42 protein-coding genes, 1 other RNA gene and 2 pseudogenes are annotated in these 47093 nt (G+C 62.1%); 31 read left to right on the forward strand and 14 right to left on the reverse strand.

What is annotated here, in order from left to right; genetic code table 11:
* Nucleotides 1-122 precede the first annotated feature (122 nt).
* On the reverse strand, nt 123-3122 hold the full coding sequence (polA, locus tag ACFPWW_RS00005) for a DNA polymerase I (RefSeq protein ID WP_377309785.1): 3000 nt from the start codon (nt 3120-3122) through the stop codon (nt 123-125).
* A 425-nt stretch (nt 3123-3547) separates the two neighbouring features.
* On the opposite strand from polA, the gene ACFPWW_RS00010 reads away from it, so the two are divergent.
* Nucleotides 3548-3964: a MarR family winged helix-turn-helix transcriptional regulator gene (locus ACFPWW_RS00010; RefSeq protein ID WP_377309787.1), complete on the forward strand. Its 417-nt coding sequence runs from the start codon at nt 3548-3550 to the stop codon at nt 3962-3964.
* Nucleotides 3965-3991: 27 nt separating this feature from the next.
* On the opposite strand, the gene ACFPWW_RS00015 is transcribed toward ACFPWW_RS00010, so the two are convergent.
* Nucleotides 3992-5059 carry an MHYT domain-containing protein gene (locus ACFPWW_RS00015; protein WP_377309788.1) on the reverse strand — a complete coding sequence of 356 codons (1068 nt, stop codon included), beginning with the start codon at nt 5057-5059 and terminating at the stop codon, nt 3992-3994.
* A 186-nt stretch (nt 5060-5245) separates the two neighbouring features.
* Between ACFPWW_RS00015 and ACFPWW_RS00020 the strand changes: the two genes are divergently transcribed.
* The 6 genes and pseudogenes from ACFPWW_RS00020 to ACFPWW_RS00045 all read left to right on the forward strand — a co-directional run bounded on the left by ACFPWW_RS00020 (nt 5246) and on the right by ACFPWW_RS00045 (nt 14169).
* Nucleotides 5246-6634, forward strand: a complete 1389-nt coding sequence (locus ACFPWW_RS00020; RefSeq protein WP_113412633.1) for a dipeptidase — start codon at nt 5246-5248, stop codon at nt 6632-6634.
* Between the two features lie 465 nt (nt 6635-7099).
* Nucleotides 7100-7522 (forward strand): annotated as a pseudogene (locus ACFPWW_RS00025) (SH3 domain-containing protein); the annotation flags it as partial.
* Between the two features lie 458 nt (nt 7523-7980).
* Complete coding sequence (locus tag ACFPWW_RS00030; RefSeq protein ID WP_377309789.1) at nt 7981-10296, forward strand: transglycosylase domain-containing protein; 2316 nt, start codon at nt 7981-7983, stop codon at nt 10294-10296.
* 312 nt (nt 10297-10608) lie between these two features.
* Nucleotides 10609-12519, forward strand: a complete 1911-nt coding sequence (gene dnaK / locus ACFPWW_RS00035) for a molecular chaperone DnaK (RefSeq protein ID WP_113498425.1) — start codon at nt 10609-10611, stop codon at nt 12517-12519.
* Nucleotides 12520-12601: 82 nt separating this feature from the next.
* Nucleotides 12602-13744, forward strand: coding sequence for a molecular chaperone DnaJ (gene dnaJ / locus ACFPWW_RS00040; protein ID WP_112564946.1), 1143 nt, complete (start codon nt 12602-12604; stop codon nt 13742-13744).
* A gap of 218 nt (nt 13745-13962) precedes the next feature.
* Nucleotides 13963-14169, forward strand: coding sequence for a hypothetical protein (locus ACFPWW_RS00045; protein WP_007813896.1), 207 nt, complete (start codon nt 13963-13965; stop codon nt 14167-14169).
* A gap of 36 nt (nt 14170-14205) precedes the next feature.
* On the opposite strand, the gene ACFPWW_RS00050 is transcribed toward ACFPWW_RS00045, so the two are convergent.
* Nucleotides 14206-14571: a helix-turn-helix domain-containing protein gene (locus tag ACFPWW_RS00050; RefSeq protein WP_112564944.1), complete on the reverse strand. Its 366-nt coding sequence runs from the start codon at nt 14569-14571 to the stop codon at nt 14206-14208.
* Between the two features lie 279 nt (nt 14572-14850).
* Between ACFPWW_RS00050 and ACFPWW_RS00055 the strand changes: the two genes are divergently transcribed.
* From ACFPWW_RS00055 to ACFPWW_RS00070, 4 genes are all read left to right on the forward strand, one after another.
* Entirely contained in the window at nt 14851-15051 is a 201-nt protein-coding gene (locus ACFPWW_RS00055) for a hypothetical protein (RefSeq protein ID WP_112564942.1), read from the forward strand.
* 76 nt (nt 15052-15127) lie between these two features.
* The gene (gene recF / locus ACFPWW_RS00060; RefSeq protein WP_112754183.1) at nt 15128-16252 is read left to right on the forward strand and encodes a DNA replication/repair protein RecF; all 1125 of its coding nucleotides are present in this window, start codon (nt 15128-15130) and stop codon (nt 16250-16252) included.
* Nucleotides 16249-17073: a molybdopterin-synthase adenylyltransferase MoeB gene (locus ACFPWW_RS00065; RefSeq protein WP_112754185.1), complete on the forward strand. Its 825-nt coding sequence runs from the start codon at nt 16249-16251 to the stop codon at nt 17071-17073. Before recF ends, ACFPWW_RS00065 begins: the two co-directional genes overlap by 4 nt.
* The gene (locus ACFPWW_RS00070; protein WP_377309793.1) at nt 17070-17543 is read left to right on the forward strand and encodes a GNAT family N-acetyltransferase; all 474 of its coding nucleotides are present in this window, start codon (nt 17070-17072) and stop codon (nt 17541-17543) included. The genes ACFPWW_RS00065 and ACFPWW_RS00070 overlap by 4 nt, the downstream gene beginning before the upstream one ends.
* An 18-nt stretch (nt 17544-17561) precedes the next feature.
* Here ACFPWW_RS00070 and ACFPWW_RS00075 read toward each other — a convergent pair whose 3' ends face one another.
* Nucleotides 17562-18563, reverse strand: coding sequence for a 2-hydroxyacid dehydrogenase (locus ACFPWW_RS00075; protein WP_377309795.1), 1002 nt, complete (start codon nt 18561-18563; stop codon nt 17562-17564).
* A 177-nt stretch (nt 18564-18740) separates the two neighbouring features.
* On the opposite strand from ACFPWW_RS00075, the gene ACFPWW_RS00080 reads away from it, so the two are divergent.
* Nucleotides 18741-19283, forward strand: coding sequence for an SH3 domain-containing protein (locus ACFPWW_RS00080; RefSeq protein WP_112754191.1), 543 nt, complete (start codon nt 18741-18743; stop codon nt 19281-19283).
* Here the strand turns inward: ACFPWW_RS00080 and ACFPWW_RS00085 are convergent.
* Entirely contained in the window at nt 19276-20268 is a 993-nt protein-coding gene (locus ACFPWW_RS00085; RefSeq protein ID WP_112705657.1) for an adenosine kinase, read from the reverse strand. The two genes, ACFPWW_RS00080 and ACFPWW_RS00085, sit on opposite strands and share 8 nt — an antisense overlap.
* Before the next feature lie 41 nt (nt 20269-20309).
* Nucleotides 20310-20621 (reverse strand): hypothetical protein, encoded by a 312-nt coding sequence (locus ACFPWW_RS00090; RefSeq protein ID WP_377309798.1) that lies wholly within the window; start codon nt 20619-20621, stop codon nt 20310-20312.
* 109 nt (nt 20622-20730) lie between these two features.
* On the opposite strand from ACFPWW_RS00090, the gene ACFPWW_RS00095 reads away from it, so the two are divergent.
* Nucleotides 20731-21678 (forward strand): AEC family transporter, encoded by a 948-nt coding sequence (locus ACFPWW_RS00095; protein ID WP_112564928.1) that lies wholly within the window; start codon nt 20731-20733, stop codon nt 21676-21678.
* Between the two features lie 54 nt (nt 21679-21732).
* Here ACFPWW_RS00095 and ACFPWW_RS00100 read toward each other — a convergent pair whose 3' ends face one another.
* Nucleotides 21733-22305 (reverse strand): c-type cytochrome, encoded by a 573-nt coding sequence (locus ACFPWW_RS00100; RefSeq protein WP_112754194.1) that lies wholly within the window; start codon nt 22303-22305, stop codon nt 21733-21735.
* A gap of 154 nt (nt 22306-22459) precedes the next feature.
* Between ACFPWW_RS00100 and ACFPWW_RS00105 the strand changes: the two genes are divergently transcribed.
* Nucleotides 22460-23215, forward strand: coding sequence for a 3-deoxy-manno-octulosonate cytidylyltransferase (locus ACFPWW_RS00105; protein WP_377309800.1), 756 nt, complete (start codon nt 22460-22462; stop codon nt 23213-23215).
* 12 nt (nt 23216-23227) lie between these two features.
* Nucleotides 23228-24082 (forward strand): prephenate dehydratase, encoded by an 855-nt coding sequence (locus ACFPWW_RS00110; protein ID WP_112564921.1) that lies wholly within the window; start codon nt 23228-23230, stop codon nt 24080-24082.
* A gap of 52 nt (nt 24083-24134) precedes the next feature.
* On the opposite strand, the gene ACFPWW_RS00115 is transcribed toward ACFPWW_RS00110, so the two are convergent.
* The 5 genes from ACFPWW_RS00115 to ACFPWW_RS00135 form a co-directional block, all read right to left on the reverse strand.
* Nucleotides 24135-24503, reverse strand: coding sequence for a VOC family protein (locus ACFPWW_RS00115; protein WP_112564919.1), 369 nt, complete (start codon nt 24501-24503; stop codon nt 24135-24137).
* Between the two features lie 139 nt (nt 24504-24642).
* Nucleotides 24643-24864, reverse strand: coding sequence for a hypothetical protein (locus ACFPWW_RS00120; RefSeq protein WP_162702879.1), 222 nt, complete (start codon nt 24862-24864; stop codon nt 24643-24645).
* Between the two features lie 70 nt (nt 24865-24934).
* Nucleotides 24935-25627, reverse strand: a complete 693-nt coding sequence (locus tag ACFPWW_RS00125) for a helix-turn-helix transcriptional regulator (RefSeq protein WP_112564917.1) — start codon at nt 25625-25627, stop codon at nt 24935-24937.
* A 58-nt stretch (nt 25628-25685) separates the two neighbouring features.
* A complete protein-coding gene (gene nudC / locus ACFPWW_RS00130) occupies nt 25686-26645 on the reverse strand; it encodes an NAD(+) diphosphatase (RefSeq protein ID WP_112705655.1) in 960 nt (319 codons plus the stop codon).
* A complete protein-coding gene (locus ACFPWW_RS00135; RefSeq protein WP_112705654.1) occupies nt 26642-27052 on the reverse strand; it encodes an HIT domain-containing protein in 411 nt (136 codons plus the stop codon). The genes nudC and ACFPWW_RS00135 overlap by 4 nt, the downstream gene beginning before the upstream one ends.
* 89 nt (nt 27053-27141) lie before the next feature.
* Here ACFPWW_RS00135 and ffs point away from each other — a divergent pair.
* The 4 genes and pseudogenes from ffs (at nt 27142) to ACFPWW_RS00155 (ending at nt 30157) form a co-directional block, all read left to right on the forward strand.
* An RNA gene (gene ffs / locus ACFPWW_RS00140) (signal recognition particle sRNA small type) lies at nt 27142-27239 on the forward strand.
* A 43-nt stretch (nt 27240-27282) separates the two neighbouring features.
* On the forward strand, nt 27283-29151 hold the full coding sequence (locus ACFPWW_RS00145; RefSeq protein WP_113498436.1) for a DNA polymerase III subunit gamma/tau: 1869 nt from the start codon (nt 27283-27285) through the stop codon (nt 29149-29151).
* Between the two features lie 10 nt (nt 29152-29161).
* Nucleotides 29162-29494 (forward strand): annotated as a pseudogene (locus ACFPWW_RS00150) (YbaB/EbfC family nucleoid-associated protein); the annotation flags it as partial.
* Nucleotides 29495-29545: 51 nt separating this feature from the next.
* Entirely contained in the window at nt 29546-30157 is a 612-nt protein-coding gene (locus ACFPWW_RS00155) for a LysE family translocator (protein ID WP_112565637.1), read from the forward strand.
* A 3-nt stretch (nt 30158-30160) separates the two neighbouring features.
* Here the strand turns inward: ACFPWW_RS00155 and ACFPWW_RS00160 are convergent, their stop codons facing one another.
* Nucleotides 30161-30778: an MOSC domain-containing protein gene (locus ACFPWW_RS00160; RefSeq protein ID WP_377309803.1), complete on the reverse strand. Its 618-nt coding sequence runs from the start codon at nt 30776-30778 to the stop codon at nt 30161-30163.
* A gap of 57 nt (nt 30779-30835) precedes the next feature.
* On the opposite strand from ACFPWW_RS00160, the gene recR reads away from it, so the two are divergent.
* Both recR and ACFPWW_RS00170 read left to right on the forward strand, forming a co-directional pair.
* Nucleotides 30836-31441 (forward strand): recombination mediator RecR, encoded by a 606-nt coding sequence (gene recR / locus ACFPWW_RS00165; protein WP_112564905.1) that lies wholly within the window; start codon nt 30836-30838, stop codon nt 31439-31441.
* 98 nt (nt 31442-31539) lie between these two features.
* Complete coding sequence (locus tag ACFPWW_RS00170; protein ID WP_377309805.1) at nt 31540-32796, forward strand: lytic murein transglycosylase; 1257 nt, start codon at nt 31540-31542, stop codon at nt 32794-32796.
* A 26-nt stretch (nt 32797-32822) separates the two neighbouring features.
* Here the strand turns inward: ACFPWW_RS00170 and ACFPWW_RS00175 are convergent, their stop codons facing one another.
* Nucleotides 32823-34454 (reverse strand): MFS transporter, encoded by a 1632-nt coding sequence (locus tag ACFPWW_RS00175; protein ID WP_377309807.1) that lies wholly within the window; start codon nt 34452-34454, stop codon nt 32823-32825.
* 245 nt (nt 34455-34699) lie between these two features.
* On the opposite strand from ACFPWW_RS00175, the gene rimP reads away from it, so the two are divergent.
* From rimP to ACFPWW_RS00225, 10 genes are all read left to right on the forward strand, one after another.
* Complete coding sequence (gene rimP / locus ACFPWW_RS00180) at nt 34700-35305, forward strand: ribosome maturation factor RimP (RefSeq protein WP_377309809.1); 606 nt, start codon at nt 34700-34702, stop codon at nt 35303-35305.
* Between the two features lie 60 nt (nt 35306-35365).
* On the forward strand, nt 35366-36970 hold the full coding sequence (gene nusA / locus ACFPWW_RS00185; RefSeq protein ID WP_112564898.1) for a transcription termination factor NusA: 1605 nt from the start codon (nt 35366-35368) through the stop codon (nt 36968-36970).
* On the forward strand, nt 36970-37656 hold the full coding sequence (locus ACFPWW_RS00190) for an RNA-binding protein (protein WP_112705649.1): 687 nt from the start codon (nt 36970-36972) through the stop codon (nt 37654-37656). The genes nusA and ACFPWW_RS00190 overlap by 1 nt, the downstream gene beginning before the upstream one ends.
* A gap of 102 nt (nt 37657-37758) precedes the next feature.
* Nucleotides 37759-40530, forward strand: coding sequence for a translation initiation factor IF-2 (infB, locus tag ACFPWW_RS00195; protein ID WP_377309812.1), 2772 nt, complete (start codon nt 37759-37761; stop codon nt 40528-40530).
* Nucleotides 40531-40605: 75 nt separating this feature from the next.
* A complete protein-coding gene (gene rbfA / locus ACFPWW_RS00200; protein ID WP_112705648.1) occupies nt 40606-41007 on the forward strand; it encodes a 30S ribosome-binding factor RbfA in 402 nt (133 codons plus the stop codon).
* 12 nt (nt 41008-41019) lie between these two features.
* A complete protein-coding gene (truB, locus tag ACFPWW_RS00205; protein WP_377309814.1) occupies nt 41020-41952 on the forward strand; it encodes a tRNA pseudouridine(55) synthase TruB in 933 nt (310 codons plus the stop codon).
* An 85-nt stretch (nt 41953-42037) separates the two neighbouring features.
* Nucleotides 42038-42889 (forward strand): alpha/beta fold hydrolase, encoded by an 852-nt coding sequence (locus tag ACFPWW_RS00210; RefSeq protein ID WP_377309816.1) that lies wholly within the window; start codon nt 42038-42040, stop codon nt 42887-42889.
* A 152-nt stretch (nt 42890-43041) separates the two neighbouring features.
* The gene (gene rpsO, locus ACFPWW_RS00215) at nt 43042-43311 is read left to right on the forward strand and encodes a 30S ribosomal protein S15 (protein WP_112564886.1); all 270 of its coding nucleotides are present in this window, start codon (nt 43042-43044) and stop codon (nt 43309-43311) included.
* A 335-nt stretch (nt 43312-43646) separates the two neighbouring features.
* Nucleotides 43647-45797 (forward strand): polyribonucleotide nucleotidyltransferase, encoded by a 2151-nt coding sequence (gene pnp, locus ACFPWW_RS00220; RefSeq protein ID WP_112564884.1) that lies wholly within the window; start codon nt 43647-43649, stop codon nt 45795-45797.
* Between the two features lie 132 nt (nt 45798-45929).
* Complete coding sequence (locus ACFPWW_RS00225) at nt 45930-46946, forward strand: class I SAM-dependent methyltransferase (protein WP_377309819.1); 1017 nt, start codon at nt 45930-45932, stop codon at nt 46944-46946.
* Nucleotides 46947-47093 lie beyond the last annotated feature (147 nt).

Consider the following 47093-nt stretch of genomic DNA (forward strand, 5'->3'; position numbering starts at 1 on the left):
CTTCGGCTGCATGAAGCACTTTCGCCGTTTCGCAACGCGCTACGAACGCAGAACCATTCACTTCCAAGGCTTCGTCCATCTCGCCGCCGCAATGATGTGGATGGCTTGAATGTCGATCGGTCCTAGTGCGCTTCGTCCCAATTGGTGGCGGCACGGGCGTCGACCCGCAGCGGCACGCGCATTTCAAGCGCCGGCGAGGTGGCGTTTTCCATGACCGAAACAATGATCGGCATTGCCTTTTCGACGTCGTCGTCCTCGACCTCGAAGATCAGTTCGTCGTGCACCTGCAGGAGCATACGGACGCGCTCGGCAAGACCGGCCTCGGCAAGCGCCGGCTCGATCTTGATCATGGCGCGGCGGATGACGTCGGCAGCAGAGCCCTGAATCGGCGCGTTGATGGCGGCGCGCTCGTTGAAGGCGCGCACCGAAGGGTTGGAGGAGCGGATTTCCGGATAGTTGATCCGGCGGCCGAAGATGGTTTCGACATAACCCTTGTCGCGGGCCATCTGCTTGCGGCTTTCCATATAGTCGCGGATGCCGGGGAACCGTTCGAAATATTTCTTGATGTAGTCGCCGGCTTCCGAGCGCTCGATGGACAGCTGGTTGGCGAGGCCGAAGGCGGAAATGCCGTAGATGATGCCGAAATTGATGGCCTTGGCGCGGCGGCGCACCTCGCCCGGCATGCCTTCGACCGGCACGCCGAACATTTCGGAAGCGGTCATGGCATGAATGTCTATGCCGTCCTCGAAGGCGCGCACGAGCTGCGGGATTTCAGCGACATGGGCGAGCACGCGCAGCTCGATCTGGCTGTAGTCGGCCGAGATCAGCTTGTGGCCGGGCGACGAAATGAAGGCGGTGCGGATCTTGCGGCCTTCGGCGGTGCGCACCGGAATGTTCTGGAGGTTCGGCTCCGAGGAGGACAGGCGACCGGTCGTCGTCGACGCCAGCGAATAGGAGGTGTGTACCCGCTTCGTCTGCGGATGGATGTAACCGGGAAGAGCGTCCGTATAGGTCGACTTCAGCTTGGTGAGCTGGCGCCAGTCGACGATCTTGCGCGGCAGTTCGAAGCCGGCTGCCGCCAGGTCTTCCAGCACGCTTGCCGAGGTCGACCACTGGCCGGTCTTGGTCTTGGTGCCGCCGGCCAGCCCCATCTTGCCGAAGAGGATATCGCCAAGCTGCTTGGGGGAGCCGATGTTGAACCTTTCTCCCGCAAGCTGGTAGATTTCATCCTCGTACCTGGCCGCACCCTGGGCCAGCTCCCCCGACAGGCGCGAGAGGATCTGGCGGTCGACCGTGATGCCGCGCTCTTCCATGCGCGCCAGAACGGGCACGAGCGGGCGCTCCAGGCGCTCGTAGACGCGCGTCAGCTGGGTGGCGGCAAGGCGCGGCTTCAGCACCATCCAGAGGCGCAGCGTCACGTCGGCGTCTTCCGCCGCATAGTGGGTGGCGCGCTCGATATCGACGAGGTCGAAGGTGACGTTCGACTTGCCGGAGCCGGCAACGTCCTTGTAGGCGATCGGCGTGTGGCCGAGGAATTTTTCCGACAGCGGGTCCATGCCATGCGCGCCGGTGCCGGCGTCGAGCACATAAGATATCAGCATCGTATCGTCGAAACTCTTCGTCTCGATGCCGTAGCGCTTCATCAGCAGATAGTCGTATTTCAGGTTCTGCGCGACCTTGAGGATCGATTCGTCCTCAAGCAATGCCTTCAGGCGCGACAGCGCATCGGGCATCGGGATCTGGTTTTCCGCAAGGCCCCCACCGAGCAGGTCGCCGACGCCCGTCTTGTGTCCAACAGGCACATAGGCGGCACGGATGCGCGTGCCTGTCGGGTCGCTTGCATTGTCCGCGATCGCCAGGGAAAAGCCGACAAGCTCCGCCTGCATGGCGTCCAGCGAGGTCGTTTCCGTATCGAAGGCAACGAGGCCGGTCTCCCTTGCATCGGCGATCCATCGATCGAGGGTCGCAAGGTCGCGGATCGTCACGTAGGAGGAATGGTCGAACGGCAGGTTCGCAAAAGCCTCGGCACGCGCCCTGGCGAGATCGGCCGGGGCGAACGTGCCTTCGACAGCGGCCTTTGCCTTTGCACGCGGCGCAACCGCGACGGCTTCGCCGCCCATATCGGGCACCGTGCCTGCAACAGGTTCCGGCTCGGCCGCGTCCAGATCCGGGCCATGCGCGTCCGCACCCCATTCGATCTTCACGAAGGCAGGCTCGATCTCGCTGGCATCGCAATTGCAGAATTCGGCGACACGGCGCGTCAGCGTCGTGAATTCCATGGTCTTCAGGAAACCGATCAGCTTGGGGCCGTTCTGCGGTTCGAGAACCAGCGCGTCGAGATCCAGCTCCAGCGGCACGTCGGTGCGCAGGCGCACGAGCTCACGCGAGAGCTTCGCCTTGTCGATATTGTCCAGGATCGTCTGGCGGCGCTTTTCCTGCTTGATCTCATGGGCGCGCTCGAGAAGCGTATCGAGATCGCCATATTCGGCGAGAAGCTGGGCCGCGGTCTTCGGGCCGATGCCGGGAATGCCGGGCACGTTGTCGACGGAATCGCCGGTCATGGCCTGCAGGTCGATCATCTTTTCCGGCGGCACCCCCCATTTCTCGATGACGTCGGGGATGCTGATCTGCTTGTCCTTCATGCTGTCGTACATGTGGACGTTCGGGGTGACGAGCTGCATCAGGTCCTTGTCGGAGGAGACGATCGTCACGTCGGCGCCGACGGTTTCGGCCTGCCGGGCATAGGTGGCGATGATGTCGTCGGCCTCGAAACCTTCCGTCTCGATGCAGGGCAGGTTGAAGGCGCGCGTCGCTTCGCGGATCAGGCCGAACTGCGGCACCAGCTCTTCGGGCGGCGCGGCACGGTTCGCCTTATAGGCGTCATAGAGATCCTTGCGGAAGGTCTTCGACGAATAGTCGAAAATGACGGCGAGATGGGTGGGCGTCGCGGCCACATCGGTGCTGCGCGCGTCTCTCAGCAGCTTCCAGAGCATGTTGCAGAAACCGGAGACGGCGCCGACCGGCAGGCCATCGGATTTGCGGGTTAGCGGCGGCAGCGCATGAAAGGCCCGGAAGATGAAACCAGAACCGTCGACAAGGAAAAGATGATCGCCTTTTTTCATGGCAGCATGGATAGCGCGACGACCAGACAAGGTCCATATAAACTTGGCTGCGCAAAAAGATTCCGCCTCACCAAACTGTTACCAATTTGTAATAGGCGGTTTTTTCTCTTTCCCTTGAAAAACCACATTCTCAATAACAAATCAGAGCTACCGGCGCTTGATCGCGCCGCGGGTCTGATAGCCGGCTTGTCCCCCGCCCGCATCAGGCTTGGACAAAGGCCTCATCCCCCTCTCCGGGCCTTTGTCCCCATTTTCAAGCCGCCATGGCCCTCCTCCAGGCCGTGGCGGCTTTGTTTTTCAGGAACTTGCCTCAACTCTCGAAAATTTAAGAGCTTGCCGCATATGTTTTGATGGATCGTATGCGATTTGTTGCATTGCCGACTGCCCGATTTTGAGCCTAACTTACAATCATGGGATTTAATCGAATGGACTCCGGTGCCTACCTTGCCAGCCAGCTGGCCAAGGGTTTTGCCCGCTCGCTGCATCAGCGCGCGGCGGGACTCGGTTTTTCTCCCGGCCAGTTCCCGATCCTGCTGGAGCTTTGGGCCGAAGACGGGCTGACCCAGAAGCAGCTTCTGGAGCGCGTCGACATCGAACAGGCGACGATGGCCAACACGCTCTCGCGCATGGTGCGCGACGGGCTGATCGAGCGGCGCCCGCACCCGACCGACAAACGGGCGCAACTGATCTTCCTCACCGAGAAGGCCAAGGCGATGGAGGTTGAGGCGATCGACACGGCGCGCGAGGCCGATCTTGCGCTGTTCAAGGGCTTCCGGGTCTTCGAGCGGGAGCTGATGCTCGAATATATCCGGCGCCTCATCAACAACGCCAAGGCACTCTGAACCACTGCGACGGACGCCCGCTTCCGCTCAGCGTCCTGCAGGGCCTGACGCGATCGCCGTGTCGCAGCACCTGCGGCGTGTGAGGTCGCGAACGACGAGAACATCGCAATGGCGGCCGCGATAGACGATCCGCCGCGTGACGACCTCGACAGGGATTGCCCTCTCGTCCTTGGCAATCAGCAGCATTTCCCGGTGATCGCTTTCCTGCCCGCCCTGGATGAGGGCCAGGACCGCGGAGGGAATGTTGCCGGTGAGCTCCGCAAGCTTCCAGCCGGACAGGCTGAGGAAGCGCTCGTTGGTGCTGACGATCCTGCCTTCGCGCAGAATGACGAGCCCTTCCTGCGAAACATTGGCAAGGCCGCGAAGATCGGTCAGGTGGCTTTCCAGGAAGACCGCGCCGAAGGCCATGAGGATGAGACCGGTTGCGACGACCATGACGATCACCGCAAGCACCTCGGGCTGGAGCGCCATCGCGGGCACGTCGCGCGTCGGGTCCGGCACCAGCGTGACGCTGCTCATCGAGATGAAATGCAGCGTGCAGATCGCCAGCACGAAGGCACCGGAGGATGCGACGGAGCGTATCAGACCTTTCAGCTTGAAGAAGGCGAGAAAGGCGGCCGTCGCAAAGGCCGCGCAGGAGCAGAAGGCAACGACTGGGGTGAAGGAATCGTAGACGATCACGGCCTGGGCTTCGATCGCCTGCATGCCGGTCAGATGCATGGCCGTGATGCCAAGCGCCATCAGTACGCCGCTGAACGCAAGGGCGTATCCGGTCCTGCTTTCCGAGGCGATCCATATGGCCACCCAGGAGCCGAAAATCGACAGGAACACGGACAGAAAGGTGAGACTAAAATCGTAACTGATCGGCATGCCGCCGTCATAGGCGAGCATCGCGATGAAATGCGTTGCCCAGACGCCTATGCCGCAGGCAAAGGCTGACGTGCCGATCCAGAGTTTTCGCTGGCCGATATCGCATTCCTGGGCACGGAAAAGCAGGAGCATGGCGGTCAGGCTGCCGACAAGGCTGACGATCACGGCGGCAATGACGAGCCGCCCGTCATGATTATCCCTGATGCAGGCAATGACAGAGAACATTCGCCACCTCGAAGCCGACCTTCGACCAATGCTATTTAGGGTTTTCCAAATAACCGCAAATTGCATCGGGTTCCGCCACTTCATCTATTGTAGCATTTGGCGCCAGGATGACATCTCGAAAATTTGACGCTCGAAACCGCAGCCAATTGAGTCTATCGTCCGGCCGAATTTCAGAAGGAGTCGGAAATGACCGAACTAAATCCAGTCCTTGCGCGCGCGGACCAGAACCTCGATTCGAGCCTCGAGAAGCTGTTCGAGTTGCTGCGCATCAAGTCGATCTCGACCGATCCGGCCTACAAGGCCGAATGCCGCAAGGCAGCCGAATGGCTGGTGGCTTATCTCAAGACGCTGGGCTTTGATGCCTCGGTTCGCGACACGCCCGGCCACCCGATGGTGGTCGCCCATCACGAAGGCGCCACGGCCGACGCACCGCATGTCCTTTTCTACGGTCACTACGACGTGCAGCCGGTCGATCCGATCGAGCTTTGGGAAAACGACCCTTTCGAGCCCGCCGTCAAGGATGCCGGCAACGGCCGCAAGATCGTGACCGGTCGCGGCACCGCCGACGACAAGGGCCAGCTGATGACCTTCGTCGAGGCCTGCCGCGCCTATAAGGAGATCAATGGCGCGCTTCCCTGCCGCGTCACCATTCTTTTCGAAGGCGAGGAAGAATCCGGTTCGCCGTCGCTGAAACCGTTCCTCGAAGCCAATGCCGCCGAACTCAAGGCCGACTACGCCCTGGTCTGCGACACCAGCATGTGGGACCGCGATACGCCGGCAATCGCGGCCGCTCTTCGCGGCCTTGTCGGTGAGGAAGTCGTGGTGACGGCTGCCGACCGCGACCTGCATTCCGGCCTCTTCGGCGGTGCCGCCGCCAACCCGATCCATATTCTCGTGGAAGCGCTTGCCGGCCTGCATGACGAGACCGGCCGCATCACGCTTGAAGGCTTCTACGACGGCGTGGAGGAAACGCCAGCGAACATCAAGGCCTCCTGGGAAGCGCTCGGCAAGTCGGCGGAAAACTTCCTCGGCGAGGTCGGCCTCTCCATCCCTTCGGGCGAAAAGGGCCGCTCGGTGCTCGAACTCACCTGGGCGCGCCCGACGGCCGAAGTCAACGGCATCTGGGGCGGCTATACCGGCGAAGGCTTCAAGACCGTCATTGCCGCAAAGGCATCGGCGAAAGTTTCCTTCCGCCTCGTCGGCACGCAGGATCCGGCAGCGATCCGGGAAAGCTTTCGCACCTATGTCCGCTCGAAGATCCCGGCCGACTGCTCCGTCGAGTTCCATCCGCATGGCGCCTCGCCGGCCATTCATCTTTCCTACGACTCGCCGGTTCTGACCAAGGCGCGCAACGCGCTTTCCGACGAATGGCCGAAGCCCGCCATCGTCATCGGCATGGGCGGCTCGATCCCGATCGTCGGCGATTTCCAGAAGATGCTCGGCATGGAATCCCTGCTGGTCGGCTTCGGCCTTTCCGACGACCGCATCCACTCGCCGAACGAGAAGTACGAACTCGCCTCCTACCACAAGGGCATCCGCTCCTGGGTGCGCATCCTTGCTGCACTGAAGGCCTGAAACGAAAAAGGCGTGCCCGCGGTCTGCGCGGCACGCCATCCGAAATCTGCAAACAAAAAGGCCGGGGCAAACCGGCCTTCCGTTATCCGCCTCATCTCAGTGCCAGTACATCCGTGGTCAAAGGAGAAGCGGATAGTGCACAGCCAGAGTGATCCCGAAAGGTTTACGGCCGGTAAACGGCCTGCTTAACCAGATCGCGGAAACGATGCGCAGATAGTGCGCACGACATTTCCGGGCTGCGATTTCTGAAGGATAATATCGGAAGCCGCCCCTTCTATTTCAAGACCCCTTGCAAAACTTCGGCCGCCGTTCAAGCTGCGTTCATCCTGGAATTCTTATAAGTCTTTGAAAGACAAGGTGAAACCTGTGCGGCGTGACCTGCGCCGCCAACGCTCTATCTTTGCCGTGCCGGAAAGCGTCGTATTGCGACGCCTGGCGCCGATCGTTTGTCGCGAGGAGTAAAAGGTGAAACATATTCTTCTGAAAATTGCTGTGGGCGGCCTGTTGCTGCTGGCGCCCGCCGTAGCCGAGGCAGCGCAGGGCATTTCGACTGCGAATGTGAACATGCGCGCCGGTCCGAGCACGCGCTATCCTGCCGTTGCCGTCATTCCCAACGGGACGCCGCTGCAGATCCGCGGCTGCCTTGCCGATACGCCCTGGTGCGACGTGGAATTTTATGGCGGCCGCGGCTGGGTTGCCGGCCAATATGTCCAGGCGACCTACGAGCGGCGGCGGATCTATGTCGGCCCGCAATATTATCGCCCGCTCGGTATTCCGACCGTGACCTTCAGCGTCGGTCCATACTGGGACCGCTATTATCGCAACCGCGACTTCTACCGGGATCGCGACCGCTGGCGCCGCGGCCCGGACTATTATTACCGCGATCGCGGTCCTTATCGTCCGTGAAGAAAAGGACCCGACGTATCTGGCGATACGCCGGGCCTGATATGGATCGGCGCGTGTTGAGGGGAGACGGCCGATCTGAACGGGACGTGAGGGGTATGTCCCGCTTCGGATAAAACTGCCGCAAAGCCTATTGGTTCCCTCGCCGGCCGGACGATGTGCGCTGCAGGGTCGCCGGCGAGGCGCATATCTGCGCGCCAGGGCCGGGCAGCATCCTCAGCCGGCTTCCATCCATCCTGTCGAAGCGGTCGTGCCTACTCTTTCGCGATGGCCGCGGCGAATGGCGCCCACCGGGGAAAGCTGGAGAAAATGCAGGCAGGCAGGGGACTTGGCCGCATCGGCGTTGTTCTTAACAGCCCGTTAATTCGCCGCATTTACAGTTCAATCGGATAAAACCGTCGCGTGGGGGCGCGGTCTTATAGCAAGGGTTCAGCCACTTCACGATGGTAGCCAGACGCAGATCAGACGACAGGATCGAACCGTCCTTCAACGGCCGCGGCCGCGAGGAGGATGACGAATTTGCGCTCGATGCCGATGAGCGCATCGACGGGCGGCACGCTTCCAGGCGTCCGTCCAGGCCGCCCGCTCCCCGCCGCGCGCCGGCAAAGCGCCGCCCCGAACGGCGCGAACGCGAAGGCGGCGGCCTGTTCGCGTTCCTGCGCAGGGTCGTCTACTGGTGCATCGTGCTCGGCATCTGGGCCGGCATCGGCGTTGCCGGGCTGGTGCTCTACTATGGTTCGCGCATGCCGAGCGCCAGCACCTGGGCAATTCCGGAACGGCCGCCGAACGTCAAGATCACCGCCGTGGACGGCAGCGTGATCGCCAACCGCGGCGCGACCGGCGGCGAGGCGCTGTCGCTGGATAATATGTCGCCCTATATCCCGGAAGCGATCATCGCCATCGAGGACAGGCGCTTCTATTCGCATTTCGGCGTCGATCCTTTCGGGCTGGCGCGCGCCTTCGTCAACAATCTCACCGGCCAGCCGATCCAGGGCGGCTCGACGCTGACGCAGCAGCTCGCCAAGAACCTGTTCCTCTCGCCCGACCGCACGCTGGAGCGCAAGGTGCAGGAAGTGCTGCTCTCCTTCTGGCTGGAGCAGAAATACACCAAGGACCAGATCCTTGCGATGTATCTGAACCGCGTCTATTTCGGCTCGAACGCCTATGGCGTGGAAGCGGCGGCGCGACGCTATTTCAACAAGTCGGCGCGCGACGTGAATCTCGGCGAAGCGGCGCTGCTTGCGGGCCTCGTCAAAGCGCCGTCGCGGCTTTCGCCGGCGCGCGATCCGGAAGCGGCCAATGCCCGCGCGCAGGTCGTGCTGCAGGCAATGCGCGACCAGGGCTATATCAGCGCCGACGAGATCAAGACCGCCATGTCGCAGACGCCGGCTTCTGCCCGCAGCTACTGGTCGGGCGCCGGACAATATGTCGCCGATATGGTGATGGACGAGCTGCAGGGGCTGGTCGGCGACGTGAAGGAAGACGTCATCGTCGATACGACGATCGACAAGACGCTCGAAAAGAAGGCGGAACAGTCGCTGGCCGGGGTGCTCGACAAGGAAGGCGGCAAGTTCGATGCGTCGCAGGCGGCCCTTGTCTCGATCGACGGCACGGGCGCGATCCGTGCGCTGGTCGGGGGCAGGGATTACGCGGCAAGCCAGTTCAACCGCGCCGTCAAGGCCAAACGCCAGCCGGGCTCCTCCTTCAAGCCTTTCGTCTATGCGGCCGCGCTCGAAAAGGGCCTGACGCCGGATAGCGTCTTCAACGACGCGCCGATCCGCATCGGCAACTGGACGCCCGAAAATTACGAGAAGAAATATAATGGCGAGGTAACGCTGAGGACCGCGCTCGCCAAGTCCCTGAACACGGTGGCCGCCCAGCTGGTGATGTATGACGGGCCGGACCAGGTGATCAAGCTCGCCCATCGCCTCGGCATCGAATCGGACCTGCAGCCCAATGCCTCGATCGCGCTCGGCACGTCGGAAGTCTCGCTCATGGAGCTGACGGCCTCCTATGCCGCCTTCATGAACGGTGGCTACAAGGCGACGCCGCATGTCATCCGCAGGGTGACGACCGCCGACGGCAAGGTGCTTTACGAGAACACCTACGACAATCCGCCGCGCGTGCTGTCCGAGCAGATCGTCGCCGAAATGAACATGATGATGATGGGCGTCATCAACGGCGGCACGGGTTCGAGCGCCAAGCTTCCCGGCTGGCAGGCGGCCGGCAAGACCGGCACGACACAGAATTCGCGCGACGCGCTGTTCGTCGGCTTTACCAGCAACCTGACGACGGGCGTATGGTTCGGCAATGACGACGGCAGGCCGATGAAGAAAGTGACCGGCGGCGGCCTTCCGGCCAAGGCCTGGAAGGAATTCATGGTGGCCGCGCATAAGGGGCTTTCGCCGGCACCGCTATTCGGCATGGGCCAGACGTTTGGCGATCCCGCCGCCAATCCCGGCGTCGATCCCAACACTGGCCAGCCGATGGCGCAGGCGCAGCCGGCGCCCGAGCAGCCTTCGACGGTCGGCAGCATCATTTCCGGCGTCTTCGGCGGCAATGACGACCTGAACCGCTATCCGCCGGCGCCCGGACAGCCGCGGGCGATGCCGGCCAATGGCGGCCCCGTGCCGCCCGCCAATGTCGCCGGCGGCGGCTATGACGACATGGTGCCGCCCGGTGATGTCGGCGGGCCGCAGGCATCGCCAGGGGCGCAGCCGCGCCGCACGACGCTGCTCGATCTGATCATGGGGCAATAGGGACAGTAGACAGTATTGAAAGGGATAAGATAGCTTGCGGGAGCACGTCCCGCGCAAGGCTCGGCACGCAAGATTTGCACGGTTTGACGGTGCGAAGCAGACCCTTTTCCGGCTACTGTAAAAATTGAATGCAACACATTCGTTTTGCTGGATTCCGGGCCATTTCTCGCCTTGCAGTCCAGAAAACCGCTCCTTATATACGCCGCATCACCGCAATCACGATTGCGTAATCTTAGTAGACCCATCCCGTAAGGGGCTGTCAGGGAAATGCCTTTCCGGGGTTCCGACAGCTTGCTTCAAGGAGAGAATGACATGGCAAAAGTAATTGGTATCGACCTTGGAACGACAAATTCCTGCGTCGCAGTCATGGACGGCAAGGACGCAAAGGTCATCGAGAATGCGGAAGGCGCGCGTACGACCCCTTCCATGGTGGCCTTTTCCGATGACGGCGAACGCCTCGTCGGGCAGCCGGCCAAACGCCAGGCGGTCACCAACCCCACGAACACCCTCTTCGCCGTAAAGCGCCTGATCGGCCGCCGCTACGAAGACCCGACCGTCGAAAAGGACAAGGGTCTCGTTCCTTTCTCGATCGTCAAGGGCGACAATGGCGACGCCTGGGTCGAAGCCAACGGCAAGGGCTACTCGCCCGCACAGATTTCCGCGATGATCCTTCAGAAGATGAAGGAAACCGCCGAATCCTATCTCGGTGAAAAGGTCGAAAAGGCCGTCATCACCGTTCCCGCCTACTTCAACGACGCGCAGCGCCAGGCAACCAAGGATGCCGGCCGCATCGCCGGTCTTGAAGTGCTGCGCATCATCAACGAGCCGACCGCTGCCGCGCTCGCCTACGGCCTCGACAAGAAGGACGGCAAGACGATCGCCGTCTACGACCTTGGCGGCGGTACCTTCGATATCTCGATCCTCGAAATCGGCGACGGCGTCTTCGAAGTGAAGTCCACCAACGGCGACACGTTCCTCGGCGGTGAAGACTTCGACATGCGTCTCGTCGAATATCTCGTTGCCGAGTTCAAGAAGGACAACGGCATCGACCTGAAGAACGACAAGCTCGCCCTGCAGCGCCTCAAGGAAGCTGCCGAAAAGGCAAAGATCGAGCTGTCCTCTTCGCAGCAGACCGAAATCAACCTGCCGTTCATCACGGCCGACGCTTCCGGCCCGAAGCACCTGACGCTGAAGCTGACCCGCGCCAAGCTGGAAAGCCTGGTCGACGATCTCGTTCAGCGCACGATCGCTCCGTGCAAGGCCGCCCTCAAGGATGCCGGCGTCACCGCTGCCGAAATCGACGAAGTCGTTCTCGTCGGCGGCATGAGCCGCATGCCGAAGGTGCAGGAAGTCGTCAAGCAGCTGTTCGGCAAGGAGCCGCACAAGGGCGTCAACCCGGATGAAGTCGTCGCTCTCGGCGCCGCCATCCAGGCCGGCGTTCTGCAGGGCGACGTCAAGGACGTCCTGCTTCTCGACGTGACCCCGCTGTCCCTCGGCATCGAGACGCTGGGCGGCGTCTTCACCCGTCTGATCGAGCGCAACACGACGATCCCGACGAAGAAGAGCCAGACCTTCTCGACCGCGGAAGACAACCAGCAGGCCGTCACCATCCGCGTCTCGCAGGGCGAGCGCGAAATGGCTGCCGACAACAAGCTGCTCGGCCAGTTCGACCTCGTCGGCCTGCCGCCGGCACCGCGTGGCGTTCCGCAGATCGAAGTGACCTTCGACATCGACGCCAACGGCATCGTGCAGGTTTCGGCCAAGGACAAGGGCACCGGCAAGGAACAGCAGATCCGCATCCAGGCCTCCGGCGGTCTGTCCGACGCCGACATCGAAAAGATGGTCAAGGATGCAGAAGCCCATGCTGCCGAAGACAAGAAGCGCCGCGAAGGTGTGGAAGCCAAGAACCAGGCCGAAAGCCTGATCCACTCCACGGAAAAGTCGCTCAAGGATTACGGTGACAAGGTTTCCGAAGCCGACCGCACCGCAATTTCCGATGCGATTGCCGCTCTGAAGTCCGCAACGGAAGCGACCGATGTCGATGCCGAGGACATCAAGGCCAAGACCCAGACGCTCATGGAAGTTTCCATGAAGCTCGGTCAGGCGATCTACGAAGCCCAGCAGGCCGAAGGCGGCACGACCGACGCTTCGGCTGATGATGACAATGTCGTCGATGCCGATTACGAAGAGGTCAAGGACGACGATCGCAAGAAGTCCGCTTAACCGGCGGGCTTGCGGCCTACGCTAGACGATAGACATCCGGCTGCTCACCATGGCAGCCGGAAATCCATTTCCGGGGCTTAAATTGGCAAAAGCGGACTTTTACGAAACTCTGGGTGTAGCCAAGACGGCGGATGAGAAAGAGCTGAAAAGCGCCTTCCGCAAGCTGGCAATGAAATACCATCCGGACAAGAACCCGGATGACAAGGACGCCGAACGCAAGTTCAAGGAAATCAACGAAGCCTACGAAACGCTGAAGGACCCGCAGAAGCGCGCGGCCTACGATCGTTACGGCCATGCGGCCTTCGAGCAGGGCGGCATGGGCGGTCCCGGCGGCTTCGGCGGCGGCGCCGGATTTGCCGGCGGCGGCTTCTCCGATATTTTCGAGGATATTTTCGGCGAGATGATGGGCGGCGGCCGCGGGCGGCAGCGCTCTTCGGGCGGCCGCGAACGTGGCGCCGACCTTCGCTACAATATGGAAATCTCGCTGGAGGAAGCCTTCTCCGGCAAGACGGCGCAGATCCGTGTTCCGACGTCGATCACCTGCGACGTCTGTTCCGGTTCCGGCGCCAAGCCCGGCACGCAGCCGAAAACCTGCGGCACCTGCCAGGGCTCCGGCCGCGTGCGCGCCGCACAGGGCTTCTTCTCGATCGAACGCACCTGCCCGACCTGCCACGGCCGCGGCCAGATCATTCCCGACCCGTGCCCGAAGTGCCACGGCCAGGGCCGTGTAACCGAAGAGCGCTCGCTCTCGGTCAATATCCCGGCCGGCATCGAGGACGGTACCCGCATTCGCCTGCAGGGCGAAGGCGAGGCCGGCATGCGCGGCGGCCCGGCGGGCGATCTCTATATCTTCCTGTCGGTAAAGCCGCACGAATTCTACCAGCGCGACGGGGCCGACCTCTATTGCGCCGTGCCGATCTCCATGACGACGGCCGCGCTCGGCGGCACTTTCGACGTGGCGACGCTCGACGGTACCAAATCGCGCGTCACCGTTCCCGAAGGCACGCAGGCCGGCAAGCAGTTCCGCCTGAAGGGCAAGGGCATGCCGGTGCTGCGCTCCAGCCAGACGGGCGATCTCTATATCCAGATCCAGATCGAGACGCCGCAGAAGCTTTCCAAGCGCCAGCGCGAGCTGCTGCAGGAATTCGAGCAGCTCTCCTCCAAGGAGAACAATCCGGAATCGACGGGCTTCTTTGCCCGCATGAAGGAATTCTTCGAGGGCTGATCCCGGCATTCGACCCCGGCATTTGGCAAGGCTACGAAGCCGGAGGTTCCGCCTCCGGCTTTTTCATGCGCGTTCCAATTCGGCACATCTGTTTCAAGCCGGGACGCATGCCTGCGCGCGGGCGTTTTGTGTTAACGCACAGATCCGATGAGACTTGCAAGTTGGTGAAATCCATACTGTCTTTGGCGCGCAGTCCGGGACTAACAGAGGGTATCTCCATGTCGGCAACGAACTTCTCAAATTGCCTGTCCGAAGATGTCGATGCGCTGGCGGGTGCGCTCTATTCGTGGTGCGCCGAACGCAACATCAAGCTCCGCAGCCAGCAGGGCCTTTCGATCGCCAGCATCGCGATCGACCTCTATCATGCCGGACATCAGACGCAGGATGCCCTGCTCGTCGCACTGCATGAGCGCGAGCTGCACTGAGCCACCATCAATTTCAAGGATGCGGGCTGCAGCGCCTCAAGCGGCGTTTTCGGCTGTCTCACCGCATATGAGGCTGAGGATCGTCTTGACCGCCTGCTTGCCGGCAACCGAACTCAACCTGTCATAGCTGACCGCCAGTTCATAGGCCTCGGGGCTCAGCTCGACGCGGTTGGCAAACTGGGAAATTCCCGTGCCCTCGAAAAGCTCGGAAATGTCCACGCCGAGAAAGACCGCTATCTGATGCAGCTTGCTGGCAGAGACGCGGTTCGTGCCCTTTTCGTATTTCTGGATCTGCTGGAATGTAAGGCCGAGTGCTTCGCCGAGTTCCAGTTGAGAAACACGTCGGCGCGCGCGAAGCTGTCTCACGTTGCGACCGACAATGATATCAATCGGATCTGGCACTGCTGCACTCTCTCCCCGGTAAACCCGTTATTTACCATATAGCGTCAGCTGAATATCTCAACCCGCAAGTTGCAATTTTCAACCGACTTTTTTTGGGCATTACGCTACGAAAACGGCCTGATATTCCGGGTGTTTTGCAACTTGTATTCCTTGTTTGATGACTTGATGGCGATGTCGCGAAAAATTGAACACCCTGTAGTTGACTTCATTGCCCGGATCGATAGTTAGTCGCGCCGGAACACCTGTAATACCGGTCATTCAGGAGGCTTCGAGTACTGCATGACATCCGCCCCCACCGGGAAATCTGATGCCGACAGTATCGTCATCGATATGCGCCGCCAGAAACTGACGATGATCCTCGATTCATTGAAATCGTTGCGCGGCTCGATCGAAGACCGGCCGGATCTGCTTTATTGGATCGAAAAGGCGATCGCGGAGGCCGAGGCACAGCTCGAGGCGCCGCCGCCGCGCCGGCATTAGGGACATAAGCGGCTCTCAGCCTTGATATCCTGATGGCTTCGGCTTAGCTGTCAGCCTTGATGATTCCGGATTTCCGATGCCGCACAAGGTTGCCCTCTCCCGTCTGAAGCTGACAGACTTTCGCAATTACGCGGCGGCCTCGCTTACGCTGGACGGGCGGCATGTGGTGCTGACCGGGGACAACGGCGCCGGCAAAACCAATCTGATGGAAGCGGTTTCCTTCCTGTCGCCGGGGCGCGGGATGCGCCGCGCCGCCTATGGCGACATTACCCGCGTCGGTGCTGCCGGCGGATTTTCGATCTTTGCCGAACTGGACGGCATGGAAGGCGCTGTCGAGATCGGAACGGGGATCGATACCAGCGACGAGGCGACCACGCGCCGGCTGCGCATCAACGGGACGACGGCAAAAACGGTCGACGAGCTGGCGGACCATCTGCGCGTGCTCTGGCTGACGCCGGCAATGGACGGCCTCTTTACCGGCGGCTCGTCCGACCGCAGGCGGTTCCTCGACCGGCTTGTCCTGTCGCTCGATCCTGAGCACGGAAGGCGGGCCAGCGACTTCGAGCGCGCCATGCGCAGCCGCAACAAGCTGCTCGACGAGGGCCGGTTCGACCCTTCCTGGCTTTCCGGCATCGAGGAGCAGATGGCAAGCCTCGGCATTGCCATGGCGCTCGCCCGGCAGGAAATGCTCGGCCTGCTGACGCGCCTGATCGAGGAGAACCGCGAAACCTCCCCCTTCCCGTCCGCGTCGCTGCAGCTCTCCGGCTTCATGGACGGCCAGTTCTCGCGGCCCTCGGTCGATCTGGAAGACGAATATGCGGCAACGCTCGCCGCCAGCCGTTACCGCGATGCCGGCGCCGGTCGTACGCTGGAGGGGCCGCATCGCGCCGACCTTATCGTACACCATCGCCAGAAGCAGATGGAAGCGGCGCGCTGCTCCACCGGGGAACAGAAGGCGCTGCTGGTTGGCCTCGTGCTTGCCCATGCGCGGCTCGTCGGCAACCTTACGGGCCATGCGCCGGTGCTGCTGCTCGACGAGATCGCCGCCCATCTCGACGAGGGACGCCGCGCCGCACTCTTCGACCTCATAGACGGGCTCGGCGGCCAGGCCTTCATGACCGGAACGGACCATCAGATGTTTGCAGCACTTGCAGAGCGGGCACAGTTTTTCACGGTTGCCGACGGGAGGGTTTTCGAATGAGCGATAGCGCTTCTCCTGGCGATCCGGAGCGTGATAGCATTCCGCACATGGAACCCCTCAGCCCGGACGAAATCGCACGCTACCACCGCCATATCCTGCTGCCGGAAATCGGCGGCGCGGGCCAGCAGAAACTGAAGGCGGCGCGCGTGCTTGTCATCGGCGCCGGAGGGCTTGGCGCACCGATCCTGCAATATCTGGCCGCCGCCGGGGTCGGGACGCTTGGCATTGCCGACGACGACCGTGTCTCGCTCTCCAACCTGCAGCGGCAGGTGATCCACGATTCCGGCACGATCGGCGAGATGAAGACGGAAAGCGCGGCCAGTGCGATTGCGCGGCTGAACCCGCACATCAAGGTCATCCGTTTCAGCGAGCGCCTTTCGGCCGCTGCCGCGCGCCTGCACCTTACCGGCTTCGACCTGCTGATTGACGGCTCGGACAATTTCGACACGCGCTATATGGCGGCCGACGCAGCGGAAGAAGCGCGTATTCCGCTCGTGACAGGTGCCGTCGGCCGTTTCGACGGTTCGCTGACCGTGCTGAAACCCTATGAGGCTGCCGAGGACGGAACCCAGAACCCCTGCTATCGCGATCTCTTTCCCGAAGCGCCGCCGGCCGGATTGATCCCTGCCTGCGCGGAAGCGGGGATTATCGGCGCACTGACGGGCGTGATCGGCACGCTGATGGCCATGGAGGCGATCAAGCTCATCACCGGTGCCGGCGAACCGCTGATCGGGCGCCTGCTGCTCTATGACGCCCTTGCCGCCCGTTTCGATACGATCCGCTACAAGCGCCGGCGCGCGCGACAGGGCAAGACAGCGTGACACCTTTTCGCATCGACGAGAGCTTTGCCCGCTGGGGCGAGCTGCTCGATCTCATCCTCGCATCCTTCGCCTATATGGACGGCCGCATCGATCCGCCGTCGTCGGCCATTCGCCTGACGACGGAATCGCTCATGGAAAAGGCGAAGGCGGAAATCGCCTATGCCGTGGAGAATGCCGGACGGCTCGTCGGCTGCATTTTCCTGCGCGCGGAGACAGATTGCCTCTATGTCGGCAAACTCGCGGTTCTGCCATCCGCACAAGGCACGGGCATCGGCCGGCGCCTGCTTGCTGTCGCCGAAGAGACGGCGCTCGATCTCGGCCTTCCGGCATTGCGGCTGGAGACAAGGATAGAGCTTGTCGGCAATCACGCGACCTTTGCGGCCTGGGGCTTCGATAAGACCGCGGAGAAATCCCATCCGGGCTTTTCGCGCGTGACGTTCATCGAGATGAAGAAGGTGCTGGCCGGCTAGGGATCGTTCGCACGGCCGTCACCGGCCCGGCAGGACCCGGTTCGGCGGCCTGTGACCGTCGATGAAGGCGCGGATGTTGATGATGACCTTGTCGCCCATCTCGGCACGCCCCTCGATCGTGGCCGAGCTCATATGCGGCAGCAGCACGACCTTGCCTTCGTTGGCAAGCTTGACCAGTTTCGGATTGACCATCGGTTCGTTCTCGAAAACATCGAGCCCGGCACCGGCGATCTTTCCCTCCCGCAGGCATTTGATGAGCGCCGCCTCGTCGATCACGTCGCCGCGCGCGGTATTGACGAGATAGGCGGTCGGCTGCAGCAGCGCCAGGCGCCTTGCCGACAGAAGATGGAAGGTCGCCGGCGTGGAGGGGCAGTTGACCGAGACGATATCGACGCGGGCAAGCATCTGGTCGAGGCTTTCCCAATAGGTCGCCTCCAGCTCGTCCTCGGTCGCCGGATTGACGCGCTTGCGGTTGTGATAGTGGATCGACAGGCCGAAGGCCTTGGCGCGGCGCGCAACGGCCGTGCCGATACGACCCATGCCGACGATACCGATTCGTTTTCCATGAATGCGTCGTCCGAGCATCCATGTCGGAGACCAGCCCGCCCATTCGCCGGGCCTGTCGGTCAGCACACGCGCGCCTTCACCGATCCGCCGCGGCACGGCGAGGATCAGTGCCATGGTCATGTCGGCGGTGTCCTCGGTCAACACGTTCGGCGTGTTGGTGACGGTGATGCCCTTGCGGGCGGCGGCTTCGATATCGATATGATCGGTGCCGTTTGAAAAGCTGGCGATCAGCTTCATCTGCGGCCCGGCCGCCTCGATGAGGGCGGCGTCGATGCGATCCGTCACGGTCGGCACGAGCACGTCGCAGGTTCTGACGGCCTCGACGAGTTCGGGCATGGATCGCGGCGTATCATCGATATTCAACTCGGCATCGAACAGCTCGCGCATGCGGGTTTCGACGACATCTGGCAGCTTGCGGGTTATGTAGACCTTCGGTTTTTTCTTCGTCGTCATAGCGGCTTGCGGTGCCTTGTTCAGAGGTCTTTAACCAAGTTGGGCGATCATTTCCCCGTTCCGGGCATTTTCTACCAGACCCGCACGCGAAGACAAACAAAACTCGCGAGGCGACCGGGGAATCCCGGAAAACGAGCAGGCAGGGCCTGATTCGAATTCGAGCCAACGGAAGCTTCCATGCGTCGCACTGTTTTGAACTCCTGCCTCGTTCTGGCGGTTGCCTTTGCCGTTTCGGCAGGCACAGTTGAATTTGCACAAGCGCAGACGGCCGCCAAGGGGCCGAGCGGCTTGCCGCTGCCGCGTTTCGTCACGTTGAAGTCCAAGCGCGTCAATTTGCGCATCGGGCCGGGAACGGACTATGCCGTTTCCTGGCTCTACCTGAAGTCGGGGCTGCCGGTCGAAATCATCCAGGAATACGACAACTGGCGCCGGATACGCGATGCCGACGGCACCGAGGGCTGGGTCAATCAGTCGCTCCTGTCGGGCCAGCGCGCCGCCATCGCCGCGCCGTGGATGAAGGGCAAGGGCAAGGGCGTTTATGTGAACCTGCGCCGCGAAGCACAGCCGTCTTCCAGCATCGTCGCCAAGCTGGAACCCGGCGTGATGATCACGATCGGCGAATGCAGCGGAGAATGGTGCTTCGCAAAGACCGACGGCGCCGAAGGCTGGGTGGCGCAGTCGGAAATCTGGGGTGCCTATCCGGGCGAGGCCTTTAAATAAGGCCCGCCTCCCTTGCGGCTTCGGACAGGGACTTCATCGGCCGCGGGCCGATCTGCTGAATGACGATGCCGGCGGCAAGGCAGCCGAGCTTGCCGCAATCCTCCAGCGTGCGGCCCTTTGTGTAGCCATAGAGGAAACCTGAGGCGAAGAGATCGCCGGCGCCGGTCGTATCGACCACTTCGTCGATCTTGATCGCATCGACGTAATGGCGCTCGTTACCCTTCAGGATCACGGCACCGTCCTCGCTCATGGTCACGGCGGCAATCTTGCAATCCCTCGCGATCCTGTTCAGCGCCTCCTCGAAATCGTCGGTCTCGTACAGCGACAGGACCTCCTGGCGATTGGCGAAGACGATATCGACCTTGCCCGAGCGCATCAGGTCCAGGAATTCGCCGCGGTAACGATCGACGCAGAAGCTGTCGGAGAGCGTCATCGACACTTCCCGGCCGTTCTCATGGGCGATGCGGGCGCAGTCGAGGATCGCTTCCTTCGCACGCGGCGGATCCCACAGATAACCTTCGAAATAGGTCACCTTGGCCTCGGCCACGACATCGGCCTCGACATCTTCAGGCCCAAGCTCGACGCAGGCGCCGAGATAGGTGTTCATCGAGCGCTCGCCGTCATCGGTGACGAAAATCATCGAGCGGGCGGTCGGCGGAAACTTGCCCTTGGCCCTGGTCTGGTAGTGAACACCCTGAGCGCGGATATCATGCGCGAAGATCTCGCCGAGCTGGTCTTCCGCGACCTTGCCGAAGTAAGCGGCCTTGCCGCCGAGGCTTGCCACGCCTGCCGCCGTATTGCCGGCGCTGCCGCCGGACGCTTCGAGCGCCGGCCCCATGCGGGAATAGAGCAGTCCGGCACGCTCGGCATCGATGAGGTTCATCGCCGCCTTGGTGATCTTGTTGTCAATGAGGAACTGGTCGTCGCAACGGGCGATAATATCGACGATTGCGTTGCCGACTGTCAGAACATCGAATCTGGTCATGAAAGGGGAAGTCCCGGATTTGTGATAGCCAGTAATCGGTCTTAGCGAAATTTGCCGGTATTGAAAGGATAAACAGCAGATCGCCCCCGCAAGTCTTCGCAAAACTGCCGTTTAATCGTCATGCCGCTGTCACCTTGCCTGCCTAGATATAGCATCGGAACACCGGCATGCAGGTATCTCGTATGGCCGGTTACGGGAGGGATGATCCCTTCACCCTTACCGGGACGATACTGACCACGGATGAACTGGCAGTTTCGCAACTGGCTATCCGGCAGGACCGGATGCGGAAAAGCGGGCTCGGCCCGCTTTTTTTGTTGCGCCGCGGAAGATATTCCGTCCCTGGCATTTGTCATGGCCGGCAATTTGCTGTCTTTTGTTTTCGCATGCCGTTTCGCAAACCCTCTGTACACCTTTGCGCGACATGTTTTAGACCTCGGCTATCCCCCCGCAGAGCAGCAGTTCATGTCAGCCATCATCTTCGACGTTCTTCCGATCTTCCTTCTCATTCTCATCGGCTGGCTGATTGTCCGCATAAGGCTGCTGACAGCGGATGTCGGCGATGCCTTGAGCGAATTCGTCTTCAAGATCGCCGTGCCGCTGCTGCTTTTCCGCACGATCGCGGAGGCCGATTTCCATGGCGCTTCGCCGTTCCGGCTCTGGGTCGTGTATTTCGCGGGTGTTGCGGTCACATGGACGGCCGGGCACATCGTCGCCACCCGTTTCTTCGGGCGCGACGAGCGCATCGGCGTGCTTGCCGGCGTGTCCTCGGCTTTCGCCAACAATATCTTCATCGGCCTGCCGCTGGTTGAACGCACCGTGGGCAGCGAGGGGCTTGTCGCCCTTTCGATCCTGCTTGCCGTGCATCTGCCGATCATGATGGTGGCCGGCACGATCATGATGGAACATGCCGAACGCAAGATTTCCGGCAAGAGCGACCGCAACATGACCCTGGTTTTGAAGCAGATCGGCCTGAACCTGCTGCACAACCCGCTGGTTATCGGCATTGCGGCGGGTGCGGCCTTTCACGTTTCCGGCTTGACCATGCCGGCGACGGTCAGCTCCGTCGTTGGCCAGATCGCCGGCACGGCCGGTCCGGCGGCGCTGATTTCGCTCGGCATGGCGCTCCAGAAATACGGCGTCTCCGGCAATGTCGGAATCGCCAGCGTGACCTCCGCCTTCAAACTATTGCTGCTGCCCGGCTGCGTGTGGGCCGCGAGCCATCTTTTCGGCCTCAGCGACGCGTGGGCGGCGGCGCTGGTTCTGACTGCGTCGGTGCCGACCGGGGTGAATGCCTGGCTGATCGCCAACCGGTTCGGCGTCGGTCACAGCCTTGCCGCCTCGACGATCACAGTGACCACGGCGCTCGGCGCCATCACCGTTTCCTTCTGGGCCTATATTCTGGGCGCCTGAGGCAACAAAAAAGCCCGGCTTGCGGCCGGGCTCCTTTTCGAAAACTGTCGCGTCTTACTGCGTTGCAGTCGGCGCATTCGGATCCGGCAGCGGAGCCGGCGAATCTGCCAGCGTGTGCAGATAGAGAATGACGTTGGCGCGATCCTGATCCTTCGGCAAACCGGCGAAGCCCATGGCGGTGCCCGGAACGTCCTTCTTCGGTGCCAGCAGGAACTTGTTGAGGTTCTCAAAGGTCCAATGTTCGCTGCTGCCCTTGGAGAAGTCCTTCATGGCAGAGGAATAGGCGAAGCCTTCATGCGAAGCGATCGGGCGATTTACGACACCAAAGAGATTCGGACCGACCTTGTTCGGTCCGCCTTTGGTGCCGTCATGACAGGCCTGACACTTCTTGAATACGGTCTCACCGGCCTTGGCGTCGGCGCTGGCGAGAAGCTGCGCGATCGGAACGGCAACGGCAGCAGGTGCGCTTTCACCGCCGGCGGCGGGTGCTTCCTCGGCGACGATAGCAAAACCTTCCTTCTCCGGCGCCTCGGAGTGGAAGATCCCTTCGGACGCGATGGAGACAGACATCAGAACGAAGATCGTTCCCAGCAGCGCCCCCACGGCCGTATTGACGTATGAATTCATCTGCAATGCTCCCCTTGCAGCCGGCAGACCAGAAACCGGACCATCTTGAAATTGCGCGGAACCTATGTCTTTTGGCTATTCGTTGCAACTGTCTAAATGGTCTTGTGCGTGAGACTTTTTGCCACTTTTCAGCCCGGATTAGAAGGCCCGAACAATGACAGATTCAAAATTAGATGAGGTGCTCGTGCTGATCCCCGCGCGCATGGCCTCCACCCGCCTCCCGGGCAAACCGCTCGCCGATATCTGCGGCCTGCCGATGATCGTACAGGTCGCCAAACGGGCGCAGGAAGCGGAAATCGGCCGCGTTATCGTGGCGGTCGACGACCAGGAGGTTTTCGACACCGTGGCCGCCGCCGGCTTTGAAGTGATCATGACGAGCAAGGATCATCAGGTCGGTTCGGACCGCATCTTCGAGGCGCTGACGATCGTCGATCCGGACAAGAAGGCGAAAATCGTCGTCAACGTCCAGGGCGATCTTCCGACGATCGAGCCGGAGACCGTGCGCGCCGCACTGCGCCCGCTCGAGAACCCGGAGGTCGATATCGGAACGTTGACGACCGAGATCGACAACGAGGAGGACAAGAGGGCCGCACACATCGTCAAGGTCGTCGGCACGCCGGTTTCCGACAGCCGCCTGCGCGCACTTTATTTTACCCGCACGACCGCGCCGCATGGCGAAGGTCCGCTCTACCACCATATCGGGCTCTATGCCTATCGGCGCGAAGCACTCGAGCGCTTCGTCTCCCTTCAGCGCGGGACGCTGGAAAAGCGCGAATCACTGGAGCAGCTGCGGGCGCTCGAAGCCGGAATGCGCATCGACGTCGAGATCGTTGACACGGTTCCGCTCGGTGTCGATACTCCAGCCGACCTCGAAAAGGCGCGGCGTATTCTCTCCGCGAAGGCGAACTGACGGATTTTCCTCATGAATATCAAGACCAACAGGATCGCCTTCCAGGGCGACTTCGGCGCCAATTCGGACATGGCAAGCCGCGACATGTTCCCGACCATGGAGCCGCTGCCCTGCCAGACGTTCGAGGACGCCTTCACCGCGGTCGACAACGGCGATGCCGATATCGGCATGATCCCGATCGAAAACACGATCGCGGGCCGCGTTGCCGACATCCACCACCTGCTGCCGGAATCGCGCCTGCACATCATCGGCGAATATTTCATGCCGATTCGCTTTCAGCTCATGGTGCTGCCGGGTGTGACAAAGGATGAAATCCGCACCGTGCACAGCCATATCCACGCGCTCGGCCAATGCCGCAAGATCGTGCGTGCCAATGGCTGGAAGCCGGTTATCGCCGGCGATACGGCAGGCGCCGCAAAGCTCGTCAAGGAAACCGGCGACCGCTCGATGGCCGCGCTCGCGCCGCGCCTGGCCGCCGACCTCTACGGTCTCGATATCATCGCCGAGAATGTCGAGGACACGGAAAACAACGTGACCCGCTTCGTGGTACTGTCGCGGGACGAAGAATGGGCGGAGCGCTCTGCCAGCGACGAGAAGATCGTCACCACCTTCGTCTTCAATGTCCGCAACATTCCGGCCGCCCTTTACAAGGCGCTCGGCGGCTTCGCCACCAACAACATCAACATGACGAAACTGGAAAGCTACCAGCTCGGCGGCAGGTTCGTGGCGACACAGTTCTACGCCGATATCGAGGGCCACCCGAACGACGCGAACGTGCGCCGGGCGCTGGAAGAACTGCGCTTCTTCTCCGAGAAGGTTCGTATTCTCGGCGTTTACAAGGGCCATCCGATGCGAGGCGTCCTCTAGGCATCATCAGGGCCTCACCGAGGCGATCGGTGAGGCTCCGGGCATAGCCATCTTATTTATCCGGCTCACAAACGCGCAGCCGGTGCCCATCCGGATCCAGCACCACGAAGGTCGGGCCGAAATCGAGTTCGGTCAGATCCTGAGCGAAAGGCAGGCCGCGGCTGCGCCAGTCTTCATACTGTTTTGCGACGGCATTTTCCCCATCGACCATGAAGGCGACCTCGCCACGATTGCCGATGGCGGACGGCTGCGGTTCGACGCTGCTGCGGCGCCAGAGGCCGAGGGTGAACCCGCCATCGAGCGGGAAGGCAACGAAATTCGGCGCTTCCACGGCGGGCTCTCGGCTCAGGATATTGCGATAGAAGGCTGCGCTTTCGGCGGGATCCTTCACGTAGAGGATAATGAGATTGGGACTGGCCATTTCGGTTCTCCATTGGGGTTGAAAGATGCCCGGTCGAAAGCACATGCTGCCAGTTTATGGCAGCATGTCTCCAAGAAACGGCGCCACAGAGAGCGCCGTTTCTTACCGGGAGGAATGTTTGTGATGCCTGCTGGCGGCTTCAGCGAAAAAGGTCGTCGCCGACGCGCCAGTCCTGTCCGTCATTGAAGCCGAGATCACGCTTGTGCCATGCCGGCATCGTCTGGAGATCAAGGCGTGGACGGCGCGATGACTGTGTCACGAGCCTGTACACAAACAGGCGCACCAGACGAAAACGAAGGGTTTTTCCGGCTTCGACGGACGTACGACGGCCGGTATATTGAACGACTTGAGGCATTCCCATGATCAGTACTCCTTCCTGCTGGACTGGTACCGATAATAGCGTTGCCTGCTGACAGTTTATGGCAGTAGCGTCAATGTTCGATCGGCGTATCCTGCGTGTCGCGCCATTCCTTGAGGAGCACGGTGCGGCGGCGCGGATAACGCGTGTCGTGGATCGTCATGTCGATGATGCGATCGGTGCGGAAATGACGGAAATCCTGGCGCAGTTCGCACCAGGCCATGATGATACGAACATGCTCGAAATAACCGAGCGCGAAGGGCCAGACACGACGCCGGGAGATACGCCCCTGCTCGTCGCCGTAGTGCAGCTCGAGAATGCGCTCCAGGCGGATCGCCTTGCGGATGGCCGAAACATCCGCCTTGTCTTCATCCTGCCGTTTGCGGCCGACAAAAAGCGTGGCCGAATCGACCATTTCGCGCATGTCGGGCGGCAGCACGGCCGCGATCTTGGCCAGCGCATCGGCGCCGGCATTGGCAAGGCGCGGCTCTGCGGCGCGCGCCACCCAGCGGGAGCCGAGCACCAGCGCTTCCAGCTCCTCCTCGGAAAACATCATCGGCGGCAGCATGAAGCCGGGTTTGAGCACATATCCTATGCCGGCCTCGCCCTCGATCATGGCGCCCTGCGCCTGAAGGCTCGCAATATCGCGGTAGAGCGTGCGCAGGCTGACGCCCGTTTCTTCGGCCAGCACGGTACCCGTGACCGGTCGCCGGTAGCGCCGGAGCGTCTGAAGCAGGGTCAGCAGCCGTTCGGAACGGGCCACCATCGCTATGACCTCATGCAGGCCGGCCGGACGTCGATCATCCCCACCTTGCAGTGCCTGCCTAACGTTTCCATTCGACCCAATCGCGCATGAGGCGATGGGCAATTGCGCCCTTCGGCGGCGGCGCCTTGCCGTTGGCGCCGGGGCGCTCCAGCATTTCGACGGTTTCCTCGCGGGTGAACCAGCGGCAATCCTCGAGCTCCGTCTCGTCGCGGTGAATATCGCGCGACTTCGCCTCGGCATAACAGCCGATCATCAGGGAATGCGGCATCGGCCAGGGCTGGGAAGCATGGTAGCGGATACGGCCGGTCCTGATACCGGATTCTTCCAGCGTTTCGCGGCGGACGGCATTCTCGATGGTTTCGCCGGGCTCCAGGAAGCCCGCCAGACAGGAATACATGCCCGGCGCAAAATGCGGACTGCGGCCGAGCAGGCAGAGATCGCGCTCCTCGTCGATCGTCAGCATGATAACGACGGGGTCGGTCCGCGGGAAGATCATGTGCTCGCAGGCGGTGCAGACCCGCTTGTAGCCGCCGATGTGAATTTCCATGGCCGAGCCGCAGCGGCCGCAGAACCGGTTGTCGCTGTTCCAGCGGATGAGGCTTGCTGCCTGCGCGAATTCGCCAAGCAGCATCTCGTCGACCAGCTCGTCGCGGAAGAGCGAACGGCCGTCGACGGGCTTGTACTGGCTTGCCATATCATCGACATCGATGCCGACAGGCACGGCAAGGCGCGGTTCGCCGGTCTTGCGATAGCCAAGCAGCACGGTTTCGTCCCAGTTCGGCTTCAGTTCCTGCAGTTCATAGCGGGCAAAGAGCGGATCGAGCACCTGGCCATCATGCTTGAGCACCAGCTTGTCCTTGGCGAAGGCGAAAATATGGGTGCCTTCGCGGGCAAGCGCCTTTTCGACCGAGCCCTCGTCGCGATGCTCGCTGTCGCGGTTCAGGTCGTTGGCGGCAAAGGCGGTGAGATTGCTGGGTTCCGGATGCGGTACATCCGAATCGAAAAGCGAATGACTCATGGTGAAAGGGCTTCCCGCAGCTTTACTATGAATTCGTTTCTTGTTGCCTCCTCGTAAGGCTCGGCCTTGCCGAAACCCCAGACGGGACCCGGCCAGTTCGCATCGCCTTCGGAACGCGCAATGACATGAACATGAAGCTGGCGGACGATATTGCCAAGAGCCCCGACATTGATTTTTGTGGCGCCGGTGATCTTCTTGAGCGCTGCGGCGACGAGATCGATCTCGAAGGTCAGCAGCACCTGGTCGAGCGGGGTCAGCTCGAATATCTCCGTAATGCCGGCCCGGCGCGGCACCAGGATCAGCCAGGGCCAACGGGCGTCCTTCGACAGCCTGACGTCGCACAAGCCGATCACCAGGATGCTGGTGCTGTCACTTTCGAGCCTGGGGTCGAGCACGAAATCGCTCAAGGGCATTCTCCTCATGTTTTCCAATGGACTAGCAGTTTTTTCGGAGCTTGGCTTGCTTTTGATGACGTTTTTGCCGATATGTGCATCCGGGAGGTTGGTGGTGGACGAGCCACTCGCCAACCGGGTCAGGTCCGGAAGGAAGCAGCCCTAACGAGCCCCGGCACGGGTCATCGTGCCAGCCTCCCACCTTCTCTTCCAAGAAGCCCGGGCTTTCGGGCATAAGCAGGGCGATGAGCGACACCGAGCGACAATCACAAGATGCCGCCTCGACGGGCACCGGATACCGGGTGCTGGCACGCAAATACCGCCCCAAGGATTTTACGGACCTGATGGTCGGCCAGGAGCCGATGGTCCGTACGCTGACCAACGCTTTCGAGACGGGCCGCATCGCGCAGGCCTATATGCTGACCGGCGTTCGCGGCGTGGGCAAGACGACGACGGCGCGCATTCTGGCGCGCGCGCTGAACTACAAGACGGCCGATATCGACAAGCCGACGATCGACCTTCGTGTGCCGGGCGAACATTGCCAGGCGATCATGGAAGGCCGCCATGTCGACGTGATCGAGATGGACGCCGCCTCGCATACCGGCATCGACGATATCCGCGAGATCATCGAGCAGGTGCGCTACCGGCCGGTTTCGGCGCGCTTCAAGGTCTATATCATCGACGAAGTGCACATGCTGTCGACAGCCGCCTTCAACGGGCTGTTGAAGACGCTCGAAGAGCCGCCGGAACATGTGAAATTCATCTTCGCGACGACGGAAATCCGCAAGGTTCCGATCACCGTTCTCTCCCGCTGCCAGCGTTTCGACCTGCGCCGCATCAGCGCCTCCGATCTCGTCGGCCTGTTCTCGACGATCGCCGCCAAGGAAGGCATCGAGGCCGAGCCGGATGCGCTGGCGATGATCGCGCGCGCTGCCGAGGGCTCGGCGCGTGACGGCCTGTCGCTGATGGACCAGGCGATTGCCCATGGCGGCGGCGTGGTGCAGGCGGAAGCCGTGCGCGGCATGCTTGGCCTTGCCGACCGCGCCCGCATCGTCGACCTTTTCCAGCATATCGTGCGCGGCGATGTCGCAAGCGCGCTCAACGAATTCCAGAGCCAGTACGAGGCGGGCGCCAACCCGGTCGTGGTGCTGACGGACCTTGCCGATTTCACGCATCTGGTGACACGGCTGAAATATGTGCCCGATGCCGCAAACGATCCCTCGCTCAGCGAAGTGGAGCGCACCAAGGCGGCCGAATTCGCGCAAGGAGTTGCCGTCACCACGCTGTCGCGCATCTGGCAGATGCTGCTCAAGGGTATTCCGGAGACGGAGAACTCTTCGCGCACGGCGGGCGCGGCCGAGATGGTGCTGATCCGGCTGGCACACGCAGCACATCTGCCCGCACCTGAAGATGCGGCGCGCCGGCTCGCAGAATTTTCCAGCGACGGCGGCGCGCCACGCCCGTCTCCGTCTGCGCCCTCGGGCAATGGCGGCGGCACGCGCGTTCCCTACCAGACGAATGTGACGGCACGGACTCCCGAGCCTGCGCCGCGGCCGCACCCTTCGGGACCGACCGCGATGCTGCGGGCCGTGCCCAACCCCGAGCCGCAGAATATCGGCCGCGTCGAGACGAAGCCGGCCGAAGCGCCGACGCCGCTCGTGCCGGTCAATTCGATCGGCGATATCGTCGACCTCGCCACCGAGAAGCGGGACGTCAAGCTGAAGGCGCTGGTGCGCAATTTCGTGCGGCCGGTGCGTATCGAGCCCGGCCGGCTGGATGTGAACCTTACCGAGGGCGCGCCGGGTACGCTGCTCAACGAGCTTGCCGTCAAGCTCAAGGAATGGACCGGAATCCACTGGATCGTCAGCACCAGCCGCGAAGAAGGCGGGCCGACGATGGTGGAGGCGGAGGCAAAAGCGCAGGAACAGCGGGTCAGCGACGCACGTCAGGATCCCGACGTCGCGGCGATTCTGGCCCAGTTTCCGGGCGCCAAGATCATCGACGTGCGCGTGCGGGCACCGTCGCCGGAGGAGGAAGCGGAGGACATCAAGCCACCTGCCGCTGCCGAATCCGAAGAGGGCGATATCCTGCCCGGCGACGACATAGAATTTTGATTTCAAGAAGGAGAAGACGATGCGCGACATCATGGGCATGATGGGCAAAGTCAAGGAAATGCAGGCCAAGATGGAGCAGATGCAGGCCGAGATCGCCGAGCTGACTGCCGAAGGCAAGGCCGGCGGCGGGCTCGTCACCGTCGTCATCTCCGGCAAGGGCGAACTCAAGAGCCTGAAGATCGACCCTTCCCTCTTCAAGGAAGACGATGTCGAAATCCTCGAAGACCTGATCGTTGCCGCCCATAAGGACGCCAAGGACAAGGCCGAAGCCATCGCTGCCGAAAAGACCAAGGCACTAACCGCCGGCCTGCCGATCCCGCCCGGCTTCAAGCTGCCGTTCTGATCTCATCGATTGATCCGGTATGACTGACCCCGGAGGAGGATACGGGAGATGATGACGGTAACGACGCTGCTGGTTTTCGCCGGCGCCCTTTTCATTGCTGCGGGAACACCGGGACCAAGCGTTGCGGCGCTTGTTGCCCGCGTCATCTCGAAGGGCGCGCGTGACGTGCTGCCCTTCCTGTTCGGCATGTGGGCCGGGGATGCGGTCTGGCTGACCTGCGCCATTGCCGGCCTTTCGGCGATTGCCGAAAGTTTCTATCACGTCTTCGTCGTCATCAAGTGGCTCGGCGTGCTCTATCTTCTCTATCTCGCCTGGCGGATGTGGTTTGCCAAAGCCGATGTCGAGGAAGAGGAATTGCCGCAGCAGCGTTCGCGCGGCCGGATGTTTCTGACGGGTCTCGCGATTGCGCTCGGCAATCCGAAGATCATGATGTTCTACGTGGCGCTTCTGCCGTCGATCATCGACATACCCTCGGTATCGCTCGCCGGCTGGGCCGAGCTTGTCGTTACCTTGTTCGTCGTTCTGGCCATCGTCGATTTCAGCTGGATGTTGCTTGCCGCAAAGGCACGCGCTTTGCTGAAGAGCCGGCGCGCCGTACGGATCGCCAACCGGGTGAGTGCCGGAACGATGGCGGGGGCTGCCGTCACGATTGCGATGCGCTGAACTCTATGCCTGGGCTTCCAGCAGGTCGCGCAGCTTGTAGTGAATGGGTGCGGCCAGATAGCGGCTGCGATCTGCGGCGGAAAGCCGGCGCCCGAAGGTTTCCATCATTTCCGGCATCGTGACCCGGGCGCCGGAAAAGGGTCTATGGTCGACCGGCATTCCGGCCTCGACGATTCCGTTTGATATCACGCGGCAATAGATGCCGGGGCGGGCTGCCCGGGTGTAGCGCTTGACGAATTTCGGATCGTTCATCCTTGCGGCAAACGTAGCGCAGGGTATGCGGCAAGAGGTGGCTTCGAGGATCACTCCGCCTGTCATGAAGCGGTCGCCAACCGCGACATCGCGGTTATCGAGCCCTTCGATGACTAGATTCTCGCCGAAAGTGCCCGGCTCGACCGGGTGGCCGAATTGGCTCGCCCACCAGTCGAGGCTGGCAGAACCTTCCAGATAGACGGCCTGATCGACGCCGCCGTGATGTTTCCTGTTACAGATGGCATTGCCGACGAGGCCTTCGGCATCGATCATGACGCCGCCGGCGACGGCGTGCTTGAAGATGCCGGTCCTGTAGCTCTTGCCCGGCAGCCTCTCGGCGCTGCCGCGACAGACGGCGAGGATTTTCATCGGTCTGGCGATCCTTCGGCGATTCCGTTTTCGTTCCATATCAGCTAATAACGGCGCATGGCAAAGCGAGTCACCGGCCCCGAAATCGAAAAACTGATCCAGCTTCTGGCGAAAGTGCCGGGCCTTGGGCCGCGTTCGGCGCGGCGGGCAGCGCTGCATCTCATCAAGAAGAAGGACCAGCTTCTCGGTCCGCTGTCGCATGCGATGGGTGAGGCCTATGACAAGGTCAAGATCTGCTCGCGCTGCGGCAATGTCGATACGGTCGATCCCTGCACGGTCTGCACCGATGCGCAGCGCGACCAGTCCGTGATTATCGTCGTCGAAGATGTTTCCGACCTCTGGGCGCTGGAACGGGCCGGCGCGCTGAACGCCGCCTATCATGTGCTTGGCGGCACGCTCTCGCCGCTCGACGGCGTCGGGCCTGACGACCTCAATATCCGCGGGTTGATCAACCGTGTCGGCGAAGGCGGCGTCAAGGAAATCATCATCGCCGTGAATGCGACCGTCGAGGGACAGACGACGGCGCATTATATCACCGACCAGCTCGCAGACCTCAATGTGAAGATCACGCGCCTCGCGCACGGCGTGCCCGTGGGGGGCGAGCTCGACTATCTGGACGAGGGAACGCTGTCGGCAGCACTTCGGGCACGCACGGCGATCTAGGATATTTCAAGACGGGAAAATCCCTAGATCATTGTTTTTACGCATTTCCGAACGCAACGCCGCCGCACGGCTTTTCCGGAATTGCTCAAGGGGGTCACATGAACGAACGTTTCCTTGGCCGGCTTCTTTTGGCAGGCGCCGCCCTGCTGGCGCTTTCTGCTCTGCCCTCCCATGCCGCCCCTTCGAAAGCCGACATCGAAACGCAATTCGAGAAATGGGTCCAGGCCGACCTCTGGCCCGATGCCAAGAAGAACGGCATTTCGGAGAAAGCGTTCCGCTCTGCCTTTGCCGGCGTCGAACTGGACTGGAGCCTGAGCGATCTCGCCCCTCCCGGCTTTCCACCGCCCAAGGAACAGAAGCAGACCCAGGCCGAATTTTCCTCGCCCGGCCCCTATTTCAACGAGGATCGCCTGAAGCGGCTTGCCATGACCGGGCGCGGCTTTGCCTCGCAATATGCATCGACGCTGAACCGCATTGAGAAGACCTATGGCGTGCCGGGTTCGATCGTGCTGGCGATCTGGGGGCGCGAGACCGGGTTCGGTGCGGCGAAAATCCCGAATTCGGCGATCGAGGTGCTGGCGACAAAAGCCTTCATGTCGACGCGCAAGGACATGTTCCGCATGGAGCTGATCGCCGCGCTGCATATTCTCGACGGCGGCGACGTGAGCCCCGCGGACTTCAAGGGGTCGTCGGCGGGAGCGCTCGGCCAGCCGCAATTCATGCCGACCAGCTACCTGAAATATGCCGTCGATTTCGATGGCGACGGTCATCGCAACATCTGGACATCGGTTCCCGACACGCTTGCCTCGATTGCCAACTTCCTCGTGAAAAAAGGCTGGCAGCGCGACCGCGACTGGGGTTTCGAAGTGACCATCCCGCAAGCCGTTTCCTGCGCGCAGGAAGGGCCGGATCGTGCCAAGCCCCTCTCCCACTGGGCCTCGCTCGGCATCAGCCGCATTTCCGGCAAGGGCTTCCCGCCCGGCGAGCTGAAAGCACAGGCAATGATGCTCGTGCCGGCCGGGCGTGACGGACCGGAGTTCATCGTCACACCGAATTTCTACATCATCAAAGAGTACAATAATTCCGACCTTTACGCCCTTTACATCGGCAATCTTGCCGACCGCATAGCCTTCGGCACCGGTGCCTTCCAGGGTCAATGGGGCGATGTCGGCAGGATGCTGCGCTCCGACGTCGCCGCCATGCAGCGTGCGCTCGAGCGGCAGGGCTACGATGTCGGCGGTTCGGACGGACTGCCGGGCTACAAGACGCGCCGCTCGATCGGCCAGTGGCAGGAAAAGAACGGCATGGAGCCCACCTGCTTCCCCGAAGCGGCGATGAAGGGCAAGCTGAAGTAAAGGCCAAAAACGCCGATCCGCGGACCTCAATGATGGAAATCGATCGGCGCCTTGTGAAAGACGTCGTCGACAGGCGGAATGGCCTGGCGCTCGATCATGCGGTGGACATGCGGCAGGCCTTCGCCGCGATGCAGAGCGCGCAGCCGATCGGTATTCTCGGCGTCGGCCTGGGTCCGGCGCTGGTTGTGCCGGATATATTCGACCCAGGTCGGCGTGTGGTAGGTTTCCGTCCAGAGACCGGGATTTTCCAGATCGCGCATCAAGGCCCAGTTGCGGGCGCCATCACGGATGCGAATGCGACGCCGCTCTCCCATCAGCATCATGAATTCGGCCAGGTCATCATCCGCAATCTGATAATCGACCTGGATGACGATCGGACCGCTGCGGGGGGTAATATCGAGGCCAAGGGCCGGCTCGATGAAGCGGTTCAGCGGATCGAGATTGAGCGAGGCGAAAGCCGGCATGGAGAAGCGCAGACCGATGACGACGCCAAACAGCAGGACCACGGCCGACATCAGCAGCGCATTCGACAGGCCATAGCGGTCGGCCGCAATACCCCAGAGCCAGCTTCCGCCGGCAATGCCGCCGAAGGTGACGGTCTGGTAAAGCGACAGGGAGCGGCCAACCACCCAGCGCGGCGTCGACAGCTGGACAATGGTGTTGAAGAGCGAAAGCGCCGAAACCCAGCAGGCGCCAGCGACAAACAGCCCGGCCGAGGTGAGCAGGGCGCTTGGGCTGAGGGCCGCGACGACGGCACTGAAGGCAAAGCCCAGAAAGGCTATACGGATGATGGCCTCGCTGGAAACCATTTCGCGCAGCCGGGCACTGGCCACGGCGCCGCCAATGGCACCGATGCCAAAGGCGCCGAGCATGAAACCGTAGGTCAACGGCCCTCCCGAGACCAGATCGAGCGCGACAACGGGCAGCAGCGCCTGGATGGAGCTCGCGCCGATGCCGAACACGAGCCCACGCAGGAGGATCTTCTCGAGATTGGGCGACATGGAGACGTAACGCATGCCGGCAAAAATGGCGCTGCCGAGCGTTTCGCGCGGCAGCGTCGAGGCAGGCGTGGTCGGCCGCCAGCGGAACAGCGCGTAGATGAGGGCAATATAACTCAGCGCATTCACCGCAAAGGCGGCAGCCGCACCGGCGGCCGCGACGATGGCGCCGCCGATCGCCGGCCCGACGCTGCGGGTGATATTGAAGCCCATGCTGTTCAGCGTGACCGCGCCCGGCAGATCGGCGCGCGGCACCATGTCGCCGACCGAGGCCTGCCAGGAGGGATTGTTGAGCGCCGTGCCGCAGCCGAGGAGAAAGGTGAAGAAGAGCAACAGGCCGGGTGTCATCCAGCCGAGCAGGGCAAAGGCCGTCAACAGGATCGAGATGACGAGCATTGCCGATTGTGCGGTCAGCATGATCCGGCGCCGGTCATAATTGTCCGCGAGCGCACCCGATACGAGCGAGAACAGCATGATCGGCAAAGCGGTCGACGTCTGCACCAGGGCCACCATATCCTCGGATGCGGTGATACTCGTCATCATCCAGGCGGCGCCGACGGCCTGGATCAGGCCGCCGAAATTCGAGGCGATGCTTGCAAACCAGATGGTACGGTAGGTTTCGTGCCGCAAAGGCGCAAATGTCGATGAAGTGTCAGCCAAGCTTCCCCCCCGCTTTGTCGTTGAGCCGCACCAGCACTATATGCGGAAGACGAGCGCCCGCCATAGGTTAGCCGATGCTTCCAGGCCTTAAGCGGCGGAATTGGCGCCGACCTTGCAATTTCGGAAAAACGGGACTATATGGCACTCAAATTCTTGATCGTACGATGAAGAGTGGGCCGCAAGGACCCGCTCTTTTTTATTAGCGCGATCACCCCGAATGCCAGAAATTGCAGGGAGCGCACCGCTTGTCGGATCTGACAAACGCAGACAATGAACGTGAGCCGCGGCTGATCACCGAGACCGGGCTTGACCAGCGCCTCGCCGATATCATCGAACCCGTGCTCGTCGACATGGGCTTCCGCCTCATTCGCGTGCGCGTGCTCAATCAGAACGGCATGACGATGCAGGTCATGGCCGAGAAGAACGACGGCACGATGACCGTCGAGGACTGCGAGCAGGTTTCCATGGCGATTTCTCCGGTGCTCGATGTGGAAGATCCGATCGATAAAGAGTATCATCTGGAAGTGTCTTCGCCGGGTATCGACCGCCCTCTGGTGCGGAAATCCGATTTTACCCGCTGGCAGGGCCACCTGGTAAAGTGCGAAACGTCGATCATGATCGGCAATCGCAAGCGCTTTCGCGGCAAGATCGTCGAAGCGGACGCCGACGGGTTTACGATCGAACGCGATCAGGTTGCCTACGGCGAGGAACAGAAGGTCGTCATCCCCTTCACCGCGCTTAGCGATGCCAAACTCATTCTGACCGACGATCTGATCCGCGATGCATTGCGCGCCGACAAGCTGGCAAAGGCGCAGGCTGCGAACCAGAACGAAGCGGACGACGAAGAATAACCGATCAACGTAAACTCCAGGGACGGGAACCCGGGTAGTCAAGGACGGAGAAACAGAACAATGGCAGTCAGTGCAAACCGGCTCGAACTTCTGCAGATCGCAGATGCAGTGGCGCGCGAAAAGGTCATCGACCGCGAAATCGTGCTTGCCGCGATGGCCGATGCCATCCAGAAGGCGGCGCGTTCCCGTTACGGCACCGAATCCAACATCCGCGCCGACATCAATCCGAAGACCGGCGAAATCCGCCTGCAGCGCCTGCTCGAAGTTGTCGAGAAGGCCGAGGACTATTCCACGCAGATCCCGCTGGAGCTTGCCCGGGACCGGAACCCGGACGCCGCTATCGGCGACTTCATCGCCGATCCGCTGCCGCCGATGGATTTCGGCCGTATCGCCGCGCAGTCGGCCAAGCAGGTGATCGTGCAGAAGGTGCGCGAAGCCGAGCGTGACCGCCAGTTCGACGAATTCAAGGATCGCGTCGGCGAAATCGTCAACGGCACCGTCAAGCGTGTCGAATATGGCAACGTCATCGTCGATCTCGGCCGTGGCGAAGGCATCATCCGCCGCGACGAAATGATCCCGCGCGAAAACGTGCGTTACGGCGATCGCGTCCGCGCCTATGTCTACGACGTGCGCCGCGAACAGCGCGGCCCGCAGATCTTCCTGTCGCGCACGCATCCGCAGTTCATGGTGAAGCTCTTCACCATGGAAGTGCCGGAAATCTACGACGGCATCATCCAGGTGAAGTCGGTTGCCCGCGATCCGGGCTCGCGCGCCAAGATCGCCGTGATCTCGAACGACAGTTCGATCGATCCGGTCGGCGCCTGCGTCGGTATGCGCGGTTCGCGCGTCCAGGCCGTCGTCGGCGAGCTCCAGGGCGAAAAGATCGATATCATTCCCTGGTCGCAGGACCCGGCGACCTTCGTCGTCAACGCCCTGCAGCCGGCCGAAGTCGCCAAGGTCGTTCTCGACGAGGATGCAGAGCGCATCGAAGTGGTCGTGCCGGACGAGCAGCTTTCGCTCGCCATCGGCCGCCGCGGCCAGAACGTTCGCCTGGCCTCGCAGCTGACGGGCTGGGATATCGACATCATGACGGAAGCCGAAGAGTCCGAGCGCCGTCAGAAGGAATTCAACGAACGCACCAACCTCTTCATGGATGCGCTCGACGTCGACGAGATGGTCGGCCAGGTTCTGGCTTCGGAAGGCTTTGCCGCCGTCGAGGAACTGGCCTATGTCGATCTCGACGAAATCTCCTCGATCGACGGTTTCGACGAAGACACGGCGCAGGAAATCCAGACCCGCGCCCGCGAATATCTCGAGAAGCTCGAAGCCGAAATGGACGAGAAGCGCAAGGCGCTCGGCGTTTCCGACGAGCTGCGCCAGATCGACGGCATGACCGCCCAGATGATGGTCGCGCTCGGCGAGGACGGCATCAAGTCGATCGAGGACTTCGCAGGCTGCGCAGCCGACGACCTCGTCGGCTGGACGGAACGCAAGAACGGCGAAACCAAGAAATTCGAGGGTCTGTTCTCGAAGTTCGACGTTTCGCGCGTCGAAGCCGAACAGATGGTCGTGCAGGCTCGCCTGCTCGCCGGCTGGATCACCGAGGAAGACCTTGCGAAGGAAGCTGAAGCCGTTGAGGCCGACGCTGCCGAGCAGGACGCATAATGACGGCGACGCCGGACACATCTCCTGAGGACGACGATCTTGCAGGTTACGACGTGAACGGCCGCATGTGCATCGCATCGCGCGAAAGCGGATCGCCGGACGAGCTGATCCGCTTCGTGGCTGCCCCCGACGGGACAGTGGTGCCGGACCTGAAGCGCGAGCTGCCGGGACGCGGCTGCTGGGTGAAGATGGACCGGTCGCTGGTCGACAAGGCGGTGGCGAAGAAGCTCTTCGCCCGCGCCCTCAAGGCCGATGTGAAGGCAGCCGACGACCTCGGCGAGCGCGTGGAGCGGCTGCTTCTGCACCAGCTCCTGCAGATGATGAACATGGCGCGCAAGGCGGGCCAGCTCGTCACCGGCTCGGCCAAGGTGGATGCCGCAATCCGCAGCGGAGCTGCGCTTGCCGTGTTCCATTCGACGGATGCCGCAGCCGACGGTGTCAGAAAGATAGACCAGGCCCGCAAGGCCTGGCACCTCGGAATGGAAACCGAGGAGGAAATACCTTCCTTCCGTCTCTTCTCGGAGAGCGAAATGGAAGGGGTGATGGGCCAGAATGCTTTTATCCATGCCGCAGTGCTTGCAGGGCAGGCAGGTGAGGGTGTAGTGAAGCGCGCAAAGATGCTCGAACAGTACCGTAACGGCGGTCAGTCCCGGGCAGCGGGCGGCGCTGGCCAGCAGAAACAATGATACGGTCACCGGCGGAAGCCGGCCCCCATATCATTGACCGATTGTATGTGATTGACAGGGTGTGATGGCCTCATCGTTCCCTGTCCGAAGGAACGGGAACGAATGACCGACAGCAACGACGACAAGACACTCAGCGTAACGGGGAAGAAGACCCTCACCCTGAAACCATCAGGGATCAGCCAGGGTACCGTTCGCCAGGATATGGGTCGCGGTCGCACCAAGGCGGTCGTCGTCGAGACCCGCAAGCGGCGCCCGATGCGCCCTGAAGACGAAAAGCCGATGACGCCGGCTCCCGCAGCTCCGGTGCGCGCGCCCGAACCGGCGCCGGCGCCCGTGCAGGCTCGCCCGCAGCAGCCGGCCCAGGCTCCGCGCATCCACCAGCCGGGCAGCCAGAACGACCCGCGCCCGCAGCAGACCAACCAGCGTCCGCAGCAATCCTACCAGCCGCAGCGCCAGCAGGATCGCCCGCGCCCCGTCGTTCTGAACCATCTCTCGCCCGAGGAAATGGATGCCCGCCGTCGCGCGCTCGCCGAAGCGCAGGCCCGTGACGCACAGGACGCCATCCGTCGCGCCGAGGACGAAAAGCGCCGCGCCGCCGAAGAGGCCGCACGTCAGGCCGCCGAGGCGGAGGAGGCCAAGCGCCGCGCCGCCGAGGAGGCTGCGCGCCAGGCCGAGGCGGCAGCTGCTGCCGCAACGGCAACGGTCGCGGAAGCATCCGCACCTGCCGCTCCCGTTGCCGAAGCACGCGTCGAAACTCCGCGTCCGCAACAGCCGGCACCGGCTGCACGCCGTCCGGAAGCGGCTCCGTCGCCTTCCACGGCCCGGCCCGCTGCCGGCGCACCGGCAGGCCTTCGCGGCCGCCGCGAGGAATCCGACGACGACGATCGCGGCCCCGCACGCGGTGGTCCGGTTCGCGGCCGCCCGATTCGTCCGGAGCCCGCAAAACCCGCGACAACGCGCCCGAAGGGCGAAGACGATCGCCGCCGCGGCAAGCTGACCGTAACGACCGCCGACGTGGACGACGAAGGCGGCGCACGCGGCCGTTCGCTTGCTTCCATGCGTCGCCGCCAGGAGAAGTTCCGCCGCAGCCAGATGCAGGAAACGCGCGAGAAGATTTCCCGCGAAGTCGTTCTGCCTGAGACCATCACCATTCAGGAACTGTCGCAGCGCATGTCCGAACGCGCCGTCGACGTCATCAAGTTCCTGATGAAGGAAGGCCAGATGATGAAGCCGGGCGACGTCATCGACGCCGACCTTGCAGAACTCATCGCCGGCGAATTCGGCCACACGGTCAAGCGCGTTTCCGAATCCGACGTCGAACTCGGCATCTTCAACATTGCCGACGTCGAAGGCGACCGCGTTTCGCGCCCGCCCGTCGTGACCATCATGGGCCACGTCGACCACGGCAAGACCTCGCTGCTCGACGCCATCCGCCATGCCAACGTGGTTGCCGGGGAAGCCGGCGGCATCACGCAGCATATCGGCGCCTATCAGGTGGAGCAGAACGGCCAGAAGATCACCTTCATCGATACTCCCGGCCACGCTGCCTTCACGGCCATGCGTGCCCGCGGCGCGCAGGCGACCGATATTGCGATCCTGGTGGTCGCGGCTGACGACAGCGTCATGCCGCAGACGATCGAATCGATCAATCACGCCAAGGCAGCCGGTGTTCCGATCATCGTGGCGATCAACAAGATCGACAAACACGAAGCCGATCCGCAGAAGGTGCGCAACCAGCTTCTGCAGTACGAAGTCTTCGTGGAATCGATGGGCGGTGAAACGCTCGACGTCGAAGTGTCGGCCAAGACCGGCAAGAACCTCGACAAGCTGCTCGAAGCCGTGCTGCTGCAGGCGGAAATCCTTGACCTCAAGGCCAATCCGAACCGCACCGCGGAAGGCACCGTCATCGAAGCCCAGCTCGACCGCGGCCGCGGCTCGGTTGCCACGGTTCTCGTTCAGAACGGTACGCTGAAGCCCGGCCAGATCATCGTCGCCGGCGATGTCTGGGGTCGTGTGCGCGCGCTCGTCAACGACAAGGGCGAACATATGAAGGAAGCGCCGCCGGCCATGCCCGTCGAGGTGCTCGGCCTTTCCGGCACGCCGCAGGCCGGCGACAAGTTCGCCGTCGTCGAGAACGAGAGCCGCGCCCGCGAGATCTCGGAATATCGCCAGCGTCTCGCCCGCGACAAGGCTGCCGCCCGTCATTCGGGCCAGCGCGGCTCGCTGGAACAGATGATGAGCCAGCTGCAGACGGCAGGCGTCAAGGAATTCCCGCTCGTCATCAAGGGTGACGTGCAGGGTTCGATCGAAGCGATTGCCGGCGCCCTCGAAAAGCTCGGCACCGACGAAGTGCGCGCCCGTATCGTCCACTCGGCGGTCGGCGGTGTGACGGAATCGGATATCTCGCTCGCCGAAGCCTCCGGCGCCGCCATTATCGGCTTCAACGTGCGCGCCAATTCGCAGGCTCGGACGCTCGCCGAGCGCCAGGGCATCGAAATCCGCTACTACAACATCATCTACGACCTCGTGGACGACGTGAAGGCAGCGATGTCGGGCCTGCTATCGCCGGAACGCCGCGAAACCTTCCTCGGCAATGCCGAGATCCTGGAAGTGTTCAACATCACCAAGGTCGGCAAGGTCGCCGGTTGCCGCGTCACCGAAGGCAAGGTCGAGCGTGGTGCGGGCGTGCGCCTCATCCGCGACAACGTCGTCATCCACGAAGGCAAGCTCAAGACGCTCAAGCGTTTCAAGGACGAAGTCTCGGAAGTGCCGGTCGGTCAGGAATGCGGCATGGCCTTCGAGAACTACGAAGACATCCGCGCCGGCGACACGATCGAGTGCTTCCGCGTGGAACACATTACGCGCACGCTCTGATCGGATAGAGATCGAAATCTTGGACGGGCGCCGGATGATCCAGTCCGGCGCCCGATCCGTTTGGGATAAAGAACAATGGCAACAAGACCCACATCCTCGGCTCCTTCGCAGCGCATGCTGCGCGTCGGCGAACAGGTTCGCGCAGCGATCACCCAGGTGCTGCAGCGTGGCGAAGTGCGCGACGATATCATCGAGGCGACCGTGATCTCGATTTCCGAAGTGCGCATGTCGCCGGACCTGAAGATCGCGACCGCCTATGTGACGCCGCTCGGCGTCTCCGACCACAGCGTCGTCATCGCTGCGCTGAACCGCAATGCGAAGTTCATCCGCGGCCGGCTCGGACCGCAGCTCAGGCAGATGAAATACATGCCGGAAGTGCGCTTCCGCGATGACACCAGCTTCGACAATTACAAGAAGATCGACGACCTGCTGCGTTCGCCCGAGGTGAGCCGCGATCTCGACAGTGACGACGAATAACAGAAGACACCGATGTCCAAACCACGCAAACCCAAGGGCCGGCCGATTTCCGGCTGGCTGATCCTCGACAAGCCGGTGGATTTCGGCTCGACGGAAGCCGTCTCCAAGATCAAATGGCTGTTCAAGGCGCAGAAATGCGGCCATGCCGGCACGCTCGATCCGCTTGCATCCGGCATGCTGCCGATCGCGCTCGGCGACGCCACCAAAACCGTCCCCTACGTCATGGACGGCCGCAAGATCTACGAATTTACCGTGACCTGGGGTGAGGAGCGGGCAACCGACGACCTTGAGGGCGAGGTAACGCAGAGCTCCGACAGGCGGCCGAGCGAGCAGCAGATCCGCGACATCCTGCCGAACTATACCGGCACGATCAGCCAGGTGCCGCCGCAGTTCTCCGCCATCAAGATCGCCGGCGAACGCGCCTATGATCTGGCACGCGACGGCGAGACAGTCGAGATCCCTTCGCGCGAAGTCGAAGTTCATCGCCTCACACTTCTTGCCTGCCCGGATGCCAATACGGCGCATTTCGAGGTCGAGTGCGGCAAGGGTACCTATGTACGGGCGCTGGCGCGCGATTTCGGCCGCGAACTCGGCTGCTACGGGCATATTTCCGGCCTGCGCCGCACCTTCGTCGCACCCTTTGCCGAGGAGGCGATGGTGCCGCTTGCAAAGCTTACCGCTCTCGAAGAGATCGAGGATATGGACGAGCGCCTTGCCGCGCTCGACGCGCTGTTGATCGATACCTGCGAGGCGCTGTCGGCCCTGCCCCACCTTGTCATCAGCGATGACCAGGCGCACCGCCTCAAGATGGGCAATCCGATCCTCGTACGCGGCCGCGATGCACCGGTTGCCGAAAGCGAGGCCTATGCGACGGCGCGCGGCCGGCTGATTGCGATCGGCGAGATCGGACAGGGCGAATTCCGACCCAAGCGCGTTTTCGCCTGACGGTCACAAACAGCGGCAATTGTCAGAAGACGGTGATGCGATATCTTTCCCGACGGGCCATGACGGCCCGTCAAAGGGGAAGAATATGCGCAGAATCGCCTTGGGAATGCTGACGTTCTTTTCGCTGTTGCTGACGATTACGATCGCTCAATCCGCCGAGCGCTGGGCCGAACTTCCGGCCTTTCCTCCCATGCCGGCGCCGAAGGCGAGCGGCATGGCCGATATCAACGACATCAGGATGTATTACGCCGAATATGGCGAGGGGGACCCGATCCTCTTCATTCACGGCGGGCTTGGAAATGCCGATGTCTGGGGCCACCAGGTCGCCGATTTTGCAAAAGACCATCTCGTCATCGTTGCCGACAGCCGCGGGCATGGCCGCTCCACGCGCGGCCAGCAGCCTTTCGGCTATGACTTGATGACATCGGACTACGTGGCGTTGCTCGACTATCTGAAGGTCGGCAAGGTGACGCTGGTCGGATGGTCTGACGGCGGCATCATCGGCATCGATATGGCGATGAAGAATCCCGAGAAGCTGACGCGGGTCATCGCCCAGGCGGCCAATGTCACGACCGATGGCGTGAAGGCCGACGTCATGACCAACAAGACCTTCAACGATTATATCAACGTCGCCGGCGAATATTACAGGAAGCTGTCACCGACACCGAACGAATATGATGCCTTCGTCAACCAGATCTCGGAGATGTGGGCGACGCAGCCCGCCTGGACGGCAGCCGATCTCGGCAAGATCACGGTGCCGGTCACACTCGCGATTGGGGACCATGACGAGGCTGTGAAGCTCGACCATACGGAAATGATGGCGAAGGAAATTCCGGGCGCAAAACTTGTCGTCCTGAAGGATGCCAGCCATTTCGCCATGCTGCAGGATCCGGCGGGTTATGACGCGATGATCCGGGACGCCATGGCAGGACGCTGACAGGCCGCAATCGGGACCCCTCTTTCCATTGCCGCTTATTTGGTTTATAGGCAGCGCCAGCATAGGGGTATCCCCGATTGCATTCGCGGCCAAGGCTGGACGACATCCCGGCTTTTGGCGACTTTAATTCCTCTCATAGAAAGGATTGTCCGATGTCGATCACTGCTGAGCGCAAGGCTGCGCTGATCAAGGAATATGCGACCGCCGAAGGCGACACCGGTTCTCCGGAAGTCCAGGTTGCCATCCTGACCGAGCGCATCAACAACCTGACCGAACACTTCAAGGACCACAAGAAGGATAACCATTCCCGCCGTGGCCTGCTGACGCTCGTTTCCAGCCGCCGCTCGCTTCTTGACTACCTCAAGAAGAAGGACGAGGCCCGCTACTCCAAGCTGATCAACAGCCTGGGTATCCGCCGCTAATGATTTTCCGGCGGGCGAAGCTCTTCGCCCGCCGGATGTTTTTTCGGGGATACGTCTCCCGATGACATTTTCCAGGCGCGCGCTATCTGTGTGAATGGAAAGACGGCAGGCCCGGATGGGCCGGTTCTGCCAGACCAACCGTTGACCTGTCATGGGGCAGGATTGCCGGATGCTTTCGGCCAGAGTTTCGCAAGAGCTTTGGCCCGGTTTCCTCTAACGGAAACCGTCCGTCCAAAGCTTCCCGTTGTCTTGCCCGTGATACGTCACACTGATTGCGGCCGACCCTGCGCTGCTCCAGACGGAGAAGGCGCGCCGGCCGCATTGAAGGACAAGACATGTTCGATACACATACCGTAGAAATCGAGTGGGCAGGCCGCCCGCTCAAGCTCGAAACCGGCAAAATCGCCCGTCAGGCTGACGGCGCGGTCCTCGCCACCTACGGCGAGACCGTCGTTCTGGCGACCGTCGTTTCCGCCAAGGCCCCGAAGCCCGGCCAGGACTTCTTCCCGCTGACGGTCAACTATCAGGAAAAGACCTACGCAGCCGGCAAGATCCCCGGCGGCTACTTCAAGCGCGAGGGCCGTCCGAGCGAAAACGAAACCCTCGTTTCTCGCCTGATCGACCGCCCGATCCGTCCGCTTTTCCCGGAAGGCTACAAGAACGACACGCAGGTCGTCGTCACCGTCGTCCAGCATGACCTAGAGAACGATCCGGACATCCTGTCCATGGTCGCGACCTCGGCCGCACTCACACTGTCCGGCATTCCCTTCATGGGTCCGGTCGGCGGCGCGCGCGTCGGCTACATCAACGGCGAATACGTGCTGAACCCGCATCTCGACGAGATGGACGAGTCGAGCCTCGACCTTGTCGTTGCCGGCACCTATGACGCCGTTCTGATGGTCGAATCCGAAGCCAAGGAACTGCCGGAAGACGTCATGCTCGGCGCCGTCATGTTCGGCCACAAGGGCTTCCAGCCGGTTCTCGACGCAATCATCAAGCTCGCCGAAGTCGCAGCCAAGGAGCCGCGCGACTTCCAGCCGGAAGACTATTCCGAACTCGAAGGCGAGATGCTGAAGCATTTCGAAGCCGAGCTGCGCGAAGCCTACAAGATCACCCAGAAGGCCGACCGTTACGCCGCTGTGGACGCCGTCAAGGCCAAGGTCAAGGCCCACTTCCTGCCGGAAGGCGTCGAGGCCAAGTACACGGCCGAGGAAGTCGGCGCGATCTTCAAGCATCTGCAGGCCAAGATCGTCCGCTGGAACATTCTCGACACCAAGAGCCGCATCGACGGCCGCGACCTGGAAACGGTTCGCCCGATCGTTGCCGAAGTCGGCCTGCTTCCGCGTACGCACGGTTCTGCCCTCTTCACCCGCGGTGAAACGCAGGCGATCGTCGTTGCCACGCTCGGCACCGGCGAAGACGAACAGTATGTCGACAGCCTGACCGGCATGTACAAGGAGCAGTTCATGCTCCACTACAACTTCCCGCCCTATTCCGTCGGCGAAACCGGCCGCATGGGTTCGCCGGGCCGCCGCGAAATCGGCCATGGCAAGCTTGCATGGCGCGCCATCCACCCGATGCTGCCGTCGGCTGAACAGTTCCCCTACACGCTGCGCGTCGTCTCGGAAATCACCGAGTCCAACGGCTCGTCCTCAATGGCAACCGTCTGCGGCACCTCGCTGGCGCTGATGGATGCCGGCGTTCCGCTCGCCAAGCCGGTTGCCGGTATCGCCATGGGCCTGATCCTCGAAGGCGACCGTTTCGCCGTCCTCTCCGACATTCTCGGTGACGAAGACCACCTCGGCGACATGGACTTCAAGGTTGCGGGTACTGCCGACGGCATCACCTCGCTGCAGATGGACATCAAGATCGCCGGTATTACCGAAGAGATCATGAGGGTCGCTCTCAGCCAGGCACAGAGCGGTCGCGCCCACATTCTCGGCGAAATGGCAAAGGCCATCACCGAGAGCCGCGGCCAGCTCGGCGAATTCGCACCGCGTATCGAAGTCATGAACATTCCGGTCGACAAGATCCGCGAAGTCATCGGCTCCGGCGGCAAGGTCATCCGTGAAATCGTCGAAAAGACCGGCGCGAAGATCAACATCGAAGACGACGGCACCGTCAAGATCGCCTCTTCTTCGGGCAAGGAAATCGAAGCGGCCCGCAAGTGGATCCATTCGATCGTCGCCGAGCCGGAAGTTGGCCAGATCTACGAAGGCACGGTCGTCAAGACCGCCGACTTCGGCGCATTCGTCAACTTCTTCGGTGCGCGTGACGGCCTCGTCCACATCTCGCAGCTCGCTTCCGAGCGCGTCGCAAAGACCCAGGACGTCGTCAAGGAAGGCGACAAGGTCTGGGTCAAGCTGCTCGGCTTCGACGAGCGCGGCAAGGTTCGCCTCTCCATGAAGGTCGTCGACCAGGCCACCGGCCAGGAAATCCCGGCTGCCGAAAAGGGCGACAAGAAGAAGGATGAAGCGGCCGAATAAGCCGCGCCTTCTCCTCTGATATCCGGGCGCGGGATTGTTTCCGCGCCCTTTTTGTATTCGACCTCTGCGCACATGCGGACGAAAACCGCCAGCGCATTTCCCTGGAATTGCTCCAGACGACGGGACCAGACCATGAGCCGCGAGACGCTGAAGACCCTCTTTCATCCCTTTGCCAGCGAAACCGTCACGCCTCCCGGCGAAGGCGAGCGTGTGCTCTTCCTGGGCGCCGAGGCAGGCTTTGCGCTGCCGGAAGGCTTTGCCGCCTCGCTTGCGGCCGTGCAGGGCTTCAAGCCGCTTTACAGGCAGTTGCTCGCCCAGCGTATCGAGGCCACGCCGGAGATCGAAGGCGAGGATTACAATGCCGCGCTGGTGCTCTGCACCAAACACAAGGGTGAGAACGAGGCCAGTATCGCCGCGGCCCTTTCCCGCGTCAAAGCCGGCGGCCTGATCCTCGTTGCAGGCGGCAAGGAAGACGGCATTCAGCCGCTGCGCAAGCGGATGGAAGGTTTCGGCCTCGAAATCGAGCACATGCCGAAATATCATGGCGTCGCCTTCTGGTTCGGACGGCCGGCCGATATCAGCGCGATCGTCGCGAAATTCGGCAAGTCGCCGGTTCGCGTCGAAGGCCGTTTCATCGCCTCGCCCGGCATGTTCTCGCATGACAGGCTCGATGCCGGCTCGCAGCTTCTCGCCTCGCGCCTGCCGACCGATTTTACGGGCGACGCGGCCGATTTCGGTGCCGGCTGGGGTTATCTTTCGGTCGAGCTGGCCGAGAAGTCTCCAAACCTTGCCCGCCTTGACCTCTACGAGGCCAATTACGAGGCGCTGGAGGCTGCGAAGGCCAATCTGGCAGAGAACTGCCCGAACGCGCCTGCGCGCTTCTTCTGGCACGATCTGGCGGGCGAGCAGGTGCGGGACAAATACGATCTCGTCATCATGAACCCGCCTTTTCATGAGGGGCACGCGGCCGAACCTTCGCTCGGCCAGGCGATGATCAAGACGGCAGCCTCTGCGCTGCGCGGCGGCGGGCGGCTGATGCTGGTCGCCAATCGCGGCCTGCCCTATGAGCCGGTGCTGGCGGAGCATTTCAAGGAAAGCGGCGAAACCTGCCGCAACGCCCGCTTCAAGGTGCTGTGGGCACGGAAATAAAAAAAGGCGGCCAATGGCCGCCTCAGACCGCTGACAAACCCGTCGATTTTTTCGGCGGGTTTTGTTTTTGAAGGTTTGGTTGTTTCCGGTTTGGCCGTGAGGCAGACGAAGTTGCGGCCTTTTGCCTTCATGTCATGGCTGGTTTGG

It is taken from the genome of Rhizobium sp. GCM10022189, assembly GCF_042656325.1.
Classification (GTDB): domain Bacteria; phylum Pseudomonadota; class Alphaproteobacteria; order Rhizobiales; family Rhizobiaceae; genus Rhizobium.

Bases quoted from the DNA above. Each gene is read 5' to 3' on its own strand.
- polA (WP_377309785.1), bottom strand. From the start codon at position 3,122: ATGAAAAAAGGCGATCATCTTTTCCTTGTCGACGGTTCTGGTTTCATC.
- ACFPWW_RS00010 (WP_377309787.1), top strand. From the start codon at position 3,548: ATGGACTCCGGTGCCTACCTTGCCAGCCAGCTGGCCAAGGGTTTTGCC.
- ACFPWW_RS00015 (WP_377309788.1), bottom strand. From the start codon at position 5,059: ATGTTCTCTGTCATTGCCTGCATCAGGGATAATCATGACGGGCGGCTC.
- ACFPWW_RS00020 (WP_113412633.1), top strand. From the start codon at position 5,246: ATGACCGAACTAAATCCAGTCCTTGCGCGCGCGGACCAGAACCTCGAT.
- ACFPWW_RS00030 (WP_377309789.1), top strand. From the start codon at position 7,981: ATGGTAGCCAGACGCAGATCAGACGACAGGATCGAACCGTCCTTCAAC.
- dnaK (WP_113498425.1), top strand. From the start codon at position 10,609: ATGGCAAAAGTAATTGGTATCGACCTTGGAACGACAAATTCCTGCGTC.
- ACFPWW_RS00045 (WP_007813896.1), top strand. From the start codon at position 13,963: ATGTCGGCAACGAACTTCTCAAATTGCCTGTCCGAAGATGTCGATGCG.
- ACFPWW_RS00055 (WP_112564942.1), top strand. From the start codon at position 14,851: ATGACATCCGCCCCCACCGGGAAATCTGATGCCGACAGTATCGTCATC.
- recF (WP_112754183.1), top strand. From the start codon at position 15,128: ATGCCGCACAAGGTTGCCCTCTCCCGTCTGAAGCTGACAGACTTTCGC.
- ACFPWW_RS00065 (WP_112754185.1), top strand. From the start codon at position 16,249: ATGAGCGATAGCGCTTCTCCTGGCGATCCGGAGCGTGATAGCATTCCG.
- ACFPWW_RS00075 (WP_377309795.1), bottom strand. From the start codon at position 18,563: ATGACGACGAAGAAAAAACCGAAGGTCTACATAACCCGCAAGCTGCCA.
- ACFPWW_RS00080 (WP_112754191.1), top strand. From the start codon at position 18,741: ATGCGTCGCACTGTTTTGAACTCCTGCCTCGTTCTGGCGGTTGCCTTT.
- ACFPWW_RS00085 (WP_112705657.1), bottom strand. From the start codon at position 20,268: ATGACCAGATTCGATGTTCTGACAGTCGGCAACGCAATCGTCGATATT.
- ACFPWW_RS00090 (WP_377309798.1), bottom strand. From the start codon at position 20,621: ATGACAAATGCCAGGGACGGAATATCTTCCGCGGCGCAACAAAAAAAG.
- ACFPWW_RS00095 (WP_112564928.1), top strand. From the start codon at position 20,731: ATGTCAGCCATCATCTTCGACGTTCTTCCGATCTTCCTTCTCATTCTC.
- ACFPWW_RS00100 (WP_112754194.1), bottom strand. From the start codon at position 22,305: ATGAATTCATACGTCAATACGGCCGTGGGGGCGCTGCTGGGAACGATC.
- ACFPWW_RS00105 (WP_377309800.1), top strand. From the start codon at position 22,460: ATGACAGATTCAAAATTAGATGAGGTGCTCGTGCTGATCCCCGCGCGC.
- ACFPWW_RS00110 (WP_112564921.1), top strand. From the start codon at position 23,228: ATGAATATCAAGACCAACAGGATCGCCTTCCAGGGCGACTTCGGCGCC.
- ACFPWW_RS00115 (WP_112564919.1), bottom strand. From the start codon at position 24,503: ATGGCCAGTCCCAATCTCATTATCCTCTACGTGAAGGATCCCGCCGAA.
- ACFPWW_RS00120 (WP_162702879.1), bottom strand. From the start codon at position 24,864: ATGGGAATGCCTCAAGTCGTTCAATATACCGGCCGTCGTACGTCCGTC.
- ACFPWW_RS00125 (WP_112564917.1), bottom strand. From the start codon at position 25,627: ATGGTGGCCCGTTCCGAACGGCTGCTGACCCTGCTTCAGACGCTCCGG.
- nudC (WP_112705655.1), bottom strand. From the start codon at position 26,645: ATGAGTCATTCGCTTTTCGATTCGGATGTACCGCATCCGGAACCCAGC.
- ACFPWW_RS00145 (WP_113498436.1), top strand. From the start codon at position 27,283: ATGAGCGACACCGAGCGACAATCACAAGATGCCGCCTCGACGGGCACC.
- ACFPWW_RS00155 (WP_112565637.1), top strand. From the start codon at position 29,546: ATGACGGTAACGACGCTGCTGGTTTTCGCCGGCGCCCTTTTCATTGCT.
- ACFPWW_RS00160 (WP_377309803.1), bottom strand. From the start codon at position 30,778: ATGAAAATCCTCGCCGTCTGTCGCGGCAGCGCCGAGAGGCTGCCGGGC.
- recR (WP_112564905.1), top strand. From the start codon at position 30,836: ATGGCAAAGCGAGTCACCGGCCCCGAAATCGAAAAACTGATCCAGCTT.
- ACFPWW_RS00170 (WP_377309805.1), top strand. From the start codon at position 31,540: ATGAACGAACGTTTCCTTGGCCGGCTTCTTTTGGCAGGCGCCGCCCTG.
- nusA (WP_112564898.1), top strand. From the start codon at position 35,366: ATGGCAGTCAGTGCAAACCGGCTCGAACTTCTGCAGATCGCAGATGCA.
- ACFPWW_RS00190 (WP_112705649.1), top strand. From the start codon at position 36,970: ATGACGGCGACGCCGGACACATCTCCTGAGGACGACGATCTTGCAGGT.
- infB (WP_377309812.1), top strand. From the start codon at position 37,759: ATGACCGACAGCAACGACGACAAGACACTCAGCGTAACGGGGAAGAAG.
- rbfA (WP_112705648.1), top strand. From the start codon at position 40,606: ATGGCAACAAGACCCACATCCTCGGCTCCTTCGCAGCGCATGCTGCGC.
- truB (WP_377309814.1), top strand. From the start codon at position 41,020: ATGTCCAAACCACGCAAACCCAAGGGCCGGCCGATTTCCGGCTGGCTG.
- ACFPWW_RS00210 (WP_377309816.1), top strand. From the start codon at position 42,038: ATGCGCAGAATCGCCTTGGGAATGCTGACGTTCTTTTCGCTGTTGCTG.
- rpsO (WP_112564886.1), top strand. From the start codon at position 43,042: ATGTCGATCACTGCTGAGCGCAAGGCTGCGCTGATCAAGGAATATGCG.
- pnp (WP_112564884.1), top strand. From the start codon at position 43,647: ATGTTCGATACACATACCGTAGAAATCGAGTGGGCAGGCCGCCCGCTC.
- ACFPWW_RS00225 (WP_377309819.1), top strand. From the start codon at position 45,930: ATGAGCCGCGAGACGCTGAAGACCCTCTTTCATCCCTTTGCCAGCGAA.